Origin of the sequence: Microvirga zambiensis WSM3693, from assembly GCF_016735695.1 — a bacterium.
GTDB lineage: Bacteria > Pseudomonadota > Alphaproteobacteria > Rhizobiales > Beijerinckiaceae > Microvirga > Microvirga zambiensis.
In genome coordinates this window covers 1-55,460 of the sequence record NZ_JAERQD010000027.1, presented here as the reverse complement: position 1 = coordinate 55,460, position 55,460 = coordinate 1, and the positions used below count along the sequence as shown (strand labels likewise).

57 protein-coding genes (1 of these 57 running past the window's edge) are annotated in these 55,460 nt (G+C 62.3%); 43 read left to right on the top strand and 14 right to left on the bottom strand.

What is annotated here, in order from left to right; genetic code table 11:
* The 7 genes in view from JKL46_RS19865 to JKL46_RS19835 are tightly spaced (at most 49 nt apart) and all read left to right on the top strand, a layout consistent with a single transcriptional unit that may run on beyond the window.
* Positions 1-372: the 3' end of an ABC transporter permease gene (locus JKL46_RS19865; RefSeq protein ID WP_201836333.1), read on the top strand. The gene continues 384 nt to the left of window position 1, outside the view; 372 of the gene's 756 nt are visible here — the last part of the coding sequence; the start codon falls outside the window, past its left edge; the stop codon is at positions 370-372.
* A complete protein-coding gene (locus JKL46_RS19860; protein WP_201836331.1) occupies positions 369-935 on the top strand; it encodes a biliverdin-producing heme oxygenase in 567 nt (188 codons plus the stop codon). The genes JKL46_RS19865 and JKL46_RS19860 overlap by 4 nt, the downstream gene beginning before the upstream one ends.
* Positions 932-3,172, top strand: a complete 2,241-nt coding sequence (locus JKL46_RS19855; RefSeq protein WP_201836329.1) for an ATP-binding protein — start codon at positions 932-934, stop codon at positions 3,170-3,172. Before JKL46_RS19860 ends, JKL46_RS19855 begins: the two co-directional genes overlap by 4 nt.
* Positions 3,173-3,622 carry a response regulator gene (locus JKL46_RS19850; protein ID WP_201836319.1) on the top strand — a complete coding sequence of 150 codons (450 nt, stop codon included), beginning with the start codon at positions 3,173-3,175 and terminating at the stop codon, positions 3,620-3,622.
* 8 nt (positions 3,623-3,630) lie between these two features.
* On the top strand, positions 3,631-4,680 hold the full coding sequence (locus tag JKL46_RS19845) for a sensor histidine kinase (protein WP_201836317.1): 1,050 nt from the start codon (positions 3,631-3,633) through the stop codon (positions 4,678-4,680).
* 49 nt (positions 4,681-4,729) lie between these two features.
* Entirely contained in the window at positions 4,730-6,826 is a 2,097-nt protein-coding gene (locus tag JKL46_RS19840) for an HWE histidine kinase domain-containing protein (RefSeq protein ID WP_201836315.1), read from the top strand.
* A complete protein-coding gene (locus JKL46_RS19835) occupies positions 6,823-8,112 on the top strand; it encodes an amidase (RefSeq protein ID WP_201836306.1) in 1,290 nt (429 codons plus the stop codon). The genes JKL46_RS19840 and JKL46_RS19835 overlap by 4 nt, the downstream gene beginning before the upstream one ends.
* Positions 8,113-8,209: 97 nt before the next feature.
* On the opposite strand, the gene JKL46_RS19830 is transcribed toward JKL46_RS19835, so the two are convergent.
* Positions 8,210-8,797, bottom strand: coding sequence for a TetR/AcrR family transcriptional regulator (locus JKL46_RS19830; RefSeq protein WP_201836304.1), 588 nt, complete (start codon positions 8,795-8,797; stop codon positions 8,210-8,212).
* A 435-nt stretch (positions 8,798-9,232) separates the two neighbouring features.
* On the opposite strand from JKL46_RS19830, the gene JKL46_RS19825 reads away from it, so the two are divergent.
* Both JKL46_RS19825 and JKL46_RS19820 read left to right on the top strand, forming a co-directional pair.
* On the top strand, positions 9,233-9,451 hold the full coding sequence (locus tag JKL46_RS19825; RefSeq protein ID WP_201836302.1) for a hypothetical protein: 219 nt from the start codon (positions 9,233-9,235) through the stop codon (positions 9,449-9,451).
* 118 nt (positions 9,452-9,569) lie between these two features.
* Entirely contained in the window at positions 9,570-9,956 is a 387-nt protein-coding gene (locus tag JKL46_RS19820; protein ID WP_343074082.1) for a YbaN family protein, read from the top strand.
* A 250-nt stretch (positions 9,957-10,206) separates the two neighbouring features.
* Here the strand turns inward: JKL46_RS19820 and JKL46_RS19815 are convergent, their stop codons facing one another.
* Positions 10,207-10,482, bottom strand: a complete 276-nt coding sequence (locus tag JKL46_RS19815) for a hypothetical protein (protein ID WP_201836300.1) — start codon at positions 10,480-10,482, stop codon at positions 10,207-10,209.
* Positions 10,483-10,695: 213 nt separating this feature from the next.
* Between JKL46_RS19815 and JKL46_RS19810 the strand changes: the two genes are divergently transcribed.
* From JKL46_RS19810 to JKL46_RS19800, 3 genes are all read left to right on the top strand, one after another.
* On the top strand, positions 10,696-11,268 hold the full coding sequence (locus JKL46_RS19810) for a PRC-barrel domain-containing protein (RefSeq protein WP_201836298.1): 573 nt from the start codon (positions 10,696-10,698) through the stop codon (positions 11,266-11,268).
* Positions 11,269-11,336: 68 nt separating this feature from the next.
* Entirely contained in the window at positions 11,337-11,534 is a 198-nt protein-coding gene (locus tag JKL46_RS19805; RefSeq protein ID WP_201836296.1) for a hypothetical protein, read from the top strand.
* 261 nt (positions 11,535-11,795) lie between these two features.
* The gene (locus tag JKL46_RS19800; RefSeq protein WP_201836295.1) at positions 11,796-12,080 is read left to right on the top strand and encodes a hypothetical protein; all 285 of its coding nucleotides are present in this window, start codon (positions 11,796-11,798) and stop codon (positions 12,078-12,080) included.
* An 80-nt stretch (positions 12,081-12,160) separates the two neighbouring features.
* On the opposite strand, the gene JKL46_RS19795 is transcribed toward JKL46_RS19800, so the two are convergent.
* Positions 12,161-12,892 carry a hypothetical protein gene (locus JKL46_RS19795; RefSeq protein ID WP_201836294.1) on the bottom strand — a complete coding sequence of 244 codons (732 nt, stop codon included), beginning with the start codon at positions 12,890-12,892 and terminating at the stop codon, positions 12,161-12,163.
* Between the two features lie 234 nt (positions 12,893-13,126).
* Between JKL46_RS19795 and JKL46_RS19790 the strand changes: the two genes are divergently transcribed.
* Together JKL46_RS19790 and JKL46_RS19785 are read left to right on the top strand one after the other, a co-directional pair.
* Positions 13,127-13,507 (top strand): hypothetical protein, encoded by a 381-nt coding sequence (locus JKL46_RS19790; protein ID WP_201836293.1) that lies wholly within the window; start codon positions 13,127-13,129, stop codon positions 13,505-13,507.
* Between the two features lie 5 nt (positions 13,508-13,512).
* Positions 13,513-14,199, top strand: coding sequence for a class I SAM-dependent methyltransferase (locus JKL46_RS19785; RefSeq protein WP_246529419.1), 687 nt, complete (start codon positions 13,513-13,515; stop codon positions 14,197-14,199).
* A gap of 87 nt (positions 14,200-14,286) precedes the next feature.
* Here the strand turns inward: JKL46_RS19785 and JKL46_RS19780 are convergent, their stop codons facing one another.
* Complete coding sequence (locus JKL46_RS19780; protein WP_201836292.1) at positions 14,287-14,478, bottom strand: hypothetical protein; 192 nt, start codon at positions 14,476-14,478, stop codon at positions 14,287-14,289.
* Positions 14,479-14,596: 118 nt separating this feature from the next.
* On the opposite strand from JKL46_RS19780, the gene JKL46_RS19775 reads away from it, so the two are divergent.
* The 7 genes from JKL46_RS19775 (at position 14,597) to JKL46_RS19745 (ending at position 21,691) form a co-directional block, all read left to right on the top strand.
* Positions 14,597-15,940: an MFS transporter gene (locus JKL46_RS19775; RefSeq protein ID WP_201836291.1), complete on the top strand. Its 1,344-nt coding sequence runs from the start codon at positions 14,597-14,599 to the stop codon at positions 15,938-15,940.
* 131 nt (positions 15,941-16,071) lie between these two features.
* Positions 16,072-17,229, top strand: coding sequence for a ubiquinol oxidase subunit II (gene cyoA / locus JKL46_RS19770; RefSeq protein WP_281399905.1), 1,158 nt, complete (start codon positions 16,072-16,074; stop codon positions 17,227-17,229).
* A 17-nt stretch (positions 17,230-17,246) separates the two neighbouring features.
* Positions 17,247-19,250 carry a cytochrome o ubiquinol oxidase subunit I gene (cyoB, locus tag JKL46_RS19765; protein ID WP_201836284.1) on the top strand — a complete coding sequence of 668 codons (2,004 nt, stop codon included), beginning with the start codon at positions 17,247-17,249 and terminating at the stop codon, positions 19,248-19,250.
* 4 nt (positions 19,251-19,254) lie between these two features.
* The gene (cyoC, locus tag JKL46_RS19760; protein WP_201836282.1) at positions 19,255-19,881 is read left to right on the top strand and encodes a cytochrome o ubiquinol oxidase subunit III; all 627 of its coding nucleotides are present in this window, start codon (positions 19,255-19,257) and stop codon (positions 19,879-19,881) included.
* Positions 19,878-20,285 (top strand): cytochrome o ubiquinol oxidase subunit IV, encoded by a 408-nt coding sequence (gene cyoD / locus JKL46_RS19755; protein WP_201836280.1) that lies wholly within the window; start codon positions 19,878-19,880, stop codon positions 20,283-20,285. Before cyoC ends, cyoD begins: the two co-directional genes overlap by 4 nt.
* The gene (locus JKL46_RS19750) at positions 20,216-21,031 is read left to right on the top strand and encodes an SURF1 family protein (protein WP_201836278.1); all 816 of its coding nucleotides are present in this window, start codon (positions 20,216-20,218) and stop codon (positions 21,029-21,031) included. The genes cyoD and JKL46_RS19750 overlap by 70 nt, the downstream gene beginning before the upstream one ends.
* A gap of 237 nt (positions 21,032-21,268) precedes the next feature.
* The gene (locus JKL46_RS19745) at positions 21,269-21,691 is read left to right on the top strand and encodes a hypothetical protein (RefSeq protein WP_201836276.1); all 423 of its coding nucleotides are present in this window, start codon (positions 21,269-21,271) and stop codon (positions 21,689-21,691) included.
* Between the two features lie 82 nt (positions 21,692-21,773).
* Here JKL46_RS19745 and JKL46_RS19740 read toward each other — a convergent pair whose 3' ends face one another.
* The 3 genes from JKL46_RS19740 to JKL46_RS19730 all read right to left on the bottom strand — a co-directional run bounded on the left by JKL46_RS19740 (position 21,774) and on the right by JKL46_RS19730 (position 25,161).
* Positions 21,774-22,709, bottom strand: a complete 936-nt coding sequence (locus JKL46_RS19740; protein WP_201836268.1) for a phosphotransferase family protein — start codon at positions 22,707-22,709, stop codon at positions 21,774-21,776.
* An 8-nt stretch (positions 22,710-22,717) separates the two neighbouring features.
* Positions 22,718-23,638, bottom strand: a complete 921-nt coding sequence (locus JKL46_RS19735; RefSeq protein ID WP_201836259.1) for an HAD family hydrolase — start codon at positions 23,636-23,638, stop codon at positions 22,718-22,720.
* A gap of 197 nt (positions 23,639-23,835) precedes the next feature.
* Positions 23,836-25,161 (bottom strand): aminotransferase-like domain-containing protein, encoded by a 1,326-nt coding sequence (locus JKL46_RS19730; RefSeq protein ID WP_201836257.1) that lies wholly within the window; start codon positions 25,159-25,161, stop codon positions 23,836-23,838.
* A gap of 99 nt (positions 25,162-25,260) precedes the next feature.
* On the opposite strand from JKL46_RS19730, the gene JKL46_RS19725 reads away from it, so the two are divergent.
* From JKL46_RS19725 to JKL46_RS19705, 5 genes are all read left to right on the top strand, one after another.
* Positions 25,261-26,223: a substrate-binding domain-containing protein gene (locus JKL46_RS19725; protein WP_201836255.1), complete on the top strand. Its 963-nt coding sequence runs from the start codon at positions 25,261-25,263 to the stop codon at positions 26,221-26,223.
* Between the two features lie 61 nt (positions 26,224-26,284).
* Positions 26,285-27,175: an ABC transporter substrate-binding protein gene (locus JKL46_RS19720; RefSeq protein ID WP_201836252.1), complete on the top strand. Its 891-nt coding sequence runs from the start codon at positions 26,285-26,287 to the stop codon at positions 27,173-27,175.
* Positions 27,172-28,107 carry an amino acid ABC transporter permease gene (locus JKL46_RS19715; RefSeq protein WP_201836250.1) on the top strand — a complete coding sequence of 312 codons (936 nt, stop codon included), beginning with the start codon at positions 27,172-27,174 and terminating at the stop codon, positions 28,105-28,107. Before JKL46_RS19720 ends, JKL46_RS19715 begins: the two co-directional genes overlap by 4 nt.
* A gap of 14 nt (positions 28,108-28,121) precedes the next feature.
* A complete protein-coding gene (locus JKL46_RS19710) occupies positions 28,122-28,883 on the top strand; it encodes an amino acid ABC transporter ATP-binding protein (protein ID WP_201836395.1) in 762 nt (253 codons plus the stop codon).
* A gap of 54 nt (positions 28,884-28,937) precedes the next feature.
* Positions 28,938-30,116, top strand: coding sequence for a M20 aminoacylase family protein (locus tag JKL46_RS19705; RefSeq protein ID WP_201836392.1), 1,179 nt, complete (start codon positions 28,938-28,940; stop codon positions 30,114-30,116).
* Between the two features lie 71 nt (positions 30,117-30,187).
* Here the strand turns inward: JKL46_RS19705 and JKL46_RS19700 are convergent, their stop codons facing one another.
* A complete protein-coding gene (locus JKL46_RS19700) occupies positions 30,188-31,081 on the bottom strand; it encodes a LysR substrate-binding domain-containing protein (protein WP_201836247.1) in 894 nt (297 codons plus the stop codon).
* Positions 31,082-31,321: 240 nt separating this feature from the next.
* On the opposite strand from JKL46_RS19700, the gene JKL46_RS19695 reads away from it, so the two are divergent.
* From JKL46_RS19695 to JKL46_RS19680, 4 genes are all read left to right on the top strand, one after another.
* Positions 31,322-32,932, top strand: coding sequence for an ABC transporter substrate-binding protein (locus JKL46_RS19695; protein WP_201836245.1), 1,611 nt, complete (start codon positions 31,322-31,324; stop codon positions 32,930-32,932).
* 125 nt (positions 32,933-33,057) lie between these two features.
* Positions 33,058-34,164, top strand: a complete 1,107-nt coding sequence (locus tag JKL46_RS19690) for an NAD(P)/FAD-dependent oxidoreductase (protein ID WP_201836243.1) — start codon at positions 33,058-33,060, stop codon at positions 34,162-34,164.
* A gap of 30 nt (positions 34,165-34,194) precedes the next feature.
* Complete coding sequence (locus tag JKL46_RS19685) at positions 34,195-34,548, top strand: RidA family protein (protein ID WP_201836241.1); 354 nt, start codon at positions 34,195-34,197, stop codon at positions 34,546-34,548.
* A gap of 119 nt (positions 34,549-34,667) precedes the next feature.
* A complete protein-coding gene (locus JKL46_RS19680) occupies positions 34,668-35,762 on the top strand; it encodes an alpha-hydroxy acid oxidase (RefSeq protein ID WP_201836239.1) in 1,095 nt (364 codons plus the stop codon).
* A 32-nt stretch (positions 35,763-35,794) separates the two neighbouring features.
* Here the strand turns inward: JKL46_RS19680 and JKL46_RS19675 are convergent, their stop codons facing one another.
* Together JKL46_RS19675 and JKL46_RS19670 are read right to left on the bottom strand one after the other, a co-directional pair.
* Positions 35,795-36,784 (bottom strand): MBL fold metallo-hydrolase, encoded by a 990-nt coding sequence (locus tag JKL46_RS19675; RefSeq protein WP_201836236.1) that lies wholly within the window; start codon positions 36,782-36,784, stop codon positions 35,795-35,797.
* Positions 36,785-37,226: 442 nt separating this feature from the next.
* On the bottom strand, positions 37,227-38,138 hold the full coding sequence (locus JKL46_RS19670; RefSeq protein WP_201836233.1) for a LysR family transcriptional regulator: 912 nt from the start codon (positions 38,136-38,138) through the stop codon (positions 37,227-37,229).
* A gap of 147 nt (positions 38,139-38,285) precedes the next feature.
* Here JKL46_RS19670 and JKL46_RS19665 point away from each other — a divergent pair, with 147 nt between their 5' ends.
* From JKL46_RS19665 to JKL46_RS19645, 5 genes are all read left to right on the top strand, one after another.
* Positions 38,286-39,587 carry an MFS transporter gene (locus JKL46_RS19665; protein WP_201836232.1) on the top strand — a complete coding sequence of 434 codons (1,302 nt, stop codon included), beginning with the start codon at positions 38,286-38,288 and terminating at the stop codon, positions 39,585-39,587.
* A gap of 30 nt (positions 39,588-39,617) precedes the next feature.
* Entirely contained in the window at positions 39,618-40,691 is a 1,074-nt protein-coding gene (locus tag JKL46_RS19660; protein ID WP_201836230.1) for a tartrate dehydrogenase, read from the top strand.
* A 14-nt stretch (positions 40,692-40,705) separates the two neighbouring features.
* Positions 40,706-41,980, top strand: coding sequence for a glycerate kinase type-2 family protein (locus tag JKL46_RS19655; RefSeq protein WP_201836228.1), 1,275 nt, complete (start codon positions 40,706-40,708; stop codon positions 41,978-41,980).
* 77 nt (positions 41,981-42,057) lie between these two features.
* Positions 42,058-43,479 carry a pyruvate kinase gene (pyk, locus tag JKL46_RS19650; RefSeq protein ID WP_201836227.1) on the top strand — a complete coding sequence of 474 codons (1,422 nt, stop codon included), beginning with the start codon at positions 42,058-42,060 and terminating at the stop codon, positions 43,477-43,479.
* 125 nt (positions 43,480-43,604) lie between these two features.
* Positions 43,605-44,582, top strand: a complete 978-nt coding sequence (locus JKL46_RS19645; RefSeq protein WP_201836225.1) for a tripartite tricarboxylate transporter substrate-binding protein — start codon at positions 43,605-43,607, stop codon at positions 44,580-44,582.
* 540 nt (positions 44,583-45,122) lie between these two features.
* On the opposite strand, the gene JKL46_RS19640 is transcribed toward JKL46_RS19645, so the two are convergent.
* Positions 45,123-45,332: a hypothetical protein gene (locus JKL46_RS19640; RefSeq protein ID WP_201836223.1), complete on the bottom strand. Its 210-nt coding sequence runs from the start codon at positions 45,330-45,332 to the stop codon at positions 45,123-45,125.
* Positions 45,333-45,437: 105 nt separating this feature from the next.
* A complete protein-coding gene (locus JKL46_RS19635; RefSeq protein WP_201836221.1) occupies positions 45,438-45,779 on the bottom strand; it encodes a hypothetical protein in 342 nt (113 codons plus the stop codon).
* Positions 45,780-46,230: 451 nt separating this feature from the next.
* Between JKL46_RS19635 and JKL46_RS19630 the strand changes: the two genes are divergently transcribed.
* From JKL46_RS19630 to JKL46_RS19600, 7 genes are all read left to right on the top strand, one after another.
* Positions 46,231-46,551: a hypothetical protein gene (locus JKL46_RS19630; protein WP_201836219.1), complete on the top strand. Its 321-nt coding sequence runs from the start codon at positions 46,231-46,233 to the stop codon at positions 46,549-46,551.
* A 395-nt stretch (positions 46,552-46,946) separates the two neighbouring features.
* Positions 46,947-48,287, top strand: a complete 1,341-nt coding sequence (locus tag JKL46_RS19625) for a tyrosine-type recombinase/integrase (protein WP_201836217.1) — start codon at positions 46,947-46,949, stop codon at positions 48,285-48,287.
* A gap of 855 nt (positions 48,288-49,142) precedes the next feature.
* The gene (locus JKL46_RS19620) at positions 49,143-49,400 is read left to right on the top strand and encodes a hypothetical protein (RefSeq protein ID WP_201836215.1); all 258 of its coding nucleotides are present in this window, start codon (positions 49,143-49,145) and stop codon (positions 49,398-49,400) included.
* A gap of 62 nt (positions 49,401-49,462) precedes the next feature.
* A complete protein-coding gene (locus JKL46_RS19615) occupies positions 49,463-49,660 on the top strand; it encodes a hypothetical protein (protein WP_201836213.1) in 198 nt (65 codons plus the stop codon).
* Complete coding sequence (locus JKL46_RS19610; RefSeq protein ID WP_201836212.1) at positions 49,657-50,235, top strand: hypothetical protein; 579 nt, start codon at positions 49,657-49,659, stop codon at positions 50,233-50,235. Before JKL46_RS19615 ends, JKL46_RS19610 begins: the two co-directional genes overlap by 4 nt.
* Position 50,236: 1 nt before the next feature.
* Positions 50,237-51,787 (top strand): DUF3987 domain-containing protein, encoded by a 1,551-nt coding sequence (locus tag JKL46_RS19605; protein WP_201836210.1) that lies wholly within the window; start codon positions 50,237-50,239, stop codon positions 51,785-51,787.
* Complete coding sequence (locus JKL46_RS19600; RefSeq protein ID WP_201836202.1) at positions 51,784-52,290, top strand: hypothetical protein; 507 nt, start codon at positions 51,784-51,786, stop codon at positions 52,288-52,290. The genes JKL46_RS19605 and JKL46_RS19600 overlap by 4 nt, the downstream gene beginning before the upstream one ends.
* Positions 52,291-53,025: 735 nt before the next feature.
* On the opposite strand, the gene JKL46_RS19595 is transcribed toward JKL46_RS19600, so the two are convergent.
* Positions 53,026-53,211 carry a helix-turn-helix domain-containing protein gene (locus tag JKL46_RS19595; RefSeq protein WP_201836201.1) on the bottom strand — a complete coding sequence of 62 codons (186 nt, stop codon included), beginning with the start codon at positions 53,209-53,211 and terminating at the stop codon, positions 53,026-53,028.
* 322 nt (positions 53,212-53,533) lie between these two features.
* Positions 53,534-54,016 carry a DUF6894 family protein gene (locus tag JKL46_RS19590; protein ID WP_201836199.1) on the bottom strand — a complete coding sequence of 161 codons (483 nt, stop codon included), beginning with the start codon at positions 54,014-54,016 and terminating at the stop codon, positions 53,534-53,536.
* A 1,004-nt stretch (positions 54,017-55,020) separates the two neighbouring features.
* Here JKL46_RS19590 and JKL46_RS36890 point away from each other — a divergent pair.
* Complete coding sequence (locus JKL46_RS36890; RefSeq protein WP_201836198.1) at positions 55,021-55,311, top strand: PilZ domain-containing protein; 291 nt, start codon at positions 55,021-55,023, stop codon at positions 55,309-55,311.
* The last annotated feature ends 149 nt before the right edge of the window (positions 55,312-55,460 follow it).

The window sequence follows — 55,460 nt, the reverse complement described above, 5'->3', positions numbered from 1 at the left end:
CCGATCTTCGAGAACACGCTGGCCGGGCTCTCGGAGGTGCCGCCCCAGGCGCTCGAAGCCGCGAAGGGCATGGGCATGAATGCGCGCCAGCGTCTGCTCCAGGTGGAACTGCCGCTCGCCCTGCCGGTTATCCTCGCCGGCATCCGCCTCTCCGTCATCATCGGTCTCGGCACCGCCACCATCGGGTCGACGGTTGCGGCAAAGGGTCTGGGCGAGGTGATCATCGCCGGCCTTCAGTCCAACAACGTCGCCTTCGTGCTGCAGGGCGGATTGGTGGTTGCGCTGCTCGCCGTTCTGATCCACGACGGAATGGGAATCGCGGAACGGGCCGTTGCCAAGCGGCTCGGCCGCCCTGTGGACGAGGTTGCATGACGCTGCTCGAACGACTGAAGATCGAAACCCGCCCCGCCCATGACAGGATCGAGGCCGCCATCGATCTCGACCGCCGGATCGCGTCGCGCGACGCCTATCGGGATCTGCTGAGCCGCTTCTACGGTTTTCACAGGGCCTGGGAAAGCGATGCCGCTGACGTGGCGCGTGATCATTCCTTCTTTCGCAGCCGCTGCAAGACGCAGCTTCTGGAAAAGGATCTTGCGGCCCTCGGGCTCGAGCCCGAGGAGATCGAGGCCTTGCCGCAATGCAGCCCGCTCATGCCCTTGCCTGCGCCGGAAGCGGTTCTCGGCAGCATGTACGTGGTCGAGGGCTCGACGCTCGGCGGTGCCATCATCGCGCGCGAGGTGGAACGCAAGCTCGGGCTGACGGCCGAAACCGGATGCGCCTATTTCCGCAGCTACGGCCGCGAGACCGCCGCCATGTGGAAATCCTTCGGCGCGGTTCTTCTCGAGGCGTCGTCGCCGGAAGCGGACGATCTCATCGTCGCCTCCGCGCAGAAGACTTTCGACGTCATGCATGACTGGCTGTGCGAGGCCCGATGACCCAGCAGATGCAAGATCTCGATCTCGATGCCTGCGCGCGGGAGCCGATCCATATCCCGGGCAGCGTCCAGCCGCACGGGATGCTGCTCGCGATCAGGCTGTCCGACCGGACGATCGCCTATGCCAGCGCCAACATCGCCGGGACCCTCGGCGTCGATCCTGGCTCCGCCCTCGGGCAGCCCTTCGCGCAGGCCCTGCCGGCGCTGAGCAGGGAATTCGAAGCGGATCTCGCCGATCCGCCGCCGAGCGGGAGCACCCGGACCCTTCGCACGATCCGCCTCGACACGCGGGACGGCGTCGGCGCCTACGAGGCTGCGATCTCCCGGTCCGGTGAATGCGCGGTGATCGAGCTGGAAGCGCCGCCCCGGGACGCCGCCTCCGGCCTCGACGTGCTCTATCCGACGCTGCGCCGGTTCGTGGAGCAGCTGCAGGGCGCCTCGACCGTCGATACGCTGTGCCACCTCGCGGCGCAGGACATCCGCCGCATGACCGGTTTCGACCGCGTCCTGATCTATCGCTTCGACGCGCAGTGGAACGGCACCGTGATCGCCGAGGACCGCAACGAGGTCCTGCCGTCCTATCTCGATCTGCGCTTTCCCGCCTCCGACATTCCGGCGCAGGCCCGCGAGCTCTACCGCCGCAACCGGCAGCGCATCATCCCCGACGCCAATTACGTGCCGGTGCCGATCCAGTCGCGGAGTCCCGATCCTCTCGATCTGAGCGATTCCGTGCTGCGCAGCGTGTCGCCGGTCCATCTCGAATACATGCGCAACATGGGGACGCTCGCCTCCATGTCGATCTCGATCCTGCGCGACGGCGATCTTTGGGGCCTGATCTCCTGCCACAACAAAGAGCCGAAGCGGGTATCGCTGCAGGTGCGCAACGCCTGCGATTTTCTCACCCAGATCTTCTCGCTCCAGCTCGAGGCGCGCGAGAACACGGCTCTCGCCGAGAACCGGTTGCGTCTCGGCACCGTCCAGACGCGGCTTCTCGCCCATATGGCGGCGGAAGACCATTTCATCGCCGGCCTCGTGAACCATCCCGCGGATCTGATGCTGCTTGCCGGCGCTGAAGGAGCGGCGGTCCTGACGCAGGATCATTGCTGGTGCCTCGGGCGGGCACCGGACGAGGAACAGGTCAAGGCGCTGTTCGCATGGCTGTCCGAGCATCATCAGGAAGACGTGTTCGCAACCGACCGCCTGCCGCAGGTCTATCCTCCGGCCAAGACCTTTGCCGACAGGGCGAGCGGCCTCGTGTCGATCTCGATCTCGAAGGCCCATGCGAGCTACGTGCTCTGGTTCCGGCCCGAAGTCGTCCAGACCGTCAAATGGAGCGGCAATCCGCAGAAGGCGGTTGAGGAGGAGGCGGGCAGCATCCGGCTCCATCCCCGGCGCTCCTTCGAGATTTGGAAGGAAACCGTGCGCGAGCATTCGCTGCCCTGGGACCAAAGCGAGATCGAGGCGGTCAAGGAACTGCGCAACGCCATCGTTGGCATCGTGCTGCGCCGGGCCGAGGAGCTCGCGGCGCTTTCCGACGAGCTGCGCCGCTCCAACAAGGAGCTGGAGGCGTTTTCCTATTCCGTCTCGCACGATCTTCGCGCGCCGTTCCGGCATATCGTCGGGTACTCCGAGCTTCTGAAGAAGCAGGAAGGAGGCGACCTGTCGGAGAAGGGCAGGCGCTACGTCGACACGATCATCGACTCGGCCTATACGGCCGGCACCCTCGTGGACAACCTGCTTCGCTTCTCGCATATGGGCCGCACCGCCCTCAGGCCCCGGCCGGTCGATGTGACGGCGCTCGTCGAGGAGATCCGCCACCGGCTGCTGGCGAACATGCCGCAGCGTCACATCGAATGGGATATCGGGGATCTGCCTCCGGTGAAGGCCGATCCGGTGCTGATTCGGCTCGTCTTCGAAAACCTGCTGGACAACGCCGTGAAATATACCCGGACCCGGACCAAGGCCCGCATCGAGATCGGCTCCGAGCGGCGGGATGGGGAGACGATCTTTTTCGTGCGGGACAACGGCGTCGGGTTCGATATGAAATACGTCGACAAGCTGTTCGGCGTCTTCCAGCGTCTGCACCGGGTCGAGGAATTCGAGGGAACCGGGATCGGGCTGGCCAACGTTCGCCGCATTGTCGAGAGACACGGAGGCAGGGCCTGGGCCGAAGGGGCGCCCGATCGCGGCGCAACCTTCTTCGTCGCCCTGCCGAATCACAATGAAGGAGCCGCGTGAATGGCGGAGCTGAAACCGATTCTTCTGGTCGAGGACAACCCGAAGGATCTCGAATTGACGCTGGCTGCCCTCGAGCAGAGCCAGCTCGCCAACGAGGTCGTCGTGGTGCGCGACGGCGAGGAGGCTCTCGATTTCCTGTATCGCCGCGGAGCGCATGCGAACCGCAACACCATCGACCCGGCGGTCGTCCTGCTCGATCTCAAGCTGCCGAAGGTCGACGGGCTGGAGGTGCTGGAAAAGGTCAAGGCCGATCCCGCCTTGCGGCAGACGCCGGTCGTCATGCTGACATCGTCGCGCGAGGAGAGCGATCTCGTGCGCAGCTACGAGCTCGGCGTGAACGCCTTCGTGGTCAAGCCGGTGGGCTTTCGCGAGTTCTTCGACGCGATCCAGGATCTCGGCGTGTTCTGGGCCATCCTCAACGAACCGCCGCCGCGGCCCAACGGACCATAGGAGCGCCGATGGACCGCGCTCCCGCCACTTCGTCCGATCGGGTGCTGCGCATCCTCCTCCTGGAGGACAGCGCGCTCGATGCCGAACTGGTGACGGAAGTGCTGCGCGACGCCGATCTTCGCGTCACCCTTGAACGCGTCGTGTCGGCCGGGGAATTCACGGATGCCGTTCGCGGCGAGCCCTGGGATCTGATCCTCGCCGATTATCTCCTGCCGGCCTTCAACGGCCTCAACGCACTCGACATCGCGCGCGAATTCGCGCCCGCCATCCCCTTCGTCTTCGTCTCAGGAGCGCTCGGCGAAGAGGTCGCCGTCGAGGCGCTCAAGCGCGGCGCGACAGACTACGTGCTCAAGGACAAGCTCGACCGCCTGCCGCCCATCGTGTTGCGGGCGCTGGCGGAGGCGCGCGAGCGCAACGAGAAGCGGCGGGCGCAGGAGGCGCTCGAGACGTCGCTCGACGAGCGCACCGCGCTGCTTCATGAGCTCGATCATCGGGTGAAGAACAATCTCCAGCTTCTGCTGTCGCTGATCGCCATCGAGGCGCGGCAGGCGCAGGACGAGCAGGTGCGCAAGGTGCTCGGACGCATGAAGGAGCGCATGCAGGCGCTCGCGGCGGCCCATCGCGATCTCTACGACGGCCAGGGAACGATGCGCTTCGATGCCTCCCGCTTTGCCAGAGGATTGTGCGAGGAGCTGGCGGCATCCGTTCAAGGGGTGAGGATCACGCCGGAATTCGAGATCGAGAAAGTGGAGGTCGAGGCCGCCAAGGCAGCGCCGATGGCGCTTCTCTTCAACGAGATCGTCGTCAACGCGCTGACCCATGCCTACAAGGATCGGCACGGCAAGCTGAAGCTCGCCTTTCGCCTGCGCGACGGCGCCCTGCTGTTCCAGATCTCCGACGACGCCTTCAGCGTGGAGGAAAAGCGGGCGGCGCAGGATGGTGCTTCGGGAACCATCCTGAAGGCCTTGTCGCGTCAGCTCGATGCCGACGTGGACTGGCCGCAGGATGATCCGGCGATCCTCGTTCGCGTCGTCATGCCCGTTCAGGACGTGAGCTAGCGCCATGGAACCGGGGGCATCCAGAGCAGGGCAGGGGACGGCGAGCAGGATGACCGGGGGCGCGCGCACGTCCCTGCGCCAGGTCCTGTGGGGGCTGGTGTTCGTTCTCGTGCTTCCGACCCTCTTGATCGCGGCGGCCGGCTTCTACTCCAATTATCGGGCCGAGCAGCAGGCCATCGATCTGCGCATGCAGGAAACGGCCCGTGCGCTGAGCCTGTCGCTCGATCGCGAGATCGACAAATCCGTCCTGGCACTGGGGGTGCTCGCCCGATCCGTCAGCCTCGCCAGGGGCGAGTTCGAGATCTTCTACAATCAGGCGAAGGAGGCGGGTTTTGCACAGCCGTCCTGGATTGCTCTGTTCGAGCCGGAGGGACGAACGATCTTCAACACCATGGTGCCTTACGGCGCCGCATTGCCCAACAGCAACCGGGCCGAGGTGCTGCGGCAGGTTCGCGAAACCCGCAAGCCCTATGTCTCGGACCTGTATACGGGATCGCTCACCGGACAACGCCTCATCACCATCAACGTGCCGGTCGTTGTCGACGGGCAGGTCGCCTATGTCCTGTCCCTCGCGATGGGGCTTGATCCCTTCCAGGAAATCATCCGCGATCAGCGCATCGCCGAGAACTGGAACGCCGCCGTGCTCGACCGCAGCCGGCGGATCGTCGCCCGCTCCCGGCTGCCGGAAAGGTTCGTCGGCCAGCCCGCCAGCGACTACGTCAAGGATGCGCTCGAGGCGGCGCGGGAGGGCAACCTCCAGAGCGTGACGCTGGAAGGCATTCCCGTCCGCACCTATTTCAGCCAGTCGCCGACCTATGGCTGGTCCTTCGTCATCAGCAGGCCCGACACCGAGATCGCGCAATCGATCCGGCGCTCGCTGTTCTGGCTCACGATCCTGATCTGCGTCATCCTCGGCGGAATTCTTCTCGCGGCCCTTCTCTCGCGGGCCATCGCCAAGCCGGTCGATCGGCTCGTCGCCTCGGCCCGCGCGCTCGGGCGGGGAGAAACGCTGCACGACGATACCACGACGCGGGTGCTGGAATTCGACGCGATCAACCGGACCCTCATCGAGGCCGCGACGAACATCCGCAAGCACGAGCAGGAGCGCGAAGAGGTTCTGGCGCAGATCGCGGAAAGCGAAGCGCGCCTGCGCCTCGCGCTCAACGCGGGACATTTCGGCTCCTGGGAATACACGCCCGCGACCGGGTCCTTCATCACCTCCGCCACCTGCCGCGCCAATTTCGGGCGCGGCCCCGACGAGCCGTTCTCCTATGCGGATCTGGTGGCCTCGATTCATCCGGACGACCGCGTGACGCAGGCGGAGGCGGTCGCAAAAGCCGTCGCGATGCGCACGGATCTTCATGTGGAATACCGTGTGCTGTGGCCCGATGGCAGCGAGCACTGGGTTCACATCAGCGGCCGCACAAGGGTCGGTCCCGATGGTGACCTCTCCATGGTCGGCGTCTCGCAGGACATCACGGAGCGCCGCTTGGCCGAAGATCGGCAGGCGCTGCTGCTGCACGAGCTCAACCACCGGGTCAAGAACACCCTGGCGACCGTTCAATCCGTGGCCTCGCTCACGCGGCGCTCTGCCGAAGGCCACGATCCCGAGGCCTGGAACGCTTTCCTCAACCGCCTTCAGGGCCTCGCCAAGACGCACGATCTCCTCACCGAGAGCCAGTGGCAGGGTGCGCTTCTGGAGGACGTGCTCTGGAACGAGCTCGAGCCCTACCAGGATGTCATGCGTCAGCGAATCCGTCTGCGCGGTCCGAGGATCAATCTCCAGCCGAGCGCCGTTCTCGCGCTCGGGCTCGCCATCCACGAGCTCGCGACGAACGCGGTCAAGTACGGCAGCCTCTCGTTGCCGGACGGCAAGGTGCACGTCATGTGGGCGGTGACGACGGGCGGCAGCCCGCAGGATCTTCTCGTGGAATGGGTCGAAAGCGGCGGCCCGCCCGTGAAGACTCCGGAGCGCCAGGGCTTCGGGTCCAAGCTGATCCAGCGCGGTCTCGCGCAGCAGCTCGGCGGCGAGATCAAGCTCGATTTCGCGCCGACCGGGATCCGCTGCGTCATGACCTTCCCGAGCACCACGGTCGCGCTCGATAAGACAGATGCGGACGATGCGCAGGAGCGCTACGCCTCGTGACAAGCATTCGCGACAAGCTCGAAACGATCCTCGCGCGCCTCGGCGGGCGTGCGGCGGACGAACGCGTATTCCTCCGGCTGTACGAGGATGCCGCTCGTGCCGCCGCCGATGCGGCCGATCTGCGGCGCCAGGCGGGCATCTCGCACGGGCCGCTCGATGGGGCGATCGTTTCGATCAAGGATCTCTTCGACGTTGCAGGCGAGACCACGCTTGCGGGCTCGCGCGCCTTGCGCGATGCACCCCCTGCGCAGAAGGATGCGGTGATCGTCGCTCGCCTGCGTCAGGCGGGAGCGGTGATCCTGGCTAAGACCAACATGGTCGAGTTCGCCTTCTCGGGCCTCGGGCTCAATCCGCATCACGGCACGCCGGGCAACGCGGCCGATCCCCTGCGCATTCCCGGCGGCTCGTCTTCCGGAGCGGGTGTCTCCGTAGCGGAAGGAACGAGCGAGATCTCCATCGGCAGCGACACGGGCGGGTCGGTGCGCATTCCCGCCGCGCTCAACGGAATCGTCGGCTTCAAGCCGACCGCGTATCGCGTGCCGCTCGAGGGCGCGTTCCCGCTCTCGCCGTCCCTCGATTCCATCGGACCGCTCGCGCGCTCCGTGCAGGATTGTGCCTTCACCGATGCGATCATGGCCGGAGACGAGCCTCGCTCCCTGACGCCGGTTCCTCTGATGGGTCTGCGCATCGGCGTGCCGCGCGGACGATTGTTCTCGGAAAGCGAGCCTATGGTCGAGGACGCCTTCGAGACTGCGTTGAGCCGCCTGTCGCGGGCCGGGGCGGGGATCGCGGATCACGCCATCGAGGATCTTCTTCAAGGGATGGCCGACACGACTGAGACGGCTTCCATCGCATCGATCGAGGCCGCCGAAGTGCATGCCGACTGGCTCGATGCCAAGGCGGCGGAGATCGACCCGCGCGTGCGCTGGTGGATCGCCCGCAGCGGGCGTGTTCCGGCGCCGGTCTATATCCGCATGCTGCGCCGCCGGCGCAGGCTGGTGGAAGCGATGGATGAAAGGCTGGCGTCCGTCGATGTGCTGGCCCTGCCGACCACGGCGATCTCGGCGCCGCTGACCGCGCCGCTGGAAGCGGACGACAAACTCTACAACCACACGGATCGGCTGATCCTGCGCAACACCATGTTCGGAAATCAGTTCGATCTGACGGCCATCTCGTTGCCGATCCCCGGTTGCGAGCGCCCGGTCGGCTTCATGCTCGTGGCGCGCCACGGGCACGATCGCCGGCTGCTGGAGATCGCGGCGGAGGTCGAGCGCAAGCTCGGCTAGAGCCGTTTCCACTGACGTGGAATCATCATTTTTGGACGGCGAACCGGATCCACTTCGCCGAAAAATGCTCTAATGATCCCGAGGCGGCGCCCGCTGCTTACGCCTTGATGGCGCGGGCGAGGCTCAGGCAGGCGGCGATTCCGTCATTGAGGATGCGCTCCGAGAGTTCCTCGTCGTCGACCGCGCGGGCGAGCTGCATCATGCCGATCGTGCCCGAGATGATCGCGGTTGCGACCGAACGACGGGCTTCCGGCGTCGCGCTGGCGGGCAAAAGGCTCGCAAGAATATCGATATGCTTTTCGATGCTCTGCGTGAACAGCTGGCGCACGGCGGGGGAGTGGCGTCCGATCTCGGGCGTCAGGGCTGCGGCAACGCACCCGTTTTCCGGATTGTCCCGGTGATGCGTGCTGAGATAGGCGCGGATGACCCCTTCGAGCTTGTCGTCGCTCGTTGCGGCGACGGTACCGATCCAGGCGCTGACCTGTTCGATCGCCTCCGCCAGCGCCTCCTGGATCAAGGCGTCCTTCGAGGAGAAATGGGCGTAGAAACCGCCATGGGTGAGGCCCGCGCTCGCCATCAGCGCGGCAACGCCGCTCGCGCCGACGCCCTCTCGCCGCAACTGCTTCGAGGCGATCTCGACGATGCGCTTGCGGGTCGCGTCCTTATGTCCTTTTTCGTAGCGCATGGTCGCTCCCCTTGTTTAAGCCGAGGTGTTGATCAAGCGGATCGGATAACGGATCTGACTTATGATTACCGCAATATAATACCACTGCACAGCTTGTCCGTCCACACTCTCGTCTGCCTTTCCCACCGGCCCGGGCAGATCCTCCGAGCCTCAAGCAATTGCCCAAATGACGCGTCGTATATCCATTTAAGTTACCTAAGGTAATTCAAATTCTACCCTAGGTTATAGGCGTCTCGGACAGTTCTCAAGAAGACGCCGGTTTCCCTAAAGAGTCGCTTGAAATCCGTCAAAAGATAATATTATGATCATCATGCAATAACAACGTGGCTGGGGACGATCCATCGCTTTTCCGAAAAGGGAAGCTCCGCGGCGCGAGCGGGACCCGCTTCACAGGTTTGCGCGCTCGAAAGACCTGGTGGCAGAGGGAACGAAAAGATGATGAACTTTTTCAGTGTCTTCTCCACCAAAGCCGTTCAGCCGCAATCCGTCCGTCCCTCGGAGAGCCCCAGGAACTGGCGCTGCCAGCTCGGGACGTTCTGGCAGGATATCGAGGAGGCCGGGTCCGTGCTGAAGGCGCGCCGCCTCGTGCCGTCGGAGGTCCGCGTGCAGCGCTCGAGCGGGATCGACCGCATGGCCGGTCGCTCCGGCGACTGAAACGACCCGCAGGCGGTTTCCGCGGGCGCTGGAATTCCCCGACAATCCATGCGACGGCACGCGGGATACCGATCCCGCGAGAGACGTTATGTCATCCGGCTGGGAGTTGTGGAGCCGGATGATGCGTCTCTTCTTTCTGTGCCTCGGCTATGCGAGCCTCGCGCTCGGCGTGATCGGGATCTTTCTGCCCGTTTTGCCGACGACGCCCTTCGTCCTTCTCGCCGGCTGGTGTTTCGCACGCTCCAATCCGGCGCTCGCGGACCGCCTCTACAACCATCCCCGCTTCGGTGCCCTGCTGCGGACGTGGCGCGACGAGAAGGCAATTCCGCTGCGCGCGAAACTCATCGCGCTGACCATGCTCGCCTTGTCCTACGGCCTGATCCTGTGGCTTTCGGAGAGCCGTGTCGTGCGCGTGATCCTCGCGGCGGTCATGGGAAGCGTCGCCGTTTACATTGCAACGCGTCCAAGGCCGCGTGACGAGGCAGCCGATCTCCACGACGGATAAAGATCTGCATCCCAATCGGATTCGATTTGGTCAAGCTTATGCCATGGTATGGCCCAGGTTCCGGTTAGGCTCCGTTTAACCATAAAGCGGAGGAATGCCATGCGAAGTCTCAGCCTGTCGGTCTTCCTGATGGCGAGCGCGGCAATGCTGGCACCGCTTCTTATCGCACTCGCCTACACGGCAAGCGTGCTGGCATCCGCCCTGATGTTTCCCTGATTCATCGCGCTTGTCCTGACCGAATCGATTCGGTTCAAGGCCGAGGATTGCTTATCTCGGCTGTGAGCCTGGGCAGCTCCTGCGTCATCCAGGCGATCATCTGATCGTGCGTTTTCAGATGCTCCGGCATGGGAATGAACGGTCCGTGCGATTCGTAGATCGCGACGGGATCGCGCGCTCCATTGATCGGATCGAGATCGTCCTCGAATTCCGGTGTGATGGTTCTGCCGCCGAACCATGTCACGAGCAGCAGCAGCATTCCGACGGCGCCGGCAAGGACGACCAGAACGGATATCGCCAAGTCTGCCAAAACCTGCATCCTTCCTTCGCCACGCCGCAACTGGCTGACCTCCAGCCTACCACCGAACGACCGAGGCTCCAACGCAGCCGTTTTTGCCGAAATGCAGGAACCGCATGCGAGATCATGCGGTTGAAATTGAGAAAACACTGCGTCCGGCCCGCGCGGCGATTGAGCCGGTGCGCGACCGGCGCGGGAGTCACTCCTGTCGAGGGGGAGGCGCTCATGAGAACGTATTACATCTTCCAATCCATGGCGGCGCCGGAACTGCGCGGCTTCGCCGAAGGCCCGGGTGGAGAGTCGCTTCCGAGCGATCATGGGCCATGGACGCTCACGCGGCAGATCGGTCCCGATGACGAATGGGATCTCGGTGTCAGCCGGGCCGTCGTCGCAGCCGGAATCATCGAAAACGGATTCTATCTCTGGGGGCCGATCAACCGCGCGCCGTCATCTCATCCGGTGATCGAAAGCGATCGGGTCGAGGGGACCGCGGTCTACGACCAGCAGGACACGCAGATCGGCACCATCAAGCGCCTGCTGATCGAAAAGGTGAGCGGGCGCGTACTCTATGTCGACGTGACCTTCGGCGGCTTCCTGGGGCTCGGCGTACACCACCACACGGTTCCCTGGGACAAGCTCACCTACGACACGGAGATCGAGGGCTATCGCACCGACGTGACGGAGGAGCAGGTGCAAAGCGCGCCGGCCTTCTACGGCGACGACCGGATCTGGCCCGATCGCAAGCGTGAGCAGGAAATGCGGGATTACTGGCACGATATTCCGCGCGGTCCGATCTGATCGGGTCTCACGGCCAGGACATCGGGCTGATATGATGCGCCGTCCCCTTGGTCCTGCGGGAGGGCGCCATGAAGGAGCATTTGTTCAAGGTCGGTCAAGCCGTGCAGCCGAGCGCTGCCGCACATCATCTTCCCCGTGCCATCTTCACCGTTCTTCGTCAGCTGCCGTCGACGGCGGGCGGGATGCCGCTCTATTGCATCAAGAGCCAGGCCGAGATGATCGAGCGCGTCGTCGAGCAGCGCGAGATCCAGGCTGCGCCGCGCTAAAGCATCGGACCCAAAAGTGGATCTGCACTTTTGGGATGAATCCGATGCTTTCTCCTTGAATGAGAGCATCGGTCCGTCCGATGCTCTAGCTGCGGTAGAAAGGTATTTGTCCGCCACGCTTGCGTTGTTCGAAGTCGTTCCTGGTCACGTCCTCGTAGAAAGAGCTGCGCCTAGGATAATGCGATCCGCCGCGTCATTTCATGAAACGTAAATCGAAGTAATGCGTTGGTCGTCATATGCCAACGACGTGGAGATGGAGTGATGAAGAAGGCAACTTGGCTTTTGGCGGCTGCCTTACTTGGTTCAGGCATTGTCGTTTCGACGCCCTCATCGGCGCAGGTACAGTTCGGTATTGGTCCTGACGGCCCAAGCGTCCGCGTGGGACCGGATCGAGACCGCTACGAGCGCCGCTATATCGAGCGTCGTCGCGTCTATGACCGCGATGATCTTTCGACCGGCAGCATCGATCGCTGCCGCACCGTCGTGATCCGTGAGGAAGAGCCGAACGGCGATATCGTGACGCGCCGGGTCCGCCGCTGCCGCTAATCTATCTGCAAAGACCACCGAAACGTCCGGAGGAATGCAAAACCTTCCGGATGTTTCGCGTTGTGAGGTCGGGTCGAGGCCTATGCCGCTTCTGCGCGCTGGGAAGAGGCCGAGCCCTCGAAGGTCAATGCCGGCCGCATCATCCGCCCGCGATCGATCAGGACGGAGACGGTCGAGGCGAGCGAAAACGCCGCCCTGTCGCGTCGTCCGTGCCAGAGACCTTCCACGTAGAGCCGCATCAATTCGACCGTGACGAAGTGGAACGCAACCTCGGACCCACGCGCGAGCTTCATGCGCCTCGAGGCGGTCATCAGCTTGTCGAGATAGAGCGACTGCTCGGTCTGCGGCTCCGCGAGAAATCCGCTCAGGCCACCGAAGGTTTTTTCGAAATGATCCCATAGCAGGGCGAGGTTCTGCGCCGCCTTGTCCCGCTGATCCGGCGCAAGGCTCTCGAATTCGGCCAGGATCTCCCAGGCCGGATCCTGCGCGACCGCCTCTTCCTCCGGCGTCGTCTGCGGAATGAACGGAAGCAGTGCCCGCGTGTGGGCGCGTATGACGGGACGAAGCGTCTCCCAGCCGGCAAGGGCCTTGGGCAGCACGATCAATGCGGTGGCGAGGAGCGTCTGATCGAGCGCCTGCCCAAGCCGGCGCATTCCGGGCTCGGTGGCCCGCCTATAGGTTTCGAGAAACTGCCAGCGTGCTCGGCACAGCCTGTAGAACTGCTCGAGCTTTTCGATGAGAGGGCTTTGCGGATCGTGATCGACGGACCAGGGAAAGGTGAAGTCGTTACGAGGCTGAGGGGGCGAACTCATAGGGGCGGATGATCCGATCGGCGAATCGCTACAGACGGATTTGGTCATACATGACCAATCCAGGCAACTTTGAGGCTCCTGCTTCGGTGCGAGTGCGCGGCTGAGCCTTGAACCGCCGCGCTCCATGCTTAAATCCGGCAAGACCCCTTGATCCGGGCCCCTCTGACGTGAGCCGCGCCGGCCCTCGCGTGATGTCGGATCTCCATCGATCCGACCGCCGGCCCGGAGACCATCATGCTTCAGGATCTTTTCACCTTTCTCGTCGGCGTGTTCATCGTCGATCCGCTTCAGTCCGAGATGAACGAGCGCCTCGCGCAGATCCGCGCGCCGCAGGCCGTCATCGCCGAGATGCGCAGCTGCGCCGAGGCCTCCTTGCCGAATATCGCCAACCGCGCGCTTGCCGAACCCGGCTGGGCCATCGCCACCACCCTGAACGTCTGGACCGGCCGCACCGCGCCGGAAGAGGTCCTGGGCGGTACATCGGCCCAATGCAACGCGGCGATCAAGGCGGCGCGCGTTTATCTGGAGAGCCGGGGGGGCGTAAGACCCAACGATTGTTCGGCAATCGTTCCGGGCTGCCTGTTCGGTCCGAATGTGCGGATCAACGGGACCTGACGATAATGACCGATCGCATGCCTGCAGCGTTCTCTGATCCCGAGGCCGTTTCCCGCTATGCCGAGGGGCCGCCCCGGCTCGTGCCGGGATTTGCCGACCTCCAGCGGATGACGGCTCTCCTCCTCGCCGAACGACTCGGCGCGGAGGCTCGTGTGCTGGTTCTCGGTGCGGGCGGCGGGCTGGAGCTGAAGGCTTTCGCCGAGCGCCATCAGCGCTGGCGGTTCGTCGGAGTCGATCCGTCGGCCGAAATGCTGAGACTGGCGAGGGGCACGCTCGGCTCTCTCGGATCGCGCGTCGAACTGCATGAGGGGTATATCGACGATGCCCCTCAGGGGCCATTCGATGGGGCGACATGCCTCCTGACGCTGCATTTTGTGCCGGCCGATGAGCGCTTGCGCACTCTGTCGGAGGTGCATAAGCGACTGAAACCCGGTGCGCCCTTTGTCGTCGCGCACCACAGCTTCCCTCAAGAGGCTGATGAAAAGGCGATCTGGCTCAGCCGTTACGCCGCCTTTGCGGCGGCCTCGGGCGTCCCCATCGAGAAGGCAGAGACCGCCGCCGCCGAAATCGGTCGCCGATTGCCTGTCCTCTCTCCCGAAGAGGACGAGGCACTCATGCGCAACGCCGGATTCTCGAACGTCAGCCTCTTTTATGCCGGTTTCACCTTCCGGGGTTGGGTTGCCTATAAGTGACGGCCAATTCGACCTGAGAGGAAATTGAACGGTTGACCCCTTTTTGGGGTGATTGAAAGCGTCGCTCGATTTCCGTTGTTCATTCCATCAGGCCGGAATTTGCTGAAGTCTTTTTGTCAGGCTTTCGACGATCAGGCCGATGGACCGTGCGCAATAAGGATTTGAAACATAATCCGGGGTGCGGCGCATCTCTGCCGACATCGGAAACACCTGTCCTGTGCCAAAATGCTCGGCCTCCGGCTTGCTGAACCCGGCGGCGACCCTAAAACCTGCGGTCAAGGTGAACCTGGATTACGGCGTTAAAGCCTCAGATCAAGTAGCTGAGGACAGGCCGTCACGGGCCTGATCCAGATCTGCTGACTGGGCTGAGCTATTCTCATTAGAGGCGATTGCCCAGATGACGATGGATCAGGTTGAAGGACCACGGCCCTCCTCCACACCGCTGGAGCGCGACGCCCGTTTGGTGTCCGCCGACCATCGGGTCGCGCCCAGCGAGATCGCCATCGGGGTCGTCATCGGCCGGGCAGCCGAGTATTTCGACTTCTTCGTCTTCGCCATCGCCTCGGTGGTGGTCTTCCCGAAGGTGTTCTTTCCCTTCGCGGAGCCCGTGACGGCGACGCTTTACTCGTTCGCTATTTTCTCGCTTGCCTTTATCGCCCGGCCGATAGGTTCGATCATCTTCATGGCAATCGACCGTCGGCACGGGCGTGGCGTCAAGCTGACTATGGCGCTCTTCCTGCTCGGCTTCTCCACCATGGCAATCTCCTTCCTGCCGGGCTACGGGCAGATCGGGGCGTGGTCTCTGTATCTCCTCGCCATCCTGAGGATCGGTCAGGGACTTGCTCTGGGCGGTGCCTGGGATGGGCTGGCCTCGCTTCTCGCCCTCAACGCGCCGATCGAGCGCCGCGGCTTCTACGCCGCCATCCCGCAACTCGGCGCGCCTCTGGGCTTCATGGTGGCGGGCGTGCTGTTCTCGTTCTTCCTCCTCAACGTGTCGGAGGCCGATTTTCTCGATTGGGGATGGCGCTATCCGTTCTTCTGCGCCTTCGCCGTGAATGTCGTAGCCTTGTTCTCGCGGTTGCGTCTCGTCGCGACGGAAGAGTTTTCGCGCCTCCTCGAACGGGGACGTCTCGAACCGGCGCCCATCATCCCCCTGATCAGGGATTACGCGCGTGTTCTCCTCATCGGTGCTTTGATCCCGCTCGCCAGTTTTGCTCTCTTTCACCTCGTGACGGTCTTTCCCATCAGTTGGATCACCCTGTTCACCCAGCGCTCGGCAGGCGAGTTCCTCATGGTGCAATGCTCCGGTGCCTTTATATGCGCCGGCGCGGTCGTAGCCTCGGGCCTGATCGCCGATCAGATCGGCCGCCGCATGCTCCTCATGATCTCGGCCGGCCTGATCGCGATTTTCGCCATCTGCAGCATCATCGCTCCCCTGATCGTTGAAGAGAACGCGATCGGGCAGACGATTTACGTCAATGCAGGTTTCCTGCTGCTCGGCCTGTCATACGGGCAGTCCTCAGGGGCCGTCACGTCGCAGCTTGCGCAACGCTATCGCTACACCGGCGCGGCTCTCACCAACGATCTCGCCTGGCTGCTCGGAGCGGGTTTCGCGCCGCTGATCGTGCTGTTTCTGTCGGCCCGCTACGGGCTGGCCTGCGTCGGCCTGTATCTTCTCTCCGGAGCGGTCACCACCTTGATAGCCCTCAGCATCTCCCGCTCGGAAATCCGGCAGGTCTAGCGCGCACGGGGGCCTGCGCTTTCGATTCATCGGGATAAGGTTCGCGATCATAAGCTGAAAGGAGTTACCGAGTGAGTGACACGGCCATCCCTTTCAAGCGATCAGGTGCCATCGGCAGTCCCTGCAAAAAGTTGCGCCGCAAATTCGTTCGGGGCCTGGCTGTCTTCATCACCTCGGGCCTGCTCGCCGGCTGCGGCATGGTCGTCATGGACCCTTCCGGCGACGTCGCCGTCCAGCAGCGCAACCTCATCATCGCCTCGACAGTGCTCATGCTGCTCGTGATCCTGCCGGTGATCGCGCTCACATTCCTTTTCGCCTGGCGCTACCGGGCATCCAACACCGACGCGACCTATGATCCGGAATTTCATCATTCGACTCAGCTCGAAGTGGTGATCTGGACCATACCCCTGCTCATCATCATGGCGCTCGGTGCAATGACCTGGATCAGCACGCATACGCTCGATCCTTTCAGGCCCCTCGGCCGGCTTGCGCCCAACAAACCCGTGCCGGCCGACGTAAAACCGCTGACGGTCGAGGTCGTCGCGCTCGACTGGAAGTGGCTCTTCATCTACCCCGAATTGGGCGTCGCAAGCCTGAACGAGATGGCCGCGCCTGCGAATGTTCCGATCTCCTTCAGGATCACGTCGTCCTCCGTGTGGAACACATTCTTTGTTCCTGCCCTGGCGGGCATGATCTACGCCATGCCGGGCATGGAGACGCGACTCAATGCCGTCATGAACCATGAGGGGGATTTCACCGGCTTGTCGGGGATGTACAGCGGAGCCGGCTTCTCCCGCATGAACTTCGGTTTCCGGAGCCTTACGCAGCAGGGCTTCGACGAATGGGTGGCGAAGGCGAAGGCCGCCGGAGAGCCCCTCAACCGCGAGGCCTATCTCAAGCTCGAAAAGCCGAGCGAGGCGGAACCTGTCCGATTCTTCGGCTCCGTGGAGGATGGCCTCTTTACCGCCGCGGTCGGCATGTGCGTCGCTCCCGGCCAGATGTGCGTGCAGGAGATGCACCACATCGACAGGATGGGCGGCGCGGCGGAGGACAGTGAGGCCAACCGTCAGCGGCTCGACTACGACAGCCGTCGCCTGGAAAGCGGCAGCGAGCCGTCCGGCGCGACCTTCCCGGCCTCCGGCCGCGCACCTCGAAGTTCCGAGGAGCCGCAAGGCGTGATACCGCGCGACCAGCCCGGCCAGGAGCGCGGCACCGTCCCGCCCGGTCCGGGCAGTGGGCCTGCGCCGGCGCAATTGAACACCCGTCCGACCGACGGCCATCAGCACTGATTGGAGCGAGCAGCAGCATGTTCTCGAACCTCGATCTCCAGCAACTGATCTTCGGGCGACTGACACTCGAGGCCATTCCGTACCATGAGCCGATCCTGCTCGTGACGTTCATCGTCGTAGCCTTGGGCGGATTGGCGCTAGTGGGCGCGGTCACCTGGTACGGCCAATGGGGATACCTGTGGCGGGAATGGTTCACGAGCGTCGATCACAAGAAGATCGGCATCATGTACATCATTCTCGCCATCATCATGTTGCTGCGCGGCTTCGCGGACGCGATCATGATGATCACGCAGAAGGCTCTCGCGGTCGGCGCGTCGGAGGGGTACCTGCCGCCGCACCATTACGACCAGATCTTCACCGCTCACGGCACGATCATGATCTTCTTCATGGCGATGCCCTTCGTGACCGGCGTCATGAACTACATCATGCCGTTGCAGATCGGCGCGCGCGACGTGGCCTTCCCCTTCCTGAACAATTTCAGCTTCTGGATGACGGTGGGCGGCGCCGTTCTCACCATGACGTCGCTCTTCGTGGGAGAGTATTCGCGGGCCACATGGCTCGCCTATCCGCCCTTGTCGGGAGCAGCCTACAGCCCCGGCGTCGGAGTCGACTACTACATCTGGGGCCTCCAGATCGCGGGCGTCGGCACCACGCTGTCCGGAATCAACCTGATCGCCACCATCGTGAAGATGCGCGCGCCCGGCATGACGATGATGAAGCTGCCGGTCTTTACCTGGACGACCCTTGCCAGCAACGCCATCATCGTCACGATCTTCCCGGTCCTGACCGCGACCTTGGCGCTCCTCGCCCTCGACCGTTATGTCGGAACGCGGTTCTTCACGAACGACTTCGGCGGCAACTCGATGCTGTACATGAACCTCATCTGGATCTGGGGCCATCCGGAAGTTTATGTCCTGATCCTGCCGGCCTTCGGCATCTATTCGGAAGTGGTGTCCACCTTCTCCGGCAAGCGCCTGTTCGGGTACACGTCGATGGTCTACGCCACGATGGTGATCGCCCTCGTATCCTGGCTCGTTTGGCTGCATCACTTCTTCACCATGGGGGCGGGCGCCAACGTCAATGCCTTTTTCGGCATCACGACGATGATCATCTCGATCCCGACGGGCGCCAAGGTGTTCAACTGGCTGTTCACCATGTACCGGGGGAAGATCCGCTTCGAGACGCCGATGATCTGGGTGATGGGCTTCATCCCGACCTTCGTGCTCGGCGGATTGACCGGCGTGCTGCTCGCGGTGCCGCCCGCCGACTTCGTCCTGCACAACAGCCTGTTCCTGGTCGCGCATTTCCACAACGTCATCATCGGCGGCGTGGTGTTCGGGCTGCTCGCGGGCGTCCAGTACTGGTTCCCGAAGGCTTTCGGCTACAAGCTCGACCCGTTCTGGGGCAAGGCGTCGTTCTGGTGCTGGCTGATCGGCTTCTGGATCACGTTCATGCCGATCTACATCATCGGCCTGATGGGCGTGACGCGCCGGACGCAGCATTTCGAGGACACGGCCGTCCAGCCGTTCCTGACGCTGGCCGCGATCGGCGCCTTCATCATCATGGCCGGCATCCTGGCCTTCGTGATCCAACTCGTCGTCAGCTTCTTCAAACGCGAGCAGCTGCGCGACCTCACCGGAGATCCCTGGGGCGGCCGGACGCTCGAATGGTCGACCACCTCGCCGCCTCCACCCTATAATTTCGCCTTCACGCCTGTGGTTCACGATCTCGATGCGTGGTGGGACATGAAGAAGCGCGGTCACGATCGGCCGATGGAAGGCTTCAGGCCGATCCACATGCCCAGGAACACCGGCACTGGCGTCATCCTGGCGGTGCTCAGCACCGTGCTCGGCTTCGCCCTGGTCTGGTACATCTGGTGGCTGGCAGCCCTGTCGTTCGTCGGTGTCCTCGCGGTCGCCATCATCCACACGTTCAACTACGACCGGGACTATTACATCCCGGCCGAGGACGTCGTCCGGATCGAAAGCCAAGGAGCGGCGCAACTGGTGGGAGGGGCTTGAGGCGATGCACGAGACGACCCCTCCGCCCGGCGCCACGGCGCCTGTCTTCTACGACGAGGAAGGGCACGCCCACGGAGACGGGGGCACGCTGTTCGGCTTCTGGCTCTATCTGATGAGCGATTGCCTCATCTTCGCGGCGCTGTTCGCCACCTTCGGCGTGCTCGGCCGCAACTATGCGGCGGGGCCGTCGGGAGCGGACCTGTTCGACCTGCGGCTCGTCGCCGTCAATACGGGCCTGCTGCTCCTGTCGTCGATCACCTACGGCTTTGCCATGCTGGAGATGCAGAAGGATCGGATCAGGCCGACCCTGAATTGGCTGGCGGTCACGGGCCTGTTCGGAGCAGGCTTCATCGCGATCGAGCTCTACGAATTCTCCCATCTGATCCGTGAAGGCGCCACTCCTCAGCGCAGCGCGTTCCTGTCCTCCTTCTTCGCGCTTGTGGGGACGCACGGGCTGCATGTCACCTTCGGCATCGTCTGGCTCGTGACGCTGATGGTGCAGGTGCGCCGGCGCGGGCTGATCGTGGCGAACCAGCGCCGGCTCATGTGCCTCTCCATGTTCTGGCACTTCCTCGACGTCGTCTGGATCGGTGTCTTCACCTTCGTCTACCTGATGGGAGCCATGCGATGAGCCAGGTCACCGAGCCCGGACTCGCCGGGGAGCCGCACGGTCACGGCGAGGCGCACGGGGATCATTCCCACGACGCGCAGGGCACGTTCAAAAGCTACGTGACCGGCTTCGTCCTGTCGGTCATCCTGACCGCCATCCCGTTCTGGCTCGTGATGGCGAACGTCCTGAACGACACGCTCTTGACCAGCATCGTGATCATGGCCTTCGCTGCTGTGCAGATCGTGGTCCACATGATCTACTTCCTGCACATGAATACCAAATCCGAGGGCGGCTGGACCTTCCTGGCCCTGCTGTTCACGCTCACACTTGTCGTCATCACGCTGGTTGGCTCGATATGGGTCATGTATCACATGGATCAGAACATGATGCCGATGTCGCCGCACGAGGCCCTGCAGAAGCCCTGACCCGCCGGAAAATCGCATGGCTGATCGCCTTCGATCTCGCTGCGATTCTGATCGTGGCCGGCCTCATCGCGCTTGCCGTCTGGCAGGTCCATCGGCGCGCCTATAAGCTCGATCTGATCGCGCGCGTGGAGGCGCGGGTCCACGCCGTCCCGATTCCTGCGCCCGGACCGGCGGATTGGGCCGGAATATCGGCTGCCGCCGATGAGTATCGGCGCGTGACTGCGATGGGCGAGTGGCTCGGGGATCGCTCGACGCTCGTCAAGGCCGTAACCGAACTGGGCGAGGGATACTGGGTCATGACGCCCCTGGCCCGAGATGACGGAACGACGATCTTCGTCAACCGCGGCTTCGTTCCAGCGACCGAACGCGATCCGGCCTCCTGGCAGCCGCCGGGCCCGGGACCCGTCACGGTGACTGGTCTGCTGCGCATGCCGGAGCCAAGCGGGGCGTTTCTGCGTGCGAATGATCCGGCGTCCGGCCGCTGGTACTCCCGCGACGTCGGCGCAATCGCAGCGGCGCGTGGCCTGGAGAAGGTCGCGCCATACTTTATCGACGCGGAGCGTGCGTCCGGGGAGCGCCGCCTGCCTGTCGCGGGACTTACGGTGATTGCTTTTTCCAATAGCCACCTGGTTTACGCGCTTACCTGGGGCGCTCTGGCTCTGATGGCTGCGGCTGGCGCGATCTTCGTCAACCTGGACTTGTTTCGTCCTGGCCGGTCGGGGCGGGCTGGATTGCGCGAGCCATGACATCAGATGCCGGCACTATTGATATCATTCGGATTTTACAGTCTTTTGCCCCAAGGTGATGAGAATTCGCTCATATCGACAAGCTTATCGTTCTCTCAATCAAAAGTGGAAATTCGACTCCTTCACCGTTAGATCTAGCAGACAGGTTCGATCGACACCGGACCGCGCCGGTTTGATGCGGGACAAGCTTGGCAACGCCTGCTAGAAGTGCGTTCCCCTTCCTTAGGTGCGTAATCGATGCTGTACCGGCCCCTGTTCCTGACTGCCACGATCGTTCTCGTCGGTGCGATCTCCGGATGTGCCTCGGAGCCAAAAGGTGGGTCGCTTTCCGACTATGTAGCGGTTCCGTCCGTCAATGTGACGACCGCATGCGGCGGCGGATTCCAGGTCTATCGGCAGCCCGTCAACGGAAGACTTCTCGTCGCCGCGTATGCTGCCTCTGAAATGCGCCAGACGTTCTGTCAGTCGTGGAGAGGAGAGCCGTCGGTCTCGCCAACCACCGGCGTCAGACATGAGGATGCCGCGTTGGAGTACATCGCCACGACGCCGGCCATGAAGGGCTGCACCCTCGTCAGCGGCATCGAGATCACGCCGCTGCACTCCGAATTCGTCGTGTCCTGCCCGGCACAGCCGGTGCCTGCCGTCACCGCCAAGGGATAGAGCGTCCGGCCCAAAGGTGAATTCCACTTCGGAATCCAATTGCGGATTCCTTTATGCTCCAATCCGTTATCCGATCGCCCCGTCAGAGCGAATAAAGGTCGAGGGCTCCGCTGAAACGCGTTCGATACTGGTCGAGGCGTCGCTGATCCTTTTCCTCGGCGGCGCGCTCGACGAAGGGAGCATAATTGATGACGTTGATCGCCTTCAGGATCGGCGCCATCTTACGGATTTCGGCCTCGCTCGAACCATAACCGCCCAGAAAGGCCTGTTTGGCATCGACCGATAGATCGTGCAGGGACAATGCCAAGTCCCAGAAGGGCGCGATGTTCGACGAGCAGAACTCCCAGTCGATCACGGCGGTGATTTCACCCGCTTCGTCCGCCATTACATTTTTGAGCCGCATATCGCCATGGTTGAGAACCGGATCGGAGTTCAGGTCCTCGATGCTGCGCAGCGTCCCATGAAGGCTCTTGAGCTGTGACTTGGACAGCATCTTGTTGACATCGAGGACCTTGAGACGCTGCTCGACGTTCAGTTCACGTTTCAGATACTCGGCCCAATTCTCCTTGCGTGAGAGCTGGTTATTCGACCAGTCGAACGTGTGGCCGAATCCGCTTGTCGGGATGGTATGAATGAGCGCCGTCAGGCGGCCCATTTCGCGCAGGATCGCCATGCGCTCCGGGTGGTGCGTCGCTTCCGTTCCCTCAACCTTGCGGGAGATCATATACGGAATCGGCACGATATCGGCGCCGACCTCGAGAACCTCGGGCACCGGGACGCCAACCTCCTGGGCGCGAGCCATCGCCCATTGCTCTTTCAGATATTCTTTGATCTTACCAGGCTGGGGGTTCATCCGGACGATGAAATCTCCGTCGGTGTGGTTCGCCTCGAAGACGAAGTTGCTGATGCCGCCGCCCTTTCGATTGATGCGCTTCGGCTTCGACCCGAAGTGATGGTCGATGATTGCTCTAACCATGGCGCGCGCCTGGCGCTCATCGATGCTCGGTGGCTCCGGCATGCACTCGTTCAAAGCCGTTCTCCCCGTTGCAGTTCGGCGAGCCGGAACAGCACGGCTCCAAGTTCCAGCGAATCCTTGACCCTCAACGTCGCGAGCAGACCTTTGTACTCAAGCACGAAGTCACCGACATGGACAGCAAGGCCGACCCCTTTCAGGAAGCTGTCCATGGCCGTGTCACCGGCCCCGACTGCGTGAGCAAGATCGATCTCGAGCAACGCCGCCAGCGCCTGAGTGCCCGAAAGCTTGTCGACGCCTTTATGCGTGACAAAGTTGGAACGCTTCGCGTGCTGGTACGCCATGAGGCGATCCTCCTCGGCATTGATCAGGAGGAGCAGCATGCAGATATCCTGGGCGTGGAGGGTTTCTCCCAATTCGGCGACGGAGGTCGTCACGACTGCCGTGGCACTGCGGTATTTTGCTTGAATCTCCGGCAACCGGTCCGGTGCCGGCGTCCAGATCAACTCGCCTTGCATCCAGTCGCGGGGGTAATAGAAAACGATGAGATCGGTAATCCCGTCCGCAACCAGAGCCTGAACTCCAATCAACACCTCGTCGATTTCCGAGGCTTCCAGCGGAAAGGCCTTGATCTCGTCAAAGGCGATTTCGCCTTGCGCGGTCTCATGGAGATAGCCCATGAGACTGCCGTTGAGGGAGATCAGGGGCAAGGGAGCATTGGTGATGGAATACCACTCTCTGCCGAAGGTGCGGATGACGTTGAGCGGGAATCTCAGCGAGTTCAAGATGACGGGCCTGCCGAGGTCGCGCAGGTGTTTCAGCGCATGCGAAACGGCGTCCGGAATGACAACGCGTCCCTCGAATTCGTGAACGGCCGTGCCGTCGAGATCGGTAATGACCGCGCCCTCTCGGCTGAAGCGCGACCTCGCGACGAAGTCCTGCAGTACGGAAGGCACTGACGGTTCGGTGACCATGATGTTCGCCGGCTTTCCAAGATTAAATCGCAGGCATCGCCGGTCAACGCGCCAATCACCATTCCGTTCGAACAATCCTCAAATGGCACTGCTCCGCAAGCCTGATCGCCGCGGGGTGCACAATTCTGAGACAGGAGTGGCCTATTCAGCCACTATACTATTTTAGATCCCGGGCAGAGCTTTCGCTTGCCGTCTACTCATGTGCCCGCTGCCAATGCGATCGCATCTGCAACGTTCTCATAGCGATCCGCTAGGGTGGCCGTTGCGACGCGCAGATAAAAGGTGGGCAAATTGGAGAACTTGGCTCCCGGATGGACGGCAATGCCGTGGGCTGCAAGCGTCACCATGGCGAACGGCTCCGATGCGACCGGAACCCATGCGCATAGACCTGCACCGTGCATCGCCTCGACGCCTCTGTGCTGCAGAGCGTCAACAAGATGGGCGCGCCGCTCATGATAGACGAGGCGAGCGCGCTCGACGGTTTCCTGGGTCGCTTCATCGCGCAGCAACCACGCCGTGGCACCTTGGAGAATGCGGCTCGTCCAGCCGGCGCTGAAGCTCCGATAGGATTGTATCTGATCGATGATGGCCCGGGAGCTGGAGAGGACGGCAAGACGCAAATCGGGTCCATGCGTCTTCGAGAATGACAGGATATGGATGAGGCGGTTTGGAAAGTATGCGCCGAGAGAATGCCGCGGAGCGTCCGAAATATCTCCGACGCCGTCATCCTCGACGATGAGCGTATCGGTATCCCTTAGAATTGCGGCGTAGGCTTCGAGGCGCATTCGACTGACGGTCTGGCCGGTGACGGAGTGCAGCCGCGGCTGGAAGATAAATGCAGCCGGCCTGGATTTCATCGCCGCCTCGAGAGACGACGGCAATGGTCCTTCATCGTCGCATTGAACGGGCACGATGCGAACGCCTCGATCCTCCAGAATATCGAGAAGGCGCATGCCGGTCGGATCTTCGATCGCGACCGAGGCGCCCGGCTGTATCAGCGCGTGAACCAATGTATAGACCGCGTTGTATCCGCCATTCGTCGCCAGGAACGCTTCCGGCTCATAGGGCCATTTTTTCCTGACCTCCTCTTCGAGCTCCGGCAGGATTCGGTTGCGCTCGTAGCTGTTGAGGTTCTCTGCGGAGGCGCCATAGGCCATGGCTTCGGCGAGAGGCGGCAACAGGCGTATATCGGGAACAGCCGCGGTCAGGTTCAGGATGTCCTCGCCGTAATTGCCCGAACTTCCGAGCCGGTGCGGCTTGGCGACGAAACGATCGCCGCTGACCCAGGTGCCGTTCCGCCCGCGCCCGCTGATGATCTTCTGACGGCGCAGTTCGCTCCAGGCTTCCGAAATCGTCGCGGGGCTGACTCCGAGCGCGAAAGCGAGATCGCGGATCGAAGGCAACTTTGTACCAACCGGCAGCGCGCCGGCACGGATCAAGGCGCCTGTCTCCAGGGCGATCCCGCGGATGGTCCGGTCGGTCAGCTTCGCCGCGATCCAGCGGGCGTCTCGGGTTTCTGTCATGCGACACCAAATTAATGTTCAATAACATAATAGTGTTTGATCAATCTAATATGAACATTTTAATTGAAAGAATATTAGTTTTGTTGCGAGCGATTTCTGATGCCGTTGACTCTCCGACTTGCCCTTCGCGACTGGGACTACATGACGCCTCTGGTGTTGGGCGACGTTCAGTCGCCCCGCCTCGATATCAAGATCGATCGCGTCGGAACTCTGATCTCGAACGTCGCACACGACCCATCGTACGATGCGGCCGAGATGTCCTTCAGCCGCTATGCGCAGCTCCGGCACGACGACGATGAAAGCGTTGTCGGAATTCCGAACTTCATCATGCGCGGCTTTCGTCATCGCTGCATCATCACGACGAAAGAGAGCCCGATCCGCCGGCTCTCCGATCTCGGCGGCAAGAAAATCGGTGTGACCGGATGGCGGGATTCCGGCAATACCTGGACCCGCGCGGCCATACGCCGCGAAGGTGTCGGCGTCGAGGACGCCATGTGGTACGCGGGCCGGCTGACGGAGGCTCATCCCATCACGGACCGGCTCGACGGTTTCGGCCGCCCGGGCCGCATCGAGGCCGCTCCCGGCGAGCGCCCGATGGTGGAGCTTCTGAAAGATGGCGGCCTCGATGCCGTTCTCACCCCCTTCATGCCGCCCGGATTCTTTGATCAGGACTCGCCCCTGCGCCAGGTTCTCGACGACTTCAGGGCGGCCGAAGTCGCTTACTTTCATGAGGTCGGCTATGTGCCGGGAATGCACCTGATCGGCTTCAAGGCCGAGATCGTGAAGGAGCATCCATGGGTCATGGACGAGCTCAGCGAGCTTATCGACGCCTCGCAGCGCATGTGGCTGCAGAAGCGCGAGAAATATGCCGACACGACGCCCTGGATGATCGACGAGCTGCGCCGTTGCGCCACCGATTTGCCCCCCTCCTGGAATATCAGCGGGCTCGAGGCGAATGGAAAGATGATCGGCGACTTCGCCACCGAGCTTCACGAGCAGAAGATTCTGCCACGCTTGCTGACGCCGGCTGAGCTCTTTCCCCTGCATGCAAATATGAAGTGAGAATTCTGTCGGCGTTACAGACGAGAAGCCGTCTTCCCCAATACCGAAAGGGCCCATCGAAATGCATTCGAAACTGATCGCTACCGTAACCCTCGCTGCCCTGGTTCTTGCAGCTCCCGTCCTTGCCCAGGAAGCCGCGATCCCCAAGCAGACCGTGAATGAGCAATTGCGGGCACGCCTGCCCGAGGCCGTCCGCACCGAAGGCAAGATGATCTCGGTCAACAATGGTTCGTTTCCTCCCTATGAGATCGTCACCGGCACGGAGATGACCGGCGCCAGCAACGATCTGACCGACGCCATCGGCCAGGTTCTCGGCGTCAAGATCGAGCACGCTACGGTCGGCGGCCTTCCGGCCCTGCTCGCCGGCATCAATTCGGGACGCTACCAGTTTGCGTTCGGACCTGTCGGCGACTTCAAGAGCCGCGAAGAGGCCAATGACTTCGTCGACTGGGTTCAGGAATTCGTCGTGTTCTCGGTCCAGAAGGGCAACCCCAAGAGCATCACCTCGCTGGACAGCGCCTGCGGCAACCGCATCGCGGTGATGGCGGGCGGCTCTGCCGAACGTGTGATCCAGGTGCAGGCGGAGAAGTGCAAGGCCGACGGCAAGGAGGCTCTCACGGTTCAGTCCTACACCGACCAGCCGAGCTCGATCCTCGCCGTTCGCTCAAAACGCGCCGATGCGTTTTTCTCTTCACAGGCCCCTCTTACCTATTTCGTATCCCAGGCCAATGGTCAGCTCGAGCTGACGGGCGTTGGTCAGAAGAACGGTTTCGAGGATCTCTACCAGGGCGCCGTCGTGCCCAAGGGCTCGCCTCTCGGGCCGCTGCTGCTCGATACCATCAAGCTTCTGATGAGCAACGGAACCTATGCCGCGATCATGAAGAAATGGGGTCTTGAGAACAACATGATCAAAGAACCCGGCATCAACCTCGGCGGGATCCTGCCGAAATGAGCGGGCTTCCTCTGACGAGCGCATCGCCGGCAGGCGATGCGCCCTTCCGGGACGTGGCGACGGCCCACGCTCCCTTCCGTCTCGGGCGGTTGATCCTCTGGGTGGCGATCGTCCTCGTTGCTGTGGACTTCGCTTGGATCGTCGCGCACAACGAAAACTTCGGCTGGCCCGTCGTCGCCGCCTATTTCTTCAACCCGACGGTCATCAGCGGCCTCTATGTGAGTCTTGGATTGACGGTCGTCGCCATGGCGCTCGGCACCGTCCTCGGGCTGGGCCTCGCCATCGCGCGCATGTCGAAGGATCGCCTGGCAACCTCGTTTGCCGCATTGTTCATCTGGTTCTTCCGCGGCACGCCGCTGCTCGTACAGCTGATCTTCTGGTACAATCTCTCGACCCTGTTCCCGCAGCTTTCCATCGCGATTCCCTTCGGTCCGACGCTTGCGAGCTGGGACACGAATTCGGTGATCACGCCGATGACGGCCGCAATCGTCGGATTGGCCCTCAACGAGGCGGCCTATATGGCAGAGATCATCCGCGGCGGTCTTCTGTCCGTGGATCGCGGCCAGACCGAGACGGCGGAAGCCTTCGGCATGACGAGGGCGCGGGCCCTGTGGCGCATCATCATCCCGCAGGCCATGCGCTCGATCGTGCCGCCGACCGGCAACCAGCTCATCAGCATGATCAAGGCCACATCTCTCGTCAGTGTGATCGCGATGGCCGATCTGCTCTACTCCGTGCAGTCCATCTATAACCGTACGTTCGAGATCGTCCCGATGCTGCTCGTGGCCGTCATCTGGTATCTCCTCATCACCTCGATCCTCAATGTCGGGCAGAGCTATATCGAGGCCTATTACGGCCGAAGCGATCGCCGGACCGGAGCTGCCGAGAAGCCGGTTCTCGCGGGTGCCGCTGTTCAGGAGGCAAGTCATTGAACGCCGTCCAGTCCATGAACCCTCTTGTCCAGGCACGTGATGTCCACAAGTCCTTCGATGAGCTGGAGGTGCTGAAGGGCATCGATCTCGACATCATGCCGGGCGAGGTCGTTGTGATCCTCGGCCCTTCCGGTTCCGGAAAGTCGACCCTCCTGCGCTGCATCAATCACCTTGAAGCCATCAACAAGGGCTTCATCGCGGTTGACGGCCAGCAGATCGGCTACCGGCTCCGCAACGGGCAGTTGGAAAAGCTCTCCGCAAACGGCATTGCGCGCCAGCGCCGGAACATCGGCATGGTGTTCCAGCAGTTCAACCTCTACCCGCATATGACGGTGCTGCAGAACATTATCGAGGCGCCCGTCGGGATCCACGGCGAGAGCCGTCAGGAAGCGACCCAGAACGCCTTGAAGCTTCTGGAGCGGGTCGGCCTGTCGGAAAAAGCGGCAAGCTACCCTCGCCAGCTTTCCGGCGGCCAGCAGCAGCGTGTCGCGATTGCCCGCGCCCTGGCGATCAAGCCGAAGCTGATGCTGTTCGACGAGCCCACATCGGCGCTCGATCCGGAACTGGTCGGCGAGGTGCTGGCGACCATGCGCGATCTTGCCAAACAGGGTCTCACCATGATCGTCGTCACCCATGAAATCGGCTTTGCCCGCGAGGCGGCCGACCGCGTGGTCTTCATGGACGGCGGCAAGATTGTCGAGATGGGCGCCCCCGAGGATGTGATCGGCAATCCGCAGCATCCCCGCACGAAAGCCTTCCTGTCGCGCTTTCTGTAGTCATCGGCAGCCGTCTCTCAAAGCCATTCCTATCCTGATATTGCGATGGATCTCATGCTCAACGACAACGTCTTTGCCAGAGTTTCGGACTTCGACGCCATGGAGGCGGAGCTCACCGAAATCCGGCGGTTTCTCCATGCCAATCCGGAACTCTCCTTCGAGGAGGCCGAAACGGCGCGCTTCGTCGCCGAGAAGCTTGAGGGCTGGGGCTACGAGGTCACCCGCAATGTCGGCGGCCACGGCGTCGTCGCGCGCCTGAGTGCCGGCACCGGCAAAAAGGGCATCGCAATCCGCGCCGACATGGACGCTCTTCCGATCGCGGAGGAGACAGGTCTCACCTATGCAAGTCAAAGCCTCGGCAAGATGCACGCCTGCGGCCACGACGGGCATACGACGGTTCTGCTGGGGGCTGCCGAGTACCTTGCGCGCACCCGTCGCTTCGACGGCACCGTCACTTTGATTTTCCAACCTGCGGAGGAAGCCGGAAAGGTCAGCGGCGCTCAGGCAATGATCGCCGATGGCCTCTTCGAGCGCTTCCCCTTCGATGCGATCTTCGGCCTGCACAACCATCCCGGTGCACCGGAAGGCAATATCCTTCTGCGTTCCGGGCCGATGATGGCGTCTGCCGATACCGTCCGCATAACGATCAAGGGGGTCGGCGGCCATGCCTCGCGGCCCCATCTCACCGTCGACCCGGTGGTGATCGCCTGCAATCTCGTCGTCTCGCTCCAGACCATCGTATCGAGAAATGTCGATCCGACGCAGACTGCGGTCGTCACCGTGGGAACGATCCAGGCAGGCAACGCCGTCAACGTCATTCCGGAATATGCGAAGCTCGCACTCAGCGTCCGCTCCTTTGATCCGAAGATTCGTGACCTCCTGCAGAAGCGCATCGTGAAACTGACGCAGTCGGTTGTCGATGGCTACGGCGCCACCGCCGAGATCGACTATGAGCGGGGCTATCCGGTCGTCGTCAATTCCGAGGCCGAAACGGCCTTTGCCCGCACCGTCGCGGAGGAGTTGCTCGGAACAGAGAGAGTGTCAACCTGCCACATGATTCCGGGGAGTGAGGATTTCGCCTATTTCCTCGAGCACAAGCCGGGAAGTTTCCTGCGTCTCGGCAACGGACTGAACTCCCCAATTCTGCACAGCTCGAAATACGACTTTGCAGACGATAGCCTGACCACCGGATCCGCACTCTGGGCGCGTCTGGTCGAGCGCTATCTTACCTGATCCCTGCCTGCGACAATCCTGTGCGATCGGACTCCACGGCGAGTCCCTCGACGCCCAGAGGACGCCGCGGGTCATGATTGTTGAAATTGAACCAAGGCGGCGCGGATGAACTCGACGAGCTGCTGCGCCGCGAGGGACAGCGGGCGTCGGCTGGATGTCAGGAGCCAGATATCCATCGATGTCTTTGGAAGCAGCGGACGACGGATCAACTGATCCGATGGGTAGTCCATGCCGATGAAGGGCGGCAGAATGGAGACGCCAATGCCGTTGGCGACGAAGCTGCAGGCCGTCTCCGACATGGGCACTTCGATCTGGTTGCGCTTCTGCACGCCGCGCATCTGAAATGCCCGATCGATTGTCATCAGGGAACAATCGTCCCGTTCCAGGGAGATGAAGGATTCGTTCCGCAAATCCTCCACACCGATGGTGGCTTTCCCGGCCAGCGGATGCCGTGCGGGCAGAAAGCACATGAGATCAAAGCGGACGACGGCCTCGGCCGTCACGTCGGGATGGTCGAAGGGAAGGACGCTGAGGCCGATATCGATCTGCTGCGCCATGACGAGTTCCGCGATGCGCGGCGAGGCCCGGCTTTGAAGCGTCAGACGCAGATCCCGCTGCTCAGCCAGAAACGGAGAGAGGGCTCGGGGCAGATAGCGCGAGGCCAAAGCCGGAAGCGCCGCGATCGTGACCTGGCCCCACTCGCGGTCCCGCACGGCTGCTGCGACACGCTGGATCCGCTCCGTGCCGGCGATCAGCTTTTCGACCTCCGCTCCCATGAGGCGCGCCTCGAGGGTTGGAACAAGGCGTCCGTTGCTGCGCATGAAGAGCTTGAAGCCGCAACTCTCACCGAAGCCCTTCAACAGCTTGCTGACGGCAGGCTGCGAGATGCCTAATCTCTCCCCCGCATGGGTGACCGAACCTGTTTCCATGAAGGCATGAAAAGCTTCTATCTGCCTGATATTCATCGCATTTTCCCCGGAACGGTTCGCATAGATCATGAATTTTGGTTATAATGGACGGCAGAAAAGCAATTTGACAATCATATTCTCGGTACCTCTAATTCCCTCAAGGGCTGTGGACCCCGTTCGGTTGGACCGGCTGGCGACGATGAGCAAAGCCTCTCCTGAGGTAGCGCGAGACCTGTCTTACGAGGATCGTTCGGGAGCAGCGCGTCTGCAGTACAATAACCAAAGGGATTGAGCGTGATGAAATCAGTGATTTCCGTGGGAGCGTTGGCGATCTTGATGTCGGCCGCCTCACCCGCCTTGAGCAGCAGCCTCGTCGTTTGCATTGAAGGAAGCCCGGAGACCTTCAACCCGCAGCTGACCAGCAACGCGACCACGAGCATCGTGACAGGCCAGATCTACGATCAGCTCGTCTCGGTCAAGGCCGGCGGTTCGGAACTCGAGCCGAGCCTCGCCGAAAGCTGGTCCGTCTCCGAAGATGGCAGGACCTATACGTTCAAGCTGCGGAGCGGGGTGAAATGGCAGTCCAACAAGGCGTTCAAGCCCTCTCGTGACTTCAATGCGGATGATGTGGTCTTCAGCTTCGAGCGCATGATGCGGGGCGATCATCCCTATGCCAAAGTCAACGGCGGAAACTATATCACCTTCAATACCAAGCTCGCGGATGTTCTGACATCGGTGAAGAAAATAGACGAGCACACGGTTGCGTTCACGCTCAAGGAGCCGTTGGCGCCCTTCATCGGGATCCTGTCGCACCAGTCTCTGGTCATTCTCTCGGCCGAGTATGCCGATCAGCTGCTCAAGGCCGGAACGCCTGAACAACTCGACTTGCAGCCCATCGGCACAGGCCCGTTCCAGCTGCAAGTCTATCAGACGAATGCCGCCGTACGGTTCAAGGCCTTCCATGATACCTGGGGAGAAAAGGCGAAAGACCTTTCTCGGACGCCGAAGGTTGATGATCTGATCATGCCGATCACGGTGGATGCACCGGTTCGCTTGCAGCGCGCGCAAGCGGGAGAGTGCCACATCGCCAATGCGCCCAGCCCGGCCGATCGCGAGGTGATCAGAGCCAGCGCCAAGCTCAACCTCGTTGAGACGCCTGTCGCATCCTCCGGCTTCCTCGCCTTCAATTTCAAGGAGAAGCCGTTCCAGGACAAACGCGTCCGTCAGGCACTCGCGCATGCCATCAACATGAAGGGCCTCGTCGACAACGTCTTTGACGGCACGGGCGCGGTGACAGGGGCTCTCATCCCGGCCGCTCTCTGGGGGCACAATGCCGACCTGAAGGGTCATTCGTACGATCTCGAAAAGGCGAAGAGCCTTCTTGCCGAGGCAGGATATCCCAATGGTCTCGAGACGCAGATCTGGGCACTTCCCGTCACACGCCCCTACATGCCGAACGGCCGCCGTGCCGCCGAACTGATCCAGGCGGACTGGGCCAAGATCGGCGTCAAGGCGGAGATCGTGACCTACGAGTGGGGCGAGTACGTCAAGCGCGCACGACTGGGCGAGTCGAAGACCGCGATGTTCGGAGGCATCTGGGACTTCCCGGATCCGAGCCAGATCCCGAACAACTATTTTACCTGCAATTCTCAGGGCAAGCCTAGCCCGTCGAACATCGGCTCGTGGTGCAATGCCACGTTCAACGACCTGATCTCCCGTGCCGGGCAGATCACCGACCAGGGCCAGCGTGCGGATCTCTACAAGCAGGCGCAAGTCGTCTTCAACGACGAGGTGCCGGCCATTCTTTTCGGCAGCTCCTCGGCGCTTCTCGCGGTCAGCAAATCGGTTTCGGGATTCAAGCCGGCCGTGTTCGGAACCAGCCGCTTCTCAGGCGTAACGGTGCCCTGATTCGATCCGAATTGTCAGAGCCGGGCGGGGAGGACTGAAGGGTTCCTCCCCCTCGATCTTAATTGCCTTTGCGCCGTGGTTCACGATTCGGCGCAAAGCCTATTCCCTTCATGCGGAGCTTGAAGATGCGTGTTGTCGTGATCGGCGCAGGGATCCTTGGATCCAGTGTTGCCTATCATCTTGCCATGAGCGGCATTGAAGTCGAGGTGATCGACGAGGTTCACCAGGGCAAGGCGACCCTGGCAGGGGCCGGGATCGTCTGCCCTTGGGCCACGAAGGTCACCGATCCGGAATGGTATGCTCTCTATGCTGCCGGAGCCCGTTACTACGCCGACCTGGTCGAGGGTTTGACGCGGCGAGGAGAAACGGATCTCGGGTACGGCCGCGTCGGCGCGCTCGTCGTTGCCGAAGATCGGAAGGAACTGGATGCCGCCGAGCAGAGGATCCAGACCCGTATCACCGATGCGCCCGAGGCCGGGGACGTGCGGCGCGTGTCGGCCGCAGAAGCGAAGCGGCTGTTCCCGCCGTTGCGAGAGGATCTTGACGGCATCTACATCCCCGGTGGCTCCCGCGTCGACGGCAGGCTTCTTGCCGCTGCCATGACTCGCGCGGCCATCGCGGCGGGAGCCGTTCTGCGCCACGATCACGTGTCGCTCGAACTGCGGGACGGGAGGGCACGCGCCATTCGCAGCGACGGAAGCCCGATCGAAGCGGACGAGATCGTCGTCACGGCGGGAGCCTGGGCCTCGCAGATCCTGCGGCCGCTCGGCTTGGAGCACCCCGTTCGCCCGCAAAGAGGGCAGATCGTTCACCTGCGCCTGCCGGGGGTCGAAACACGCTCCTGGCCCGTCCTGCTCCCGATGACCAGTCACTACATGCTGGCGTTCGATGACTCGCGCGTCGTGATCGGCGCAACGCGGGAAGACAACACCGGGTTCGACTATCGCGTTACGGCCAGCGGCCAGGCCGAAGTGCTCAATGCGGGCCTTGCCATTGCGCCCGGGCTCGCATCGGGGACCATTATCGAAACCCGGATCGGCTTCCGGCCCGCGGGCGACGGTTACAAGCCCATCCTCGGACGTGTCGCGGGCTTGGAGAGGCTGATCATCGGCAATGGCCTCGGTGCTGCCGGTCTGACCATCGGGCCCTATGCAGGACGCTTGCTGGCCCAGATTTGCATGGGCGAGAAGCCGGCCACCGACACCGCTCCCTACACTCCCGCCTCGGCGTGAAACACGCCGTTCAAAAACAAAGGACATCCAATGACCGAAATCATCCGCCACCGGAAGCACAAGATCATGCACGGCGCCGTGGAGCACAACGGCGTGCTTTACTTCGGAGGACATGCCGCCAACGACCTGTCGCAGGGAATGGCGGACCAGACCCGGGAAGTCTGCGCCAAGCTCGACACCTTCCTCGCGGAACTCGGCTCCGACAAGTCCAAGATCCTCGCAGCGCGAATCTATTTGAGCGACATGTCGAAAAAGGAAGAGATGAACAAGGCCTGGCTCGAGTGGATTCCCGAGGATGACCTCCCGTCGCGCGCCACGATCGGCATTGCGAGCCTCGGCGATCCCAATCGCCTGATCGAGGTGATCATCACCGCCGCACGATAACGCGGATTTCGGTCCCGCGATGGAGATTGGGCTGCGGGCCTTTGCCCGCAGCCATTCCCGAGAGGCTTGCCGACCGACGATTGCCGGCGCGATCCCGCATAGTCCATAGGACAACAAAAATGGCAGAGAAGACCAGCCGGATCGATGATCGCTACGCGACCAACGAGAAGTACACGACCCTGCGCGGGATCCACCGCGACGCCCAGCGGCACCTGTCGGAAGTCGCGTGGAATTACCTCTGGTGCGGGACTGGCGACGAAGTCACGCTAAAGGACAACACGGCAGCTTTCGACCGTTACCGCTTCGTCGCCCCGCTTTTCGCAGGGATCGACAACCCCGATACCCGGACCGATGTTCTGGGGTTCGATCTGAGCTTTCCCGCTTTCATTGCGCCATTCGGCGGAGAGGCCGCATTCCATCCCGGCGGACACCTTGCCATCGGGCGCGCGGCGGAAGCCCTCGGCATTCGGCAGATGGTGCCGGTTGCCGCATCGTTTCCGCTTGAAGATATCGCGGCTGCCTCCTCCGTAGCGTCGGTATTTCAGCTGACGTTCGTCGGCGACGAAGATGCCGTCGTGGATCTCATGGAGCGGGCCAAGGCCGCCGGCTATAAGTACATCTGCGTCACATACTCTCCCATCAGGCAATGGCGGGAGCGGATGATGGATGACCGCTTTTCGATCCGAGGCGAGGGAGGCCCGGCCAACTTCGGGCCGGGGCGGTCCGACCCGGCCGCCCTTGTCGAGCTGCTGGAGTTCACGCAGCCGCGCTGGAACTGGCAGAAGGCGGCGCGCGCCATCGCTCGTGCGCCTCTCCCGTGCATCGTCAAAGGCGTCACGAGCGCCAAGGACGCTCACGCGGCTCTCGATGCCGGTGCGGTCGGACTTTATGTCTCGAATTACGGCGGCCGCACGGTCGATCGCACTCCCGCAGCTCTGGACGTCTTGCCGGCGATCCGCAAGTCGGTGGGGCGTGAGATTCCGATCATCTTCGACTCAGGGATCCGACGCGGCAGCGACATCGCCACAGCACTCGCATTGGGCGCGGACGCGGTTGCGCTCGGCCGCGTGATCGCGCTTGGACTCGCGGCCGATGGCGAGTACGGCGTTCGCCGAACCCTCGAACTTCTGCAGCGAGAGTTCTGGACGACGCTAGGCCATCTGGGCTGCTCCCGAGTTGAGGACCTTAACGAAGACGTTCTGTACCGGCCTTGAGCAGACATGACGATAGCGTCCAGGTCGCGGCGCTATTGGAAGTGGTAGAGCGCGCCCTGTTCCGGAATCACGAACCGGACACCAAGATCGTTGCCCGCCTCCAACTCCTTGCGGATCGCCTCCTGCGGCTGCTCGTCCGTGAGTGAATACTTGATGTGGCTCACGACGACTGGAAGACCCTGCACGGCGTTGCGGCCGGCTGCCTGATCCAGGTCGCGCAATGTCTTGTGAACCCACTTCGGCGTCATGTGCCCGAACAGCAGGTTGTCCGGCCGGTCGCTGGTGTAGGACACTTCCAGAATGATCGCCTTCAATGCCCGCTGCCTTACCTTGTCGGCAACGGCCTTCCAGATGTCCTGCATGTTGGAGACCTTCTGGACCTCGTCGGGGCCCGTATCTCCGAAGCACAGGATCGCGTCGCCGCCGCTCTCGATGAGGAAGGCGGTGGATTCGGCTCCTCCATGATTGAGCGGGAAGGGGGTCACCGTCATCCCGGATCCGGCAAGATCCTTGGCTTCGCCAGGCGTCACGTTTTCCAGATGATACTTCTTCAGTTGCGGAGGCTGGCCCCGATCCAGCATGTTCGGCCAGGCCTGCCAGTTGAAGTAGGTCTGTTCGATCTGCGCACTCACCGATGGCAGGCTGTAGATGGTCTTGCTGCCGTCATCTGGCGAGGCGATGACCAGACCCGCCAGATGGTCGAGATGAGCGTGGCTGATCAGGTAACCCTTGATCTCGTTTTTCAGCACGTGCCCGATGACGCTGTCGGTCGACCCCGCAGGAACCGTCACGTCCCTGAAGACGCCCTTGTCCTGGGCAACCTTCAACCCGTTCACGAGGCTGCCCGCGTCACATGCGATGGCGTTGCGGTCCCCGTGCGGACGAATGAGATAGGAGGTGAGATTGCCATCCTGAATGCCGCCCAAGGCACCGAGAACAATCACGTCGAAGCCCGGGCCCGCCAGAGCCGCCGTCGGCCCCAGCAGCATTGATAGTGAAACAAGCGATGCGATCGGTCTCATGGAATGTCCAGCACCTCCGGTTCGGTGTTGGAGGCAGGGGATGCTCGCATAGGCGGGGGCGGAGGCCAACCCTTTAGGCCGCCAATGGTATGGGGCTTATGTACCGCCCCAACGATTGATCCGGTTGGAACGTTGATGGCGTGATGCCTTGAAGCGATTGGGTTTGGTGGTCCAGGATCCCGCTCGGACGCGCGGCATTCCATGGCAACCGCCCACGACTTCCTTCAAGCGAGTTTGCGCATGTTTGTGGCTCTCTCCGCAGCCTCGAGATTGTCAAACTCATCACCATGATCATCACAGATGAAGTTCGCCGCAAGCACCTACGGGCACCTGTTTCCAACACATGCCTTTGCATCGCGGGCAAAGATGGTCCGCTCATTCCAGCGGTGCGGAAGTAAAACTAAGGCCAGCCCGGTGCCAAAAGTGGCCCTTCGTATTGTTCTCAGGCCTGTTCGGCATAGACCCCGAGACCGTCTCTCAGCATGGCCAGCATCTCATCGCGCACGGCATCGCGGGAGCCGCGGATCCATGCTGCGGCAAGCGGCAGCTTGTTCATTGATCCCGCCGCTTCATCCAGAGGAACGTAGCGAACGCCCGGTGTCGTCATCCGCGACGTCCACCGCGGTACGATCGCCACGCCGAGCTGGGCCGCGACGAGATTGATGATGGTCTGCTTCTCTTCGGCAACTTGTGTAATCCGTGCCTGAAGCCCAGCCTCGGCAAAGAGCTTGATCGTCAGGTCATGGCTGTGCGGGCGTGACCGCCGCTCGGGAACGATCAGGGGCTCATCGGCAAGGTCTGTGATCCGCAAGTGCTTCCGATCCGCCAACGGGTGCCCGATCGGGACTGCCACGACGGCCGTCTCGTGGAACAGGAAGAGAAATTCCAGCCGCTTGTCGGGACTGTCCGGCGGACGGACGAATGCGAGGTCGAGCCGTCCGGAGAGCAGACGCGGCAGCAGGCGGATCGTTTTGTCCTCGAGGAGTTGCACCGCGACATCGGGGCGGCGCTCGCGAAAGTCGTGAAGGAGCGGCGGGATCAGGCCCGCAGCGGCAGTGTCGATGGCGCCGACCCTGAGTGTCGCGGCCTGACTCCGACCCCGCGTGCGGAAGCGCGCTGCCAGGTCATCGGCTTGTGACAACAGGCTGCGTGCCTCGTCCAGGAGCATGGTTCCCTCGTCGGTCAGGGCGGCATTGCGAGTGGTGCGGGCCAGGAGCCGTGTTCCAAGATCCTCTTCCAGCATGCGGATATGGCGTCCGAGCGCAGATGGCAGCATCCCAAGGCGTTGGGCAGCGCGCCCGAAGTGCAGTTCCTCGGCGACTGCCACGAAACACCGAAGCTGATGCAGATCCATCCCGGTTCCTCCCCGTCCGGGATTATATCGTTTTTTTGTATAATTCTATGTGGATTGAGGCCACGTGCTCGACGGGCGTATTTTCTCCGGAACGCTAAAAATCAGCGCAGTAATCAATAATAAGAACAAACAGACGAGGAGACGCTTATGGCAAGCGAGCTTGAAACGCGCGTATTGCGCAAGATTACCTATCGCATCGTTCCATTCATCATGCTGCTGTACTTCATCGCGTTCATCGATCGCGTGAACATCGGCTTTGCGTCGCTGACGATGAACAAGGATCTTGGCTTCTCTCCGGCCGTGTTCGGCTTCGGCGCCGGCATCTTCTTCCTCGGATACTTCCTGTTCGAGGTGCCCTCGAACCTGATCCTGGAAAAGGTCGGGGCCCGCATCTGGATCGCACGGGTGATGATCACCTGGGGCATCATCTCGGGCGGCATGGCCTTCGTCCAGGGATCGACCAGCTTCTATACCCTCCGCTTCCTCCTCGGGGCGGCCGAGGCCGGCTTCTTCCCCGGCATCATCCTGTATCTCAGCTACTGGTTCCCGGCCCGCAAGCGTGCCGCCGTGACGGCGCTCTTCATGGCTGCGGCCCCGCTGTCGACGGCGCTCGGCTCGCCGATCTCCGGCGCCCTGCTCGAGATGCACGGCATTCTCGGCCTTGCCGGCTGGCAGTGGATGTTCCTCATCGAGGCCGTGCCCGCGGTCATCCTCGGCGTCGTCGTATTGTTCTACATGACCGACCGTCCCGAGAAGGCGAAGTGGCTGGCCGACGACGAGCGGGCCTGGCTCGTGAACGAGATGAATGCCGAGCGCGCCGCAAAGAGCGGCACCGCGAGCCACAGCATCTGGCGCGGCCTCGCCGATCCCAAGGTGCTCGCCCTCGCGCTGGTGTATTTCGGCACCTCCGCCGGCCTGTACACGCTCGGCATCTGGGCGCCGCAGATCATCAAGGAGTTCGGGCTGACGTCGCTTCAGGTCGGCTTCCTCAATGCCATTCCGGCTACCCTCGCGGTCGTCGCCATGGTGCTGTGGGCCCGTCACTCCGACCGGACCGGCGAGCGCAAGTGGCACGTGGTCGCCGCCTGCCTTCTTGCCTCCCTCGGTCTCGTCTATGCGGGGATCGCCGGCAGCGTCGTCACCGTGCTGATCGCCCTGACGCTCGTGAACATCGGCATCAGCTCGTCGAAGCCGCCGCTGTGGAGCATGCCCACCATGTTCCTGTCGGGCTCAGCAGCCGCTGCCGGCATCGCGACGATCAACTCGATCGGCAATCTCGGCGGCTTCGTCGGCCCGGCGATGATCGGCTGGATCAAGGAGCAGACCGGAAGCTTCAACGGCGGTCTCTACTTCGTCGCCGGCCTCCTGGTCCTGTCCGCCGTGCTCACGCTGTTGGTGGCCCGCTCGCATCGCAGGAGCGCCGCCATCCAGCCAGTCGCCCAACACTGAACCCCAATTTCTGATTTTTGGAGAATTCCCATGCGCGAATATTCGATTGCTGCCATCCCCGCCGACGGTATCGGACCCGAGGTGATCGCCGCCGGCCTCCAGGCCCTGGAGACGCTCGAGCAGCGCGCCGGCGACTTCAAGCTCCGGGTCAAACATTTCGACTGGGGCTCGGACTACTACAAGAAGACCGGCCGCATGATGCCCGAGGACGGCCCCGAGCAGCTCAAGTCCTTCGATGCCATCTTCTTCGGCGCGGTCGGTGCGCCCGACGTTCCAGATCACATCACCCTGTGGGGCCTGCGCCTGCCGATCTGCCAGGGCTTCGATCAGTACGCGAACGTGCGTCCGACTCGGATCCTGCCAGGAATCTCCTCGCCGCTCGCAGGCGTCGGCCCCGGCGATCTCGACTGGGTGATCGTGCGCGAGAACTCGGAGGGCGAGTATGCGGGACAGGGCGGGCGCACGCACCGCGGACTGCCGGAGGAAGTGGCGACGGAGGTGTCGATCTTCACCCGAGTCGGCGTCACCCGCATCATGCGCTACGCCTTCCGGTTGGCCCAATCCCGCCCGCGCAAGCTGCTGACCGTCGTGACCAAGTCGAACGCGCAGCGCCACGGCATGGTCATGTGGGACGAGATTGCCGCCGAGGTGGCGAAGGAGTTCCCGGACGTCACCTGGGACAAGATGCTCGTCGACGCCATGACGGTGCGCATGACGCTGAAGCCGCAGAGCCTCGACACGATCGTCGCGACGAACCTTCACGCCGACATCCTCTCCGACCTGGCGGGCGCGCTTGCGGGCAGCCTCGGTGTCGCGCCGACCGCCAACATCGATCCCGAGCGGCGCTTCCCGTCCATGTTCGAGCCGATCCACGGCTCGGCCTTCGACATCACGGGCAAGGGCATCGCGAACCCGGTCGCCACCTTCTGGACCGCGGCACAGATGCTCGACCATCTCGGCGAAGCCAATGCCTCCCAACGCCTGATGCGGGCAGTGGAAAGCGTAACGGCGGACGGCATCCTGACGCCGGATGTCGGCGGCAAGGCGACCACGCAGGAGGTCACGGACGCGGTCTGCGAGGCGATCCGAGGTTCCAACATCTGACGGAGTGAATGGCAATGAGCACCGCATGGCCGGACAATGAGGCGCGCACCCTGCTGCGACGGGTCTTCGACGCCGCCGTGGCCAGCGCCGATCCCGGCCTGGCGGTGCTCCGTCGCCTGCCGGAAAAGCCCAAGGGCCGCTGCATCGTGGTCGGAGCCGGCAAGGCTTCGGCCGCAATGGCGGCGGCACTCGACACCGCCTGGCCCGACGTCGAGCTGACCGGGGTGGTCGTCACCCGCTACGGCCACGCCATACCGGCAGGACGGATCCGGATCGTCGAAGCCTCCCATCCCGTTCCCGACGCCATGAGCGAGACGGCGGCGCGGGTCATTCTCGCTGCCGTGTCGGACCTTTCTCCCGATGATCTGGTGATCGCCCTGATCTCGGGCGGCGGCTCGGCGCTCATGACGCTGCCGGCAGGCGGCATGACGCTTGCCGACAAGCAGGCGGTCAACCGGGCCCTCTTGGCGAGCGGTGCGACGATCACGGAGATGAACGCCGTTCGCAAGCACCTCTCGGGCATCAAGGGCGGTCGTCTTGCCCTCGCAGCACGTCCTGCTCGCCTTGTGACGCTCGTCATCAGCGATGTCCCGGGCGACGATCCCGCAGCCATCGCCTCCGGCCCGACGGTCGCGGATGCCAGCACGCTCTCGGACGTGTGGGAGATCGTCAATCGATATGAGATCGAGCTGCCCCCGGCCGCCCGGACCGTTCTCGATTGCGGTACAGAGACCCCTAAGCCGGGTGAATTGGAGAGCGACGTCCGCCTCATCGCTGCACCGTCCCTTGCTCTCGCGGCGGCAGCGGATGCAGCGGGTGAGGCCGGAGTGACATCACTGATCCTCGGTGATGCCCTCGAAGGCGAAAGCCGCGAGGTCGGGACCGTCATGGCCGGCATTGCCCGCTCGGTTCGTTCACACGGACTGCCGGTGCGCGCGCCTGCCATCCTCCTGTCAGGTGGAGAGACAACCGTCACCATCGGTCACGGACCGGCGGGACGCGGAGGACGCAACACCGAGTTCCTGCTTGGCTTTGCACTCGCGGCGGCAGGTGCGCCCGGTGTCTGGGCCATCGCCGGCGACAGCGACGGCATCGATGGAACGGAAGATGCCGCGGGGGCGATCGTGACGCCGGACACTCTTTTGCGTGGTCGAGCCATGGGCCTCGATGCTCGCCGATATCTCTCCGCTCACGACAGTTACACGTATTTCGACCGCATCGGGGACCTGATCCGGACGGGGCCGACGCTCACCAACGTCAATGATATCCGGGCCGTCCTGATCGCGTGAGAGGCGATGCAGGGCCATCGTGAATGCGCCCTCCGAGGCGCCAAGCAGTGAGGCGGCCGTAGCCGGCCGAAGGAACCATGCGCCGTTACCGTCGTGCCAAGATCGTCGCCACCGTAGGCCCTGCAAGCGCCTCGCCCGAGATGCTCAAGGAACTCTTCCTGGCCGGCGTCGATACCTTCCGGCTCAACTTCAGCCACGGAACGCATGGGGACCACGCCCGCGTTCACGCGGCAATCCGCTCCCTCGAGACGGAAATGAACCGTCCGATCGGCATCCTTCTCGACCTTCAAGGCCCCAAGATCCGGGTCGGCACGATCAAGGGCGGCCGGATGCCAGTCGAGGCCGGTGAAGGCATCCGCTTCGTGTTGACGGGCACCGAGGGTGACAGGATGGCAATTCCCTTGCCCCATCCGGAGATCTTCGCGGCCGTTGCCCCGGGGGATCATCTCCTGATCGACGACGGCCGCGTGCGGGTTCGCGTGACAGGTCCTGGCGAGGATAGCATTGATGCCGAGGTCGTCGTCGGTGGCGTGATCTCGGACCGCAAGGGCGTCAACCTTCCCGGCACGGTTCTCGACCTGTCGCCGCTGACGGCCAAGGATCGTGCGGATCTTGCCTTCGGGCTCGAACTCGGCGTGGACTGGATCGCGCTGTCTTTCGTGCAGAAGCCCGGCGACATGATCGAGGCGCGTGGCCTGATCGGCGACCAGGCCGGACTGGTGGCGAAGATCGAGAAGCCCTCCGCTCTCGACCACATCGACGACATCATCCGTCTGTCCGATGCGGTGATGGTTGCCCGCGGCGATCTCGGCGTCGAGATCCCGCACGAGGATGTTCCTGGTCGCCAGAAGGAACTCGTGCGCGCCTGCCGGCTCGCCGTAAAGCCGGTGATCGTTGCGACGCAGATGCTCGACTCCATGGTCGCCGCTCCCACACCGACGCGCGCGGAGGCTTCGGACGTGGCGACGGCGATCTATGACGGCGCCGATGCCGTCATGCTGTCGGCGGAGTCGGCCGCGGGCCGGTATCCCCGCGAGGCGGTGGAGATGATGGACCGCATCATCCGCAGCACGGAACGGCACAAGCTGTATCGCTCGATCATCGAAGCCTCCGAGCCCAGCGAAGAGCAGACGGCGCCGCATGCCGTCGCGGCTGCCGCCGCGGATCTGGCCGAGGTCATCCATGCGCCTGCGATCGTCGCGTTCACATCCAGCGGCACGACCGCGGCCCGCATCGCGCGCAAGCGTCCGTCGGTGCCGATTCTCGCGATGACGCCCGATCGAGCGGTATCCCGGCGCCTCTGTCTGCTGTGGGGCGCGCACAGCATCCTGTCGGAGAACGTCCATTCCTACGAGGAAATGGTCGCACGCTCGGCCGAAACGGCGATGGCGGAGGAATTCGCGCGTCCGCCGGATCAGATCGTCGTCGTTGCGGGAATTCCGTTCGGACAGGCGGGAACGACCAACAACCTGCGTGTCATCCAGTTGGGCCAAGCCTGAGCGAGTGCGAGCCCCACCCCCATCAATCAGTCCGACAGGAGCGGGATGAGTATTTGTTGCGTAACGCGTGGCGCGTGTGCGGCGTCGGTCCTCCAAAAACATGAAACTGAGGGAAGGAAGTGCATATGAGACGGTCAATCTTCACGCTCGCCGCGGTTCTCGGCATCGCTGCGACGGGCGCACAAGCGCAGGGAACCTATCCGACGCGACCGATCACGCTGGTGGTGCCGTTCGCCGCCGGCGGCACGACCGATGTGGTAGCCCGCCTCATGGCCGATCACATGAGCCGTACGCTCGGCCAGCAGCTCGTGGTCGAGAATGCGGCCGGTGCCGGCGGTACCGTTGGCTCCGGCCGGGTCTCCAAGGCCGAGCCCGACGGCTATACGCTGTTGATGGGCAATCTCGGCACGCACGCGGCGAGCGTCGGTCTCTACCCGAAGCTGGCCTATGACCCGCGCACCGACTTCGTGCCGATCATGAACTCGGCCTCGACGCCGATGCTCGTGGTCGCCAAGAAGGACCTTCCCGTCAAGGACTTCAAGGAATTCGTCGTCTATCTGAAAACCAACGCGCCGAAGATGAACTACGGCTCCGGAGGGGTTGGCTCCACATCGCACCTGACCTGCCTGTTCCTGGAATCTCTCCTCGGTGTGAAGCCGCAGCATGTGCCGTTCCGCGGGTCCGGACCGGCGCTGAATGCGCTTCTCGGCGGCCAGGTCGATTATGTTTGCGATCAGACCGTTGCCATCGTGCCGACGGTTCAGGCGAAGGAAGCCAAGGGACTCGTTGTCGCGGTTCAGAATCGCATTGCGGTCACACCTGATGTCCCGACTTCGGCGGAACAGGGACTGCCGCAGTTCCAGGCGACGGGCTGGAATGCCCTCTTCGCCCCGAAGGGCACGCCGAAGGAGATCGTCACCAAGCTCAATGCCGCCGCCAGGGCTGCCCTCAAAGACGAGAACACGCGCAAGCGCCTGCTCGATCTCGGCGCCGAGCTGCCGGACGAAACGGCCCAGACACCCGAGGCTCTCGCCAAGCTCGTCAGCTCAGAGATCGACAAGTGGGTGCCGGTCATCAAGGGTGCAGGTGTGACCGGGCAGTAGTATTCAGGGAATGGCCTGCTCGAAGGCCTCGTCGCAATGTCGCCGCGGCGGCATTGAAGGTCGTTCTTGAGGCTGTCGACCGGGATGATCGCCTGGTCGAACTGATCCTTCCGATTGAACGGAAGGCCGTGCAACGGTCCCGCCATGGAGGCCCGGCCGAATGCCGGCTTTCGCCACCCGGGCCGCCGCGGGCGCGGTCTACACATCAACCGATTGTAGGCGAGGAAAGTGCCGTCGCCTCCCTTCGTCAAAGCACCTGGATTTGCAGCAACGCAGTACGTCGAGGACAACAACGAGATTGATGCACAGACGGACATCCTCGACGCGGACGACACGAAGACAATAAAGTGTCGGACGTGGCGCCCCGGTGAACAGCTAGCAGACCTCACTGGGGCACCACGGGTCTTCCAGTGGGGGGCACAGGAAAACCGAATGTGAGAGTAAGCTGCGGGAGCTCACGCTCAACATCTCGTAAGGCGATACCCGCCGTCCCGTAATCGCCGCGATGAGCATCGGGATAGGTCGCACAACGCGAAGTGTCTAGAGGCAGGCGTTTATATCCAATCTGTAGATCTGCTGCCGAAGCGTGAGAGGCTCCTGGTTCAGGGTCGTACAGGTGCTCAGCAAGACATAAGCAGAGGAAGCCAGTACGATGAGCATGATGAACCCCACGGTCGCAATGATCGGCCATCCGACGCGGCTTGCGCGCTCGATCTGGTCGCGCAGATCTGTATCTTTCTGGTCACGCATTCGCTTATAGCCAACCCAGGGCCGTCGACCCGGCCTGTCGAAATAAACTAGACCGGCTATTAGCTCATGCGAGTGGGGGTGCGCCAATACGCCTTTCCGGATAGCTTATCGTTTCGTCTCGGACCGCAAGCGCATTTCAGCTTTCACCTCTTTGAGCTGTGTATCGACAGCCCTTCTCTGGTCGTTCAGGCGGTCGAACTCCGCTTGCAGCTCGCCGTCTGTCATTCCTGCCAGGGAGGGCAGCCTCGCCTTCCGGCGGGCTCCCCGTGTCAGCTCACGCATCAACGCAAGGACTCTTGGACCGATATGCGGGAGCTGGAGCCAATGAGTATCCGGGAGGCTGGCGACCTCCCGGATGGACGGGCGACGGCCCTCGAACTCCTCCAGGATTGTCTGTCTGATGCGGACGGGAAGCTCTTCAAGCGGGAACGGGTCATCAAGCTGCAAGGGTGATCCTTGGGTCCTGTGTCGGGCTACAAGGGTGCTGGTAAACAGCGATGTCGGTAAGCGCGATTCCGAGGGACGACGGAAGGAGGGCGATTTCCTAAAGGGTAGTGCCTCGCGATCGGCCGAGCTCGATAGTGAATTCGATGAGGCAAGAGGGAGGGACAGGGTTCGCCTTCCGGCGACAACCGTTTGTTAACGTCTCAGGCGCAGCCTTCTCGTGTGCCGAGACGGCATGGTCATTGTTTCGCCTGGGGCTGGCCGTGAAAGGCGGCCCGTTTGAGTGCCAAGCGCAACTGGCACGTTTCTTCGGCGAACATTCCGCCATGAAGACGGTAGACCTCGGCCGTGCAGGAGTATGCCGTCAGTGATGACTGGAGCGACGGTTTCACAGATGGGACCTTGATCGTCCCGCACAGGTACGACGCATCGACCGGTACTGAGAGGAAAAGCCATGATTATCCGCATCATCACCGCCACAAGCCTCTTGTTTGCTGCCACCGGCGCCATTGCCGCGCCTGCGAAGCCGAATCATGCCACGACGGTCGTCATCACGAATTCCCGTGAGGTCCCGGCGACGGCTGTCTCGGTTGGAGTTGACGGACAAACCGTGCGGCTGGCCACGCCGCTGCCCCCGAAAGCCAAGACCACGTTGAAGCTGCCGAAGATGACAGGCTGCATGGTAGCCGTGGCAGCAACCTTCGATGATGAGTCTACGGCGGAACTGCCTGACCTGGATGTCTGCAAGGACAGGAACGTCCGGTTTACGGATTAGAGATTGCGGCGCCTGACTTCGATTCCTGACAGGGTGAATCCCTGTCAGCTCTCGAAGCGGGAGCGAATGGGGCCTGAGCCGAGCTGACCAGCCTCGGCGATACGACGGCGATCACTTCGTTGCCCACCCTCTGCGAGCCCGGGCAGGAGGAGCATCGATATTACGCGCGCCAAGCGATTGAAAAACCTGAGTGAAAACTTGGTGGAGCTGAGGGGATTCGAACCCCTGACCTCTGCAGTGCGATTGCAATGGTCAATCGATTTCCCTGATTTACCGGCGTTGACCGAAATCTACCAAAGCCTTATTTTAAATAGGGTTCGGGGATCAGGATAATTATTGGGGCTCGCCTGAGTTGACCCGAAATTACCGTTTCCTGCTTACCCGGTGCTTACCCAATGCCGAAACTGACCAAGCGGGTCATCGATGCTCTCCAGCCCAAAGCGGGAGGCGATGTGTTTGCTTGGGATGATGAGCTACCGGGCTTTGGGCTGCGGGTGAAGCCGTCCGGAGCGAAGTCATTCATCCTGCAGTATCGGAATCGCAGCGGGCGCAGTCGTCGGGTGACCATTGGGCGCTTTGGGGTATTCACGGCCGAGCAGGCGCGGCACCAAGCACGCTTGGCGTTGGGTGATGTGGCCAAGGGCGACGACCCGGCAGAGCGAAAGGCCGCCGACAGAAGTGCCGTCACGGTCGCTGACCTATGCCGAGAATATCTCGACCGTGCGGAGAAGGGGCTCATCCTGACCCGCAAAGGCAAGCCGAAGAAGGCGTCCACGCTTTCCACCGACCGAGGGCGGGCCGAGCGCCATATCCTCCCGCTCCTGGGGCACCGGACGGTCAAGGATCTGACAACCGCAGACCTGCGGGCCTTCATGCGCGATGTGATTGCCGGAAAGACGGCGACCGATGTGAAGACCAAGGCGCGAGGACGCGCCATCGTAAAGGGAGGCAAGGGCACCGCGACCCGTACGATGGCATTGCTCAGCACGATCCTGACCTATGCGGTCCAGGAGGGATGCCGGGCAGACAACCCAGCTCGCGGCATCGTCCTGCCGTCATACAACAAGCGCAAGATCCGGCTCGATGCCGAACAGTATGCTGCATTGGGCCGCTCTCTGACGGCGGCAAATGCGCGAGGCGAGCCCTGGCAGGCAGTCCTGGCCATGAGTCTGTTTGCGCTGACCGGCTGCCGCGCCAGCGAGATCACCGGCCTGAAGCGGGCCGAGTGCGATCTGAGTGGATCATGCTTGAGGCTTGGCGACACGAAGACGGGCGCAAGCGTGCGCCCTCTTGGAAAGGAGGCCTTGAGAGTGCTTCGCGATGCCATGGCGCGCAGCAACAGCGCCTATGTGTTCCCGGCCCTACGCGGGTACGATCTGGACAACCCGAAAAGCACCCTGAAACCATACCAGGGCCTCCCGAAAGCCTGGAAGCGGATACGAGCCGCTAAAGCTCCAGATGGACAGCAGGTTGCCGAGCCGTCCATTGCGTCCCTAACGCCGCACGGGCTCCGGCATTCGTTTGCATCCGTCGCAGATGACCTCGGGTTCACCGAGGCCACTATCGGCGCGATGCTCGGGCACTCGAGTGGTGGTACGACACGAGGCTACATCCACAAGCTGGACCCGGCCCTGATCTCGGCAGCGGATCGCGTCTCACAGCATATCGCAGCCGCGATGGAAGGTGAGTTGCCAAGCGCAGACGTCGTGGGGCTGCATGGGGACGCAGTAGTGTAATGCAGAGTCCTATGCCTCCAAGAGAAAAATCGCTGCGGCGGCGTGCTTGCGAGAAGCGTTTGGTCTATGCCAAGCAGCAAGCCAACGTTGATCACATCTTGGACGCAGTCGGACTTGAGCATGTTCCGAAGTGGATCAACACGCGTCGCTTGCGGGAAGATATCAATATGGCCGGTGTCCTCGCGGCCAGCCTGGCTGAACTAGATAGCAGTCGGACTTGGCGTGAACGTGTAGAGCGCCTCGAGAAAATCGAGCGAACCGCCAGGAGGCTGAGAAGGCTTCTATCAGACGATGTAGGCAGGTGGGCGCAACAGGAGCTTGGTCAAGTGTTTCCGCTTGGAGAAGGTGGTCTGCGCCGGCAGCGGAGAGACCCAGCACCGTCCGTCACGGGATTAGTTTTCGGCTTAGCTCGCCTAGCTCGTGCGGCGCGGCGGAAGCGGGAGCAAACAACGCCAGATGCACCTTGGCGGCAAGATGAGAGCGTCAGCGATTGGCTACTTGGGAGGCATCTGCCGAAAATTTACGAACGCTGGATTAGGCGGCCCGCGGGGCGCAGCAGAACTTTCAAGGCCGATAACGGCAAAGCGGATGGCCCGTATATACGTTTTGCGTGTTTGGTCACAAATGAACTCGGCTATCAATACAGTGAAGAGACGGTTGTCAAAGCACTCTCTAACATAAAGTCCGGTGCTAAACGGCGAAGAAAGCCCAAGGGCGAGATAGATGCTCGATGATCCAACATTGGGCAACTCGAATGAAAAATTTCCGAATTGCCCAACGTGCGGCGAGCGCCTCGTATCTCCAGAATGACCAGCGTCACCCGAGCACTCCGCTCTTAGATGACGTGAGGTTAAAATGTCCATCGAACGCAGTTCCTCGAAGCAGAAGCGCCGCTTTCGGCGCGATGCAGCGAGCGACTATCTGAAAGAAGCGTGGGGCTTGTCATACGGCCCGCGCACCTTGGCCAAACTAGCCTGCGTCGGCGGCGGCCCGCCCATGGAGTACGCTGGTCGCTTCCCCCTTTATCCGCAGGACGGCTTGGACGAATGGGCTGCCGCGAAGATCGGTCCCCGCGTCAACAGCACATCCGAGCGCCAGCAGTTCGCCGCCTGATCCCTTCACGAGGAAGCCCTGCCAGAGGTGCGAACTCGGGCAGGGCTCAAAGGTGATTTTCGATGAAATTCAATTCTATCATGCCGCTGGTTAAGCGGCAAACCTTTCGCGACTCGTCCGACGCCCTGTGTTGCTTCGATACGGTCGAAACCTCTGTTCCCTATGCGGTCTTTCGCATCGCCCGCGAAGCGCGCGTGAGCTTGGCCCAGGCGGCTCTGATCGCCCAGTTGCTCGGCATCTCGACGGAGACGCAGCAATGAACGTTCTTTCCGCTAGCGCCCTCGGTCGCATCTCCAGGACGTTCGACTGCAATCACAACCTGCTCCCCCGCGAAGTCGAAGAAATGGAGCGGCTTGGCATTCCGGCCGACGCGCTTGCGGGGCCTTCACCCGTGCGTGCCGACTACGTGGTGTTCGATAACCTCGGCTTCGAATTCGAATGTCACACCGAGGTCGGCAAAGACGGCACACGGGCGTTTCTTTTTCCCGTCACCGATGGTCATGGTGTTGCTCGCGATGTCGTTGCGTGGAGCCCGCAGCTCGGCAAGCTTGCGACTTGGCTCGGCCGCGCGTGGGCACTCGGCGAGGATACGATCAATGCGCCCCGCCTCTCAGATCATGGCGCCTTGCCTGTGCATCGCACCCCTGTTGGCTGGCTAAGAGCCCGGCAGCGCGGCATTTGCCTCGTGCGCCCGCAGGCGGCGGCGCATTATCTCGAAGCCGCAGGTCCGCTTCTGGCCGAGGACGCTGAACACGGGGTCGAGTTGAAGCGGCTTCTCACGCGTCCCGCGCCTCGCATCCTCGTTTCCGTCTCCACCTTCAAGAAGGCGTCCTGAAATGGACCAGTTCATCGAAATCAATGAAGACATGGTCGCGGCCTCGCGTCCGAAAGCAAACGGCCTGTACAATGACAGCCCGTCCTGGCCTGCACCTGATCTGAGTCTGCTCGGCAACGGGCGCAGGCCGGCCCCGGCCTTTCCTCTAAGTCTCATGGGTTCCCATTGGGCCGGTCTGATCGAGCGCTGGGGACAAGGAGCCTCGGCTCCGGTCGATTATGTGGCGAGTACTCTTCTTGCCTCCGCTGGAGCGCTCCTCGCCAACGTCCGCTGGCCACGGGCCGGCGTATCCTGGATCGAGCCGCCGCTTCTCTGGATCTGCAACGTCGGCTCACCTTCTACTGGCAAGTCTCCGGCGATGGGCGCCGTATTCCATCCTCTCCAGCAGGTGGAGGATCGGATGGCTGCGGATTTCGAGCAGATCGTTGCCGCCTATGAGATGCAGCGCGAGACAGCGAAAGCCCAACGCGAGGCATGGGAGGCGGAGGTCAAGGCCGCCATGCGAGATGGTGGCGAGACTCCGCTCAGGCCGGAAAGCGCCGTTCTTCCGGAGGAACCGGTACGTCCACGGGTACGAGTCATGGACGCAACGGTCGAAAAGCTCGGTGCGCTCTCGGCTGCCCTGCCGCGTGGTCTGCTTCTGATCCGCGATGAGCTGGCAGGCTGGTTCGGAGCCTTCGACAAGTATGGCGGCGGGGGCTCGGATCGGGCGTTCGCAATCGAGATGTACGGTGGGCGCCGATACACCATCGATCGTATGAAGAACCGCGAGCCGCTGCATGTCCGACACCTGTCGATCGGGGTTATCGGCGGCATTCAGCCCGACAAGTTGGCTGGCGTGATTGACGGTCTGGATGACGGCCTGCCCGCACGATTCCTGTGGGTGTGGCCGGATGCCCTGCCTCGGTTCACGATCGCGCGCGATATTGCCGACGATAGCACCGCACAGCAAGCCTTCGAGCGCTTGGCAAGCCTTGCGCTGGGCTCTGACGCCCGCGGCAATCTTGAGCCGATCGTCATCCGCCTTGCGCGGGACGCCGAGGACATGCTCGAGGAGTTCTCTCGGGAAATGCTCTCCAGGGCCGAGGATGCCAGCGGAGCGTTTTCCGGTGCGCTCGGCAAGACCCGTGGGCAGGCCCTGCGCTTGGCCACCGTTCTGGAGTTCCTATGGTGGAGTGCCGAAGGCGGGCCTGAGCCCGAGCAGATCACGCGACAGGCGATGGTCGCCGCCTGTGGTCTCCTCGACGGCTATTTCGTCCCCATGGCGGAGCGGGTGTATGGCGATGCTGCCATTCCAACCCCAGAGCGCCTTGCCATGGCTCTGGCTCGCCATTTGAGGCGGGCAAGATTGCGGGAATTCAATGCCCGAACGCTGCGACGGGAAATCGGCGGATCTCTGCGGGATGCGGCAGCGATGGAAACTGCGTGTGCTGCTCTCGTCGAGGCTGGATTGATCCGAGAAAACTTCACCCGGAGACCCGGTGCAGCTCCCGGCCGGACTGCGCGCAACTATGAGGTCAACCCGGCGGTATTCGGAAGTGGCTGTCAATGAGCAAGTGGCTCGCCCTCGCGCAGCAACAGATTGACTCTGCCACCCGTGTGCCGTTTGCGCCAATAGAGCCAATAGCTACTGAAAGCAGTCTTCCGGGTGCTGTGCCAATAGTGCCGTTTGTGCCGATAGCCCCTGAAACCCGACCTATTGGCACTAATGGCGCTATTGGCACAAAGCCCGAGGACGACACTTCCGAGCGGCAGGCAATCGCGGAAATCGAGGGTGGCGTCACGCTCGTCTTCTCGCTCGCATTCGCGGCTTTCCAGATCGGTTGCTCGGCAGGCTGCTCCGTCGACTTGTGGCAGAGAGCAATAGACGATGCGGGCCGCTTCCTCGACCAGCATGGACACGCCGCTGCGGCGCTCGGTTGGATGGCCGCCGATCTGTTCGCCGCTGACGGGCTTGCCTGGGCCTTGAAGGGCGCGGCTGTCGTCAACCTCACGGCGACAGCCGCGACGCTTTTGGACGGGCGGGTTTTCAGGCGGAGCGATGAAGGTTCGTAGGATAGAAGGTGCGTAGGGATGAACAGGCCGCTCCGCGTTAAGGCCAGGACTTCGTGCTCGACTGACGTGATAGAAGCAACGTGATCGAAATAGCTCTGGGCGACGCTCGACATGAAAAGCCCCTCCACACTCGGTGGAAGGGCTCAACGGGAAGATCACTCATGCGTGCTGTTGTGACAAAAATTCTTTAGGAGAGAAGTTGTTCCCTCCACGAGGGCGTAGTCAGTGGATTTCAGGGCGGCCCGTTCGTAGCGATCGGCGAATGCTACCAGAACAAAATTCTCATCAGTAGGAATTTAGCCTCCCATTCGAGGTACGGCTATTGCCCAGAAGCGAAGCGCCGCGTCGGCAACTATACGGTCCGCGTGCCTGGCCGTGACCCCCTAATCTACGAACAGGCACGAGAGGCCGGAGAGAGCATGTCTTCGGCCTCTCTCCCACGAAAACGACCCCTTCGATATGTCGGGAGCGACAGGCCTTCTCAACCCGGCTTCGGAGAGAGATACCCGCCTAGCCCCATGCGCCCATAAGCATCTGCTTGGCTGTAGGGGCGAACATCCGAGGGCTCAGGTCGGCGGTTGCATCGCTTGCAGCACAGGCGGCCGATCACAGCATCAATACTAGCGCTGTCCCCGACACGCATGGTTTTCCACCAATGGATGACGGTCCAACCGCAGCCAGAGCAGTGGACCTCGAGCCCTTCCTTTCCCAAGCGCTTCAGATCGCCGACTCTCGTCACGACAGGCGGCCCCGAGGCGGCATGGGCAGATCCTTGAAGGTATAGCCGAGCACGGCGTTGGTTATGGTTGAGCGTCCGACCCGGTAAGTCTGAGCCAGCTTCTTCAGATTTCGCTCGCCGGCTGCGTAGCGCAGTCTCGCCTCCAACACCTGTTCGACCGTCAATTTGGTGGTCCGTGACATGATCCTGCCCAGCTCAATTAGAACGGACAGTGAACATTCTCTCTCAGGATAGGAAAGCCAATAAGGTCTGAGATTTTTCCCCGCAGTCCACAGAGAAGCGAGCGCGCTAATATTCGGTGCTCTTACGGAAAGTCCGGTTCCGGCAGGTTTGCTGCCTTCGGGCTAGCGCCTCAGTTGTACCATCGGCAGACGTTCCAAGCTTGCGGCAGCCCATATGGCGTTCGCGGTTGCTGACAGGGAGGCAGGCCTTGATCACGGTCATTGCCGCGGGCAGCTAGGCGTTAAAGCGGCGAACAAGCGCCGCCGGGACCATCGGGAGTTCCTATGACAGCGGTGTTCCGGAAGGCACTTCCTTGAAACAGCGGCAAAGGTGCTTCTCGCAGCCGAACTCGTCTTCAATTAGGACTTGCGATGCCTTTCGCTCGGCGCATCGGGTCTCGACCATCTCCCAGACCAGCGTCTCGGCCGAGGAGCGTTTCGCGAAGCCGCCGACAAACTCATCATCGTGATAAATCAGCCAGCCGAGGTGGCCGCCGACGATTTTGTAGGTGGCGTGAGTTTGCGGCCAGGACGGCGCAAGAAGTTCGGAGAACGGCAGGCGGAAAACGATCTCACCCAGCTCGTCCTCGACCTCGATGGCATAGTTCCGGGCATCGTAGCCGTGGGACTCGAATACAAGTTTGAGGGTTTGAGCAGACCGCACCACTGCGCTCCAGGCTGTCTCCGCATCCGGGTAGTCGAGGCCGGACTCGTCGTAACCGATACGTCCATCTTTGCAGCGAATGTGAAGGTAGAAGCGTGGCATGAGATCCCTCGCAACTCTCCAGGGGACGGCAGACATAAGGCCGTCCGAAATGATCTCAGTTTTTTCCCGGCTGGCAAGGGAGCGTCATAGAAGTCGAGGCACTGGGTGCCCTAATGGATCGAAGTATCATGGCTGCTGCCGCCACTTCCCCAGACCGGGGCATCCTATCGAGGAAACCGCCCGAACGGACCAAGACTTTCAGTCATTCTGTACCGATCTCGCCGAGGCCGAGACTGCCCCTCGCCGACCATCAGCTCTCTTCATACACGTGAGGTCCCCTTGTTCTGTCCACGATAAGCGGATCTGCGGAATGATCGCTCCTGGGCTGGGCGAGATGACGGGGGTCAAGCTCCTTCGAGGCCTTCATTCGAAGCGGAGTTGAATGCCTGCAAGGTCGCTGTCTGACAGTATCGTTGTCCAAATCTCTCCCGGAGTAGCCGGCATGGCTTGGGTCAGGGTGCCCGTCGTCACGATCTCTCCAGAGCGAAGGTGATCATCCGTCGGGCGGCGCGCCAGTTCGTGAACGAGAAATCTGAAAGCCTGGATTGGGCCCCCAAGAACATCGTGACCATGGCCGGAGGTCAAGACCTCTCCGTTCCGCAGGAGATCAACTTTCAGGGTCGACAGCGCTTTGCCCCAGTTTTGCCGGTTATCGGATAGGGCGTGACGCTCTCCAAGCAGGAGCGCGACATGAACTCCCTGAGCCGCAACAGCGTCCGGCGGTTGAAAGGTCCAGCCCGGAAAAATCGACTGAACGATCTCGAAGCCGTGTGCGACCCACTCAATGCACCCGAATTTCCGATAAGTCACAGTATGGTAATGTCAGGACGTAGCACCGAGTTTGCTTGACCTAATGAGACACAATCCTGTGCTCAAGAAGATTAGAAGTGTACGATTAACATAGTTAAACCTCCCGATCAGTCGGTCGGGGTAAATTGACCTTTTGGGACAGCGATAACTGGCGTCGCGCTGGTTATGTTGTACGGTCCAAGGGGTCAGCCGCGGTGGATGAGCGTCGTTCAAGGAAGCGCTGGCACTCTGTTCTCAAGGGACAGATTGTGTCTGATGACCACCCGTTGCTCATCGAGTGTACCGTACGGGATCTCTCGGATACGGGAGCCAAAATCCGTCTTTTCAACACTTGCGAGCTGCCGTCCGAGTTCAATCTTGAGATCCCCAGCAGACGACTACGAGTTCAGTCGCGCGTGACATGGAGCCGAGGGAGCGACCACGGCGTCATGTTCTTGGAAAAGGTAAAAGCCTGGACTGATCCGGTACGCACCGCGGCGCCGTAATTCGCTCGCCCGCGTGAAAATCGCCGCGCGAGATTTCGCATAACATCCAGTATGGAACAGGTTAGTACCCATCCAATTGTACAGTCTACCTTCACTGGTTAAACCGGGTGATCCTTCCGAAAGTCTGCACAACAGAGAGCATGGATGAG

Excerpts from the sequence above, each read along its gene's own strand:
- JKL46_RS19680 (WP_201836239.1), top strand. The coding sequence starts at position 34,668 with ATGGCAGAGAAGACCAGCCGGATCGATGATCGCTACGCGACCAACGAG.
- JKL46_RS19730 (WP_201836257.1), bottom strand. The coding sequence starts at position 25,161 with ATGACAGAAACCCGAGACGCCCGCTGGATCGCGGCGAAGCTGACCGAC.
- JKL46_RS19825 (WP_201836302.1), top strand. The coding sequence starts at position 9,233 with ATGATGAACTTTTTCAGTGTCTTCTCCACCAAAGCCGTTCAGCCGCAA.
- JKL46_RS19615 (WP_201836213.1), top strand. The coding sequence starts at position 49,463 with ATGAAATTCAATTCTATCATGCCGCTGGTTAAGCGGCAAACCTTTCGC.
- JKL46_RS19850 (WP_201836319.1), top strand. The coding sequence starts at position 3,173 with ATGGCGGAGCTGAAACCGATTCTTCTGGTCGAGGACAACCCGAAGGAT.
- JKL46_RS19625 (WP_201836217.1), top strand. The coding sequence starts at position 46,947 with ATGCCGAAACTGACCAAGCGGGTCATCGATGCTCTCCAGCCCAAAGCG.
- JKL46_RS19725 (WP_201836255.1), top strand. The coding sequence starts at position 25,261 with ATGCCGTTGACTCTCCGACTTGCCCTTCGCGACTGGGACTACATGACG.
- JKL46_RS19695 (WP_201836245.1), top strand. The coding sequence starts at position 31,322 with ATGAAATCAGTGATTTCCGTGGGAGCGTTGGCGATCTTGATGTCGGCC.
- JKL46_RS19685 (WP_201836241.1), top strand. The coding sequence starts at position 34,195 with ATGACCGAAATCATCCGCCACCGGAAGCACAAGATCATGCACGGCGCC.
- JKL46_RS19795 (WP_201836294.1), bottom strand. The coding sequence starts at position 12,892 with ATGAGTTCGCCCCCTCAGCCTCGTAACGACTTCACCTTTCCCTGGTCC.
- JKL46_RS19775 (WP_201836291.1), top strand. The coding sequence starts at position 14,597 with ATGACGATGGATCAGGTTGAAGGACCACGGCCCTCCTCCACACCGCTG.
- cyoB (WP_201836284.1), top strand. The coding sequence starts at position 17,247 with ATGTTCTCGAACCTCGATCTCCAGCAACTGATCTTCGGGCGACTGACA.
- JKL46_RS19660 (WP_201836230.1), top strand. The coding sequence starts at position 39,618 with ATGCGCGAATATTCGATTGCTGCCATCCCCGCCGACGGTATCGGACCC.
- JKL46_RS19605 (WP_201836210.1), top strand. The coding sequence starts at position 50,237 with ATGGACCAGTTCATCGAAATCAATGAAGACATGGTCGCGGCCTCGCGT.
- JKL46_RS19810 (WP_201836298.1), top strand. The coding sequence starts at position 10,696 with ATGAGAACGTATTACATCTTCCAATCCATGGCGGCGCCGGAACTGCGC.
- JKL46_RS19710 (WP_201836395.1), top strand. The coding sequence starts at position 28,122 with ATGAACCCTCTTGTCCAGGCACGTGATGTCCACAAGTCCTTCGATGAG.
- JKL46_RS19645 (WP_201836225.1), top strand. The coding sequence starts at position 43,605 with ATGAGACGGTCAATCTTCACGCTCGCCGCGGTTCTCGGCATCGCTGCG.
- JKL46_RS19690 (WP_201836243.1), top strand. The coding sequence starts at position 33,058 with ATGCGTGTTGTCGTGATCGGCGCAGGGATCCTTGGATCCAGTGTTGCC.
- JKL46_RS19790 (WP_201836293.1), top strand. The coding sequence starts at position 13,127 with ATGCTTCAGGATCTTTTCACCTTTCTCGTCGGCGTGTTCATCGTCGAT.
- JKL46_RS19640 (WP_201836223.1), bottom strand. The coding sequence starts at position 45,332 with ATGCGTGACCAGAAAGATACAGATCTGCGCGACCAGATCGAGCGCGCA.
- JKL46_RS19590 (WP_201836199.1), bottom strand. The coding sequence starts at position 54,016 with ATGCCACGCTTCTACCTTCACATTCGCTGCAAAGATGGACGTATCGGT.
- JKL46_RS19715 (WP_201836250.1), top strand. The coding sequence starts at position 27,172 with ATGAGCGGGCTTCCTCTGACGAGCGCATCGCCGGCAGGCGATGCGCCC.
- JKL46_RS19610 (WP_201836212.1), top strand. The coding sequence starts at position 49,657 with ATGAACGTTCTTTCCGCTAGCGCCCTCGGTCGCATCTCCAGGACGTTC.
- JKL46_RS19665 (WP_201836232.1), top strand. The coding sequence starts at position 38,286 with ATGGCAAGCGAGCTTGAAACGCGCGTATTGCGCAAGATTACCTATCGC.
- JKL46_RS19630 (WP_201836219.1), top strand. The coding sequence starts at position 46,231 with ATGATTATCCGCATCATCACCGCCACAAGCCTCTTGTTTGCTGCCACC.
- JKL46_RS19800 (WP_201836295.1), top strand. The coding sequence starts at position 11,796 with ATGAAGAAGGCAACTTGGCTTTTGGCGGCTGCCTTACTTGGTTCAGGC.
- JKL46_RS19845 (WP_201836317.1), top strand. The coding sequence starts at position 3,631 with ATGGACCGCGCTCCCGCCACTTCGTCCGATCGGGTGCTGCGCATCCTC.
- JKL46_RS19670 (WP_201836233.1), bottom strand. The coding sequence starts at position 38,138 with ATGGATCTGCATCAGCTTCGGTGTTTCGTGGCAGTCGCCGAGGAACTG.
- JKL46_RS19595 (WP_201836201.1), bottom strand. The coding sequence starts at position 53,211 with ATGTCACGGACCACCAAATTGACGGTCGAACAGGTGTTGGAGGCGAGA.
- JKL46_RS19805 (WP_201836296.1), top strand. The coding sequence starts at position 11,337 with ATGAAGGAGCATTTGTTCAAGGTCGGTCAAGCCGTGCAGCCGAGCGCT.
- pyk (WP_201836227.1), top strand. The coding sequence starts at position 42,058 with ATGCGCCGTTACCGTCGTGCCAAGATCGTCGCCACCGTAGGCCCTGCA.
- JKL46_RS19820 (WP_343074082.1), top strand. The coding sequence starts at position 9,570 with ATGATGCGTCTCTTCTTTCTGTGCCTCGGCTATGCGAGCCTCGCGCTC.
- JKL46_RS19675 (WP_201836236.1), bottom strand. The coding sequence starts at position 36,784 with ATGAGACCGATCGCATCGCTTGTTTCACTATCAATGCTGCTGGGGCCG.
- JKL46_RS19655 (WP_201836228.1), top strand. The coding sequence starts at position 40,706 with ATGAGCACCGCATGGCCGGACAATGAGGCGCGCACCCTGCTGCGACGG.
- JKL46_RS19740 (WP_201836268.1), bottom strand. The coding sequence starts at position 22,709 with ATGCCGGAGCCACCGAGCATCGATGAGCGCCAGGCGCGCGCCATGGTT.
- JKL46_RS19705 (WP_201836392.1), top strand. The coding sequence starts at position 28,938 with ATGCTCAACGACAACGTCTTTGCCAGAGTTTCGGACTTCGACGCCATG.
- JKL46_RS19750 (WP_201836278.1), top strand. The coding sequence starts at position 20,216 with ATGGGTCATGTATCACATGGATCAGAACATGATGCCGATGTCGCCGCA.
- JKL46_RS19620 (WP_201836215.1), top strand. The coding sequence starts at position 49,143 with ATGTCCATCGAACGCAGTTCCTCGAAGCAGAAGCGCCGCTTTCGGCGC.
- JKL46_RS19840 (WP_201836315.1), top strand. The coding sequence starts at position 4,730 with ATGACCGGGGGCGCGCGCACGTCCCTGCGCCAGGTCCTGTGGGGGCTG.
- JKL46_RS19700 (WP_201836247.1), bottom strand. The coding sequence starts at position 31,081 with ATGAATATCAGGCAGATAGAAGCTTTTCATGCCTTCATGGAAACAGGT.
- JKL46_RS19735 (WP_201836259.1), bottom strand. The coding sequence starts at position 23,638 with ATGGTCACCGAACCGTCAGTGCCTTCCGTACTGCAGGACTTCGTCGCG.
- JKL46_RS19860 (WP_201836331.1), top strand. The coding sequence starts at position 369 with ATGACGCTGCTCGAACGACTGAAGATCGAAACCCGCCCCGCCCATGAC.
- JKL46_RS19830 (WP_201836304.1), bottom strand. The coding sequence starts at position 8,797 with ATGCGCTACGAAAAAGGACATAAGGACGCGACCCGCAAGCGCATCGTC.
- JKL46_RS19855 (WP_201836329.1), top strand. The coding sequence starts at position 932 with ATGACCCAGCAGATGCAAGATCTCGATCTCGATGCCTGCGCGCGGGAG.
- JKL46_RS19720 (WP_201836252.1), top strand. The coding sequence starts at position 26,285 with ATGCATTCGAAACTGATCGCTACCGTAACCCTCGCTGCCCTGGTTCTT.
- JKL46_RS19745 (WP_201836276.1), top strand. The coding sequence starts at position 21,269 with ATGCTGTACCGGCCCCTGTTCCTGACTGCCACGATCGTTCTCGTCGGT.
- JKL46_RS19600 (WP_201836202.1), top strand. The coding sequence starts at position 51,784 with ATGAGCAAGTGGCTCGCCCTCGCGCAGCAACAGATTGACTCTGCCACC.
- JKL46_RS19785 (WP_246529419.1), top strand. The coding sequence starts at position 13,513 with ATGACCGATCGCATGCCTGCAGCGTTCTCTGATCCCGAGGCCGTTTCC.
- cyoD (WP_201836280.1), top strand. The coding sequence starts at position 19,878 with ATGAGCCAGGTCACCGAGCCCGGACTCGCCGGGGAGCCGCACGGTCAC.
- cyoC (WP_201836282.1), top strand. The coding sequence starts at position 19,255 with ATGCACGAGACGACCCCTCCGCCCGGCGCCACGGCGCCTGTCTTCTAC.